We start from the raw sequence: 57,671 nt of genomic DNA on the forward strand, positions 1-57,671 counted from the left end.
AAATAAATATCCCCCGGCTTAGCCGGGGGTTTTACATTAACGGCCTATAAGGCCTCTTTTTACCAGCTGCGCTTAAAAGCGCTTGTACGGTCCGCCACACGCTACTTATTTCCGATTACCCGTAAACGGGTCTATCGCCTCTAGCGTTAGCTGCTCGGCCATATGGTCTTCACTTAGTTGCTGCTTTATATATTCCGCTATCTTCTTTTCGTTCTTTCCTACGGTACTCACATAATATCCTCGACACCAAAATTGTCTGTTTCTATACTTATATTTCATATTCCCCCATTTCTCATATATCATCAGGCTACTCTTCCCCTTCAAAAATCCCATAAAGTTCGATATACTAAATTTCGGTGGTATCTCTACCAAAATATGGATGTGGTCTGGACATGCCTCAGCTTCCAGTAAATTCACCCCCTTCCATCTGCACAATTCACGTATTATCTTTCCAATCTCATACCTCATTTGCCCGAAAAACACTTTCCGCCTATACTTCGGCGCAAAAACAATGTGATATTTACACTCCCATTTCGTGTGTGATAAACTATGGATGTCGTTCTTTTGCATTACGACAAAACCTCCCTATTCATAATTTTGCAGTTGACGGACCGCAACAATTATTTTCTAGGGAGGTTTTTCTTTTCCTTTAAAGACTCATCGCTAAAGCTTTACGGAACCCCTGGTCTAACCAGGGGTTTTCTAATAACAAAAACGGCAGAACCCGTAAGATTCTGCCGTTATCACAGGTAAATTTTTTCTTGCTTACTGTTTGCTGTTGCTGACTTCTAAAATGCCAATCAGCTTATACAGCAGGCGATAAAGTTCCTGAGCATCCTCCATGGGAAACTCTGCCACTTCATTGGCCATAGCCTGGGGAATCTTGGCAGCAGCCCGCTTGAGCTTACGGCCTTCCTCCGTAATGCAGGCGATAACAACCCGCTCATCCACCGTGGAGCGCTCCCGCTTCAAATATCCCTTGCTTTCCAGCTTCTTTAAGAGCGGAGTAAGCGTGCCCGAATCCAGATGCAGCTTCTTGCCCAAATCCCGTACACTGACCTTGCCCTCTTCCCAAAGGACCATCATCGTAATGTACTGGGTGTAGGTAAGACCTAACGCATCGAGATGAGGACGATATGCCTTAACGACTTCCCGGGCGCAGGCATACAGGGGGAAACAAACTTGATTCTCCAAACGCAATGAATCTTTTTTGTCCATAAAATCTCCCTCATTTCAAATATTTTATCACACTTTGATTTTAGTATTTTTCCCTCTAAAAGTCAACGATAAAACTATTTTGTAATCTAGTTATCAAATGAATTTATTCTGATATTATTTACTTTTTCGGACATATGTCCTCTTATTGCAAATTGACTACCGCCGCAATTTCGTGTAGAATTGTCGTTGTACTTTCATTATATATAAAGGAAGAATGTTTATGACTATAACCAGTGCACAGCAGGATGCCTTCATCCGCCGACTGGCAGCGGCGGCCAGTTATTTCTGCTGTCTTATCGCTTTTTACATCGACATCGGACAGGACATGGGCGCCAAATACTTTATGCCCATCCTCCTGCCTGTGATTGCCGCTTTGGTGCTGACGCAATACGCCACCCGCGTGTCCATCTTCAGCCGGGCGGCACTTCCCAATCTCCTCACGAGCTTAGGCTGGAGCATGACCTTTCCGCTGCTCTATGCCTGGACTTACAACTCGGTCTGGTATCAGTCCAAAATCTGTTTTGACTTCGTGGTGGGTACGGCAGCCTTCGTGCTCCTGATGAGCATCGAAAGTGTACTGACACGGCTGGGCCATGTAAAGATAAGTTCTCTCTTTATGGCGCTCCTGAACTTCGCCTGTCTGGCCATTCCCTTTATCCAGTGGGTTTATTACTGCCTCTTCTGGCACTGCCTGACCCCGGCCTCCCTGATGGCCCTTTACCTGACCAACTACAACGAGAGCATTGACTTCATCCAGTCCAATCTGGGTCTTGTGCCCACCCTTTTGATTTTCGCCGGCTTTGCGCTTTTCATCTACCTGGCTTATCGGGCGCATCTGCACTTTGCCCGGCTGACGGAAGATGATGAAGCCAGCGCCCTGCGTCTTTCCACGTTGGGTGTGCTGACCTTCCTCGCACTTTGGGCGCACAGCTACTACATTCCCCAGACTTCCTTCGCCGAACTTTGGGAGGATGTAACCACCTATGTGACCCAGACACAGGAATACAGCATTGGCCATGATGAGCGCTACGACAGCCTGATTATCGACACGGAAAACACGCTGGCTGCCAAAGCTCCGGGCACGGTCATCCTCATCATCGGTGAGTCTGCTTCCCGGAACTACATGAAGGCTTACACGCCGGAGTTCCCCTACGAGAACACGCCTTGGCTCAACGAAAAACTGGCAAACGCTGAATCGGGCTTTATCAATTATCATAACGCCTATTCGTCCTGGTCCCAGACGGTGCCTGTACTGCAGCGTGCCCTGACGGAGCAGAGCCAATACAACGGCAAGGAGTTCTTTGAATCCGCCTCCATCCTCGATGTGGCCAAAAAGGCCGGCTACGAAACCTGGTGGTTCAGCAATCAGGGCCGCTATGGCCAGTACGACAGCGCCATCACCTTGGTGGCCAAAACAGCTGACCACGCCACCTGGACGGACGATTCCTACACCTTTACGGATAAGTATGACGAGGCGCTCCTGCCGTATCTCACGCAGATTGACCCGTCCAAGAACAACTTCATCGTCCTGCACATCATGGGCAGCCATATCTACTACAACAACCGCTATCCTGCTGCCTTCGATAAGTTCCAGACCACGGAAGAAGATTCCCGGGCCACTTCGACACCATCTTATGCCAACAGCATCCTCTACACGGATTATGTAGTCAGCCAGGTCTTTGACTACGCGCAGAAACATCTGAATCTGCAGGCCATGGTCTACTTCTCCGACCACGGAGAAAACCTGGAAATCTCCCATAACCCGGATGTGTTCAGCTTCGATATGGTGCGGATTCCCTTCTGGGTTTACATCTCCCCGGGCTATCAGGCAGCCATGCCCCGTCATTCGGCCGCCCTCTATGACCATCAGCATCGTTACTTTACCAACGATATGCTCTACGATACCATCAGTGGTCTCTTAAATGCCCCTTCCAACCGCTACAATCCCGAACAGGATTTTGCCAGCTTCAGCTACAGCTTCAACCGGCAAAACCTGACTACCATGCTCGGCCAGCACAAGCTCACCGAGGACCCGGACGGCGGCCCGGAAGAACCAACCGAATAAACAGAAAAACAGCCTTGCCTGCAACAAATGCAGAGCAAGGCTGTTTTGTATGTTATTTACTTTCCGTATGTTTGTCTTTGCCAAACCATAACCAGAACAAAATGGGAAAAACGATGAATTCCACCAGCAGAATGATGGCAAACAGGCCATTAATAAAATCCCAGCTTAGGAAAAAAGATTCCTGTCTAGGCTCTGGCGGCATATGCAGGCGATTCGGCACAAAACCGCTGACAATCTGCGGCTCTTCCTTCGTGCCCGCCGCCGTAGCCACCGGTACCGGAGCGCTGTCCTTATCCGGAACTTCCTCCACGAAGATTCCCGCAAGACAGGTCAGCGTCAACGACAGCACAGCTACAATTAAGAACGTCATTATTTTATTGTCTCTGGCCCCCTGCCGACTATCCATTGCTCTTCCTCTCATAATATTTAATCTTTCTTTAATAAAGTTCTTTCTATACTTTACCCTCTTAACCGTCATTTGTCAAATTGGATTGATTCCTATTCTAGCCCTAAGACGGAGGGAAGGGGAGGCAATAACTTTCGCCTGCTTATGCAAGCTTGCCTAACGCGACCGAAAGCCATTGCCTCCCCTTCCCTCCTTGGTTTTGGCACTGCTGCGCAGAGAGACGTACTCATCACATAGTTCATACTAAGCCCGAGATGATTGGTGATGTTTTCCGCAGCTTTTGACAAACCTGTCTATGGCGGAGGAAAATATTACTAGTCAGCTCGGGCGTCCTAGCACATGGATGTAATGTACACAGTAGCCGCGGGGACAGATGATGTTTTTCCGTTGCGTTAGGCAAGCCTGCATAAGCTAAGGAAAAAAATTATCTGTCCCCGCGGCGGCATATCATCTGGATGTAATGCACGAAAAAAGCCCGGTGGCTGATAATGCTTTTCCGTCGCGTTAGACAAGCCTGCATAAGCAGAGGAAAAGTATTATCAGCCACCGGGCGTCTTATCATATCGATGTTAACGAAATAACAATCTTACTTGGCTACAGCCGGATTAGCTGCCGCCTTTTTCTTATCCCCCATCTTACGCAGCACAATCCAAAGCGGGCTGGCAATGAAGATGGACGAATAACAGCCGCAGCCGAAACCAACCAACAGGGCAAAAGCGAAGTCCTTGGTGGTTTCACCGCCGAAGAAGTACAGGGCGAAGGTCGTAAACATTACCGTAAACACCGTGTACAAGGAACGGGTCAGGGTCTGGAACACGGAGGTGTTGACCAGCTGAACCACATCGCCGCCCCGGCGGAAGTGCAGTTTCAGATTCTCGCGGATGCGGTCGAAGATAACGATGGTATCATTGATGGAGTAACCAACGATGGTTAAGAGCGCCGCAATAAAGGAAGAATCAATCTGACGGCCCGTAAAGGAGAACACTGCCAGCACGATGAGGATATCGTGAACCAGTGCGAGCACGGCCGCTACACCGAAGCGCCATTCAAAGCGATAGGCAACATAGGCAATGATAAGAGCCCAGGAAACCACTAGGGCCATCACCGCATTGGTAATCAGCTCGCCGCCAATCGTGGCACCAACTTTTTCCTCGCGGAGCACATCGTAGTTTGCCACATCGGTCTTGATGGCCGCCATGACTTCCTTGCGCTGTTCCTCTTCCATATCCGTCGTGCGAATCATAACATTTTCTGCTTCCGTCACGCCGGTTTCAGCGCCGGTAAGCTGAATCTGAGAACCCTCCAAGCCGAACTTAGCAAGGCTCGTACGCACTTCAGCAATCGCCACAGGACGTTCAAATTTTAAATCGATAATGGTACCACCGGTGAAGTCGATACCAAAGTTAAAGCCCCGGGTAAACATGCAGATAAGCCCGGCCACAATGATAACTGTGGAAATGGCGAACCAAATCTTGGAACGCCCGGCAATATCAAGCTTGTTCATGCTTTAAGTCCTCCTTTTTCCACAGCATATAACCGTTGGCACCATAGGCACCGGGATTCTCCGAAATCTTGGAATTGATCATGAGTTTCAGGAGATACTGCGAAAGTGTGATGGCCGTCAGCATGGACAGCATTGTACCAAGCCCCAAGGTGATGGCAAAACCGCGAATCGTACCAGTTCCGAGGAAGAATAAGACACCTGCGGCAATAATCGTCGTGATATTGGAGTCAAAGATGGTCGTGAACGCACGCTTGAAGCCTGCATCCATGGACAAGCGTAAGGTCTTGCCCTGAATCTGATATTCTTCTTTGAAGTGCTCGAAAATCAGCACGTTGGCATCAACGGCCATACCGATGGACAGGATGATACCAGCCACACCGGGCAGGGTCAGCGTTGCATCCAGGAGATACAGCAGTGCCAGCAGAACTACCGTATAAGCCATCAAAGCCACGTCGGCGATAAAGCCGGACAGGCGGTAGAACAGCAGCATGAAGATGAGTACCGCGCCAATACCAACAGCAAAGGCAAATACGGATTTATCCTTGGAGTCCTGACCAAGGGTCGGGCCTACCGTACGGGTTTCAATGATGTTGACCTTTACGGGCAGTGCACCACTGCGGAGCACGACAGCGAGGTTCTGTGCTTCTTCGAGCGTCTTCTGGCCCGTGATTTCAGCACGGCCGCCTAAGATAGGTTCGCGGACATTCGGAGCCGTCAGCACTTCGCCATCGAGCAGGATGGCAATCGTGCGGCCCACGTTTTTCGTCGTGAGGTCGGCAAACTTTTTGGCACCTTCATCAGAAAATTCCAGATTAACGACATTCTGACCGCTCTGCTGATTGGTAGCAGCCTGCGCATCCTTCAAATCCGTACCGGTGAGGACGGTATTGCCTTCTTCGTCCTTAAATTCCAGCATAGCCGTCTTACCGATGGTCTTAATGGCTGCATCCGGGTCTTTTACACCCGGCAGCTCAATAATGACGCGGCGGGCACCTTCACGCTGAATAATCGGTTCGGTGAGGCCCAGCGAGTTTACGCGCTTTTCCATAATCGTGACTACGCGATTCATCGCATCATCATTTACCTGTGCAATATCTGTGTCCTCAGCTTCGAGTACCACGTGGGTACCACCCTGCAAATCCAGGCCCTGACGAATGGAGAAAGCCAGCGGCTTTACAAAGGCCAGGAAGATGCCGATAATGGCGACAACACAGACAATAAGTTTCATGAGATTATTCTTTCTCAAGAGTTTTCATCCCCTTTTGTCTTTCGTTTTCTATATTCTTTGACGAAATTGATGACCTTGTCCCGCACCTCGGCAGCGTTGTATTTATCGGTCTGAATGTAGAGGTCAGCATGGGCCCTGGCATCTGCCAACCGCTTATGCTGCACCTCCAGCCTGCTTTCATCCCAATAAACTACACGCCGCTTGTGAATAGCCGGCATGGTCGCATCAATCATCACCAAAATATCTGGATGGCGCTTCGCCCAAAAATTATGAATCCCGGAATGTTCCTGCGCCACATTATAAGCATCAAAGCCAGCCGCCTTTAACCCGGCAACCAGCGTCGTCTTTCCCGAAGCACAAACTCCCACAACCGCAATCTTCAAGACAATCACTCCTATCCAGTTAAAAAATTAATAAGGATATGTTACCTCAAGCTGCTCAATCTTGGGGCTCGATGGCGAACCATCGGTTATCCCCATGACCAGCACCGTCATATCATCCGACGCCTTTTCCGCATCGAGTTCCAACGCATAATCCATAATGCTCTTGGCGATAAAGGCCACATCCTCGGCTTCATTCTTGCGAACGATTTCCATGATTTTCTCAAAATCAGCCGGATGGCCCAATCGCTTTTTGCCAGCATGGGCAATGCCGTCCGTATAGGACACAATCAGCATCCCCGCCGTCAACGGCACTTCGTACATCAAGGGCTTCATATGACGGTTGACGCCGATAGGCTCCACATTTTCATCATACACCGTTTCATACTCCGGCGTCTTGATGATGACGGGACAGTTGGAATTGCGGCTGATAACCGCCGTTTCCGTATCGAGGTCGGCGCTTACCACCGTCAACGTGCAGGATACCTTCTTGTCTTTCATGGCATAGAGATAATCATGCACCGCCCGCGCTACCGCCCCGTCACGGGCACCATCGGATATGAGCTGCGTAGCCTTATTCACCACCCAGCTGCTGGTATGATGAGCTGCCAGCCCATTGCCCTGCCCATCGGCAATGATGGCAGAAATCCCCCCATGGGGACGCTCCACAATATCGCAGGTATCGCCACAGACTTCCGTCGCATACTTAGAAGTCTTAGCCATGCCAATCTTAACTTCCATAACACACTCCCCCATAACACCCCAGCGCTCAAGGATGAGCGCTCGCGGACGTAAATCACGTGATGTGATTTCATTCCGCAGTTTTCTTTTGGTACTTTTCTTTGCGCCAAAGAAAAGTACATAGAAACTCACTTACAATAAGCAGTTATAAATTCCCTGCTCCGTAATAATCTTATGCACCAGCTCGTCATGCCCTTCCATGGGAATATTCGCCACCAGCTGACACGAATAGGCAAGGGCTATCCGTTTTGCCTTGACGGCCTTCGCCATAAACGCATCATAGAAGCCTGCCCCCATGCCGAGCCGTTCGCCCCGGGTATCAAAGGCTACCCCGGGCACGACAATCATATCGAGCTTCTCTGGAGCAACCACCTGACTCTTAACCGGGTCCGGCGTCAGGATGCCATACTCCCCTTCCACCAGACTATCTAAGTCCGGCAAGGTCACAGCCTCCATCTGCCCCTTGCTGATTACTCTGGGCATAGTCACCGTAACCCCCATATCCAGCCAACGGTGAATCAGCGGACGAATCTGCACTTCATCGCCCATGGAGGCATAACACATGACGACCTTCGGCTCCTTGAAATCCGGCAATGCACAGAACACATCAATCATACGCTGGCTGGCCTTTTGACGGTACGGCTCTTTCAGTTCCCGCCGAACCGCCAAAATCTTTGCACGCAAAGCCTTTTTCTCAGCCAGCAGTTCCTTTTTATCCGTATCCATAACTTAGGCCTGCTTATCCTGGGTAATGTTGGCATTGATGGAAGCCCGTGAAACCTCAATCACCGTGTTTTCGGCAATTTTCAGCTTGATTACCTTATCGTCAATGCCCGCAATCGTACCGTAGATACCACCGATGGTCATAACCTTGTTGCCCTTTTCCAATGTATCGAGCATGCTCATGCGGCGTTTCTGCGCCGCTTTCTGCGGACGATACAGAAGGAAATAGAAAATCGCAATCATCACGAAGATAGGGCCCCAAGTGCCCAAAGCTGTCATGGTTTCCGGAGTCATAATAAGCACCTCTTCTTTAATTTATCAGCGTTTGTAGTTGGCCAAAAATTCACTGCGGAACTGCGTAAACTTACCGTCAATAATCGACTGACGCATTCTACGCACGAATTCTTCGAGGAAATAGAGATTGTGCAGCGACAGCAGGCGCAGTCCGAAGATTTCCCCAGCACGCACCAGATGGCGGATATAAGCGCGGGTGTAGCCGTTGCGGCAGGCGTAACAGCCACAGCCTTCCTCAATCACATGATGGTCATGGGTGAGGTTGGCATTCTTCATCACCAGTCTGCCCGTCCAGGTCATGGCCATGCCATTGCGCGCCACGCGGGTCGGATATACGCAGTCGAACATATCAATGCCGCGCATTACACCTTCCACGAGGTGGTCAGGCGTGCCCACGCCCATCAGATAGCGAGGCTTGTTCTCCGGCAGCAGGGACGTGGAATACTCCAGCATCTCATACATGAGTTCCGGCGGTTCCCCCACCGACAGGCCGCCCACGGCGTAACCGGGGAAGTCCATCTCCACCATCTCTTTGGCATGCCATTTGCGCAAATCCTTATACATACCGCCCTGCACAATGCCGAACAGTCCCTGATTGGGCGCCGTCATGGTATCCTTGCAGCGCTGTGCCCAACGCAGCGTGCGCTCCGTGGACTGCTTTGCATAGTCATGGTCAGCAGGATATGGCACACATTCGTCAAAGGCCATGACGATATCCGAGCCTAAGCACATCTGCACCTGCATGGAAACTTCCGGCGACAGGAACTTCTTCGAACCGTCAATATGCGAACGGAAGGTCACGCCTTCTTCAGTGATTTTGCGCAAATCGCCCAGCGAGAAAACCTGAAACCCGCCACTGTCGGTGAGAATCGCGCCATCCCAGTGCATGAATTTATGCAGGCCGCCGGCTTCCTTCACGAGCTCCATGCCCGGACGCAGGAACAGATGATAGGTGTTCGAGAGGATTATCCCCGCACCCAAATCCTTCAGCTCTTCCGGCGAAACGCCCTTGACCGAAGCCTGCGTGCCCACAGGCATGAAAATCGGCGTAGGGAAACTGCCATGGGGTGTATGGATAATACCGGCACGAGCACCTGTTGCCTCGTCCTTTTTCACTAATTCATAAGTAATTGCAGCCAAATAAAAACCTCCTAAATTTCAGCTGTCCAAGTGGTCTGATGATAGACCACTACCAACCATAAATGATACCACAAAACAAGCCGAAACACAAAAGAAAACTGCCGTATCACAGCGAAAGCCTGATACAGCAGTTTTCTTTTAAGCCTGAATATCCACCATCGTACCCAGATTCGGGTCAACGGCCAGTTCCTCCAGCATTTCCTCTGCAGCAACTTCCGTGGTATCCATGGCCATTTTCAGGACCGCCATGCCCATATCCTGCATGGCCTGCCCCTGATGCATGTTCACCGACATTGCGGCGATACTCATATCCATAGCCACACCTCCTCAGCTAACTGAAGCAGCACATCCTTGTGCTATTCTATATATCGAACGATTTGCGGACAAGTTAAGCCCCAAATTCATCAATCAGCGGATAAATCCCGCATCACTTCTGCAGTAAATATCCCCGCCCGCTTATGAGCAGCTCTTTGCTTCCTTCGGGTCTCCGAACCGTAATCTCCGTGAAATACAGGCGGGACTTATCTTCGAGCAGGTATTCATCATCGAGAACGACATTCTGCGTTCCCATATCATTTTTATGTGTGGCCATAAGCCCCTTCACATAATCGTGGATATCCACCGATTGCTTATTTCCATCTTCCAGCTGTATCACGGCCACTCCCCGCTTGACGGTAAAGGAATAAACCATTCGGAAACCGGCAACGGGAATTCCCTTTTGCCGTGGCTTAAAGACCACTCTAGTCTGCTCCGTTCGCTTTTCTGTCTTGCCATTCGTTGGCTTGGCATTAATGTAGTAATCCTTCCAATTTATTTCATCGACCTGCCGGCAAAAGTTCTCCCTGCTGTCGCTGGCCAGACTGGATTCGCAGATATACTCCACACAACTCCTTATAGCCGGCGTGCGTTCTGCAGAAATCGGATGGCTCATCACAATCCTGCCATCTTCATACAAACCTTCCTGCTCCAGCAGCGCGATTAAACGTGCCTGCTGATTATGCAGGGGCACCCGCATGACGTTAAGCGGAGTAATCGAAAAGACCAGCAGCAAAACAGCCCCCAACAGAAAAAGCGGACGCATTCCCTGCCGCAGGAAGCGAAAGACGAGCATCAGAATACCGCAGGCCGTACAAATCATGGAAGCATAACGCAGGGAGGTAAGGCCGTAGGCTTCGTACCGAATCCAGATGCCACAGAACTGGACAACGAGGATGGGCAGGAACAAAATCAGGCCCCAACGCATGAACTTTTCATACCAGCCCTTCTGAATATCATTCCAGAAGAAGTAGAAAAATCCATACCCGAGCATGGCCAGGGAAGCGTACCAATTCATTTCCCCAATGGGCATGGTCTGTAGGATGATGATTTTACCAATGTACAGATAGAGAATCAGCAGCAAAAATACATAACAGGGAAATACCAGCCCTATGACCGAATTGCCCACGACTGGCTCTGCTGCCGACACTTCCTCATTAATCTCAGGTAACAGACACAGCAGCACATTGACCGCACAGGCAAAGGGCAACACGCCTAGCAGAAATAAGCTTGCCTCCATGGGAACAGGCAGCAGCAATGCCCGCACCGCCGCCAAACAAATCCCCAAAAGCAGGGAAATCATTCCGCCCAGAACACCAGCTGTTAGGAAAGCATTCACAGCGCACCGCAGCTGCGCACTCTGCCGTTCCTTTTCCTTTGGCAGAAGCAGATAAAGAATCAGGCAAAGCCAAAAGCCGGGAATGACAAAAAGGAACAGCACCTGTTCTATCTCCGGCAAAAATTTCGTGCCAGCTTCCTGTATAACGCCCCAGAGCAGCAGCATGCACCAGATTTTCCAGCGGTATTTTCCCGCCTGCCAGCCGCCCTTGCGTTCACGCCAAAGCTCCACTGCCACAGCCACCAAAATCAGCGACAACAGCCGAATCGTCCAGATAATCCAGTCCTTATCGATATCTTCCAGATTGACCTCTAGCAGGAATATACCTTGATAGACAAGATGTACAAGATTCAGCAGAGCCGCCTCGGGAAACCGCGCCCAGAGCATTCTAAGCCGGCGTGTCATAATCTCCGTGAAATTTTCTCTTAGGTATTGAAAACTAAAGGCTGATTTTTTCCACATTTAAGTATCACCACTTCTTCATTTTTCTCTGACCACTCACTGAAGAATAGGATACCCTATTATCATTATATTTCCATTAAAATCAGCCTTTTAGCAAAAAATACACGGCAAGGCTCTGCGAAAATATCCGTAAAGCCTTGCCGTGTAAGTATTTATGCGTTTTTATATCTGCCCTTACCAAGATAATCGCCTTTCTCCATCCAAGGGGGCGCAAAAAAGCTACTGCACAAACTCGACATGTGCAGTAGCTTCTCTTTGTATCCGGTTTTTATCTATACCTTATGACTTGTTTGCGTTCTACATGATACTCTTTAATCGGACGATTCGGACGACGATTATCAGGATAAACGTACCGCTTGCCTCCAGTCACCTTGTCCAGTTCCATATTGTCCATTTTGTTCATGAGCTTTTCCATTTTATTTTCCTCCTCACATTTTAGGGTGTTGTTATCTTACTTTCTGTTCTTTATATCCCCGAAAGCAAAAAGTGTGTAGGAGAAAAAAATTTTTGTTTACAGTTCCTATATTATGGCGTTGACATGTCAAATGCAAGGATTTTTCACACAAATAACGGGCAGTTGATTGGTCAAACTCCGAATCAACCGCCCGCTTGGCGCTTTCCTAAATACGGATACAAAAATCTCCGCGAAAAACCCCGTAGAGCCTTGATATATAAGGGGTTGCGGATTTTTTAATCCAGCCGACATACCGATATTAAATTTGCCCAATCATCTTATGTGTCTGCGGAATTACGCGCACATCCTTGAGCTTCGTCAAAGCGTAATTCTGGCAGATAAGGATTTTTTCCGGGCTGGCTGCTTTACAGCCGCCGTAAGGCGTAACCGGCTGAATGATAAAGAGCGTTTCCGGTGCCGTTTCTGCCACCAAATCAATGGCCTTACGGAATTCTTCTTCCGTGGTTTCGTCAGCCACCACCAATTTGATATAGAGGTCTTTTTCCTTGGCCACCTCGATAAACTTCCTGTGAGCCTCCCACTGTGGCTGGCTCACAATGCTGGGCAACTTGATATCCATGCTGATGATATCGGTGATGTCAATGATGCTCTCCAGTTGTTTGTACAACGTGCCGTTGGTTTCCAAAAAGACAGGCACTTCTACTTCCCTAGCCACCTCGCGGATAAATTCGGCGTGCAAGAGCGGCTCACCGCCGGTAAAGCTCACCGCCTGATGGGGAACTTCCCTGCAAAGGCGATTGATTTCCATAGCCACCTGCTCTGCAGAGCGGGGATTGGGGAGCTTGGCAAACTCGCGGCTGCCCGCGTAGGTTTCCACTTCACACTGCGGATGACTGCCTGGCGCGTTTTCCGTATCACAATAACTGCAATCGAGGTTGCACCCCTCAAGGCGCACGAATACCTGACGGCAGCCCACATATTTGCCTTCTCCCTGAATGGAGGAAAAAATTTCAATCAGATTTTCTTTCATGGCTTAATCCTCGGTATAGGTCACGCTGGATTTCGGCGATTCAAAAACCGTGATGGCAGCGAGCTTGCTGTCCCGCTGGAAGATTTCATGACCAGAGAGTTCCTCAAAGATAATGCGGGCAAGATTCTCTGCCGTGGGATTCACGCCATTCTTGAAGGGTTCCAATTCATTAAGATAACGGTGGTCAAAACGCTCCAACGTGTCCTTTAAGGTCTGCTTGATGATTTTGAAGTCCACCAACATGCCCAGCTCGTCCAGTTCCTTGCCCTTGACGACAGCTTCTACTACCCAGTTATGGCCATGCAGGCGGGCACATTTACCGGGATAACCATTTACATGATGGGCCGCCTCAAAGGCGCCCTCTACTTTTAACGTATACATATATATCAAACTCCTTACCTACATATAAAGTACACATGATTATACCACCTAAATATTGCTATTTCAACATTGACAAGTCAAAAGCCGCCAAATTGACATGTCAATCTGACTTGTCAATTTGACGGCTCCCGTTCTTTTATTCCGATATGTTATTTTTCTAGTTAGAGTTTTTCGCCGTTGCTGGCAATGACATCTTTGTACCAGAAGAAGGATTTTTTCTTCTCGCGGCGCAGAGTGCCTTCGCCTTTATTGTTCTTGTCCACATAGATAAAGCCATAGCGTTTTTCCATTTCACCGGTGCCGGCGGACACGAGGTCGATGGGGCCCCAGGTCAGATAGCCCAGGAGGTCAACACCGTCTTCTTCCACAGCTTTCTTCATTTCGCTGATATGGGCGCGGAAATAGGCAATGCGGGCATCGTCGTGAATCATGCCGTCTTCTTGTTTGTCTGCTTCAGTTTCATGCAGGCCGATGCCGTTTTCGACAATCATCATGGGCAGCTCATAGCGTTCCTGCACGAGATTCAGAGCGTAGCGCAGACCAACAGGGTCGATTTTCCAGCCCCAGTCGGATGTTTCCACATAGGGATTGTCCAGGCCGTTGCTGAATTCGTCGCCATCATCATTTTTCTTGACGGAGCTTACGACGACGGTCTGATAGTAGCTGAAGGCGAAGTAGTCCACCTTGCCCTGGGCCAGCACTTCCAAATCGTTATCTTCCATCTGAATCTTGTAGCCCTTGTTTTCCCATTCTTTGAGAACGTAAGTCGGATAATGGCCACGGCACTGCACATCGGAGAAGAACCAGGTCTTATCCATTTCCTTCATGGCGGTGATGGCGTCATTAGGACGGCAGCTTTCCGTGTAGACAGGGCCGATGTTCAACATGCAGCCAATCTGGAATTTCGGATTGATTTTATGGCCGGCGATGACAGCTTTGGCCGAAGCGACGAATTCATTGTGGGCTACCTGATAAAGCACCAGCTTTCTGTCCTCGCCTTCTTTGTAAGTAAAGCCGGAGTTGGTTACAGCAAAGAAGGGAACATCCGTGTTGCGCTGGTTGTTGATTTCGTTGAAGGTCATCCAGTATTTGACCTTGTCTTTATAACGCTCAAAGCAGGTGGTAGCAAATTTTACGAAGAAGTCCACGACCTTGCGGTTGCGGAAGCCGCCGTATTCCGTCACGAGATGATAAGGCAGCTCGAAGTGGCACAGCGTTACCACAGGTTCAATGCCCAAACGGCGCATTTCATCAAAGAGGTCATCGTAGAATTTGAGTCCTTCCTCGTTGGGTTCCGCCTCGTCCCCCTTGGGGAAGATGCGCGTCCAGGCAATGCTGGTACGGAAGGCTTTGAACCCCATTTCCGCCATGAGTGCCAAGTCTTCTTTATAATGATGGTAGAAGTCGATGGCATCGTGATTAGGATAGATTTTGCCTTCCAGTACGCCATCGGTGATTTCACGGGGCTTGCCGTAACCGCCGACGGTCATGACGTCAGCCACGCTCACGCCTTTGCCGCCTTCCTGCCAGGCGCCCTCTAATTGATGGGCAGCAACAGCACCGCCCCATAAAAATCCATTGGAAAATGACATGATAAACCTCCTGAGATATGTAAAAAACTTTTTAAGCGGGAATGATATCCAGCACTTTGTCACCGGAAAGGTGATTGCCTGTGCTGGGAATAAAGTCTACGTAATTATCTGCGTTAGTAATGACCATCGGGGTCGTGACCGAAAGGCCTTTTTCCTTGATGAAGTCGATATCGAACTCGATGAGCAAATCGCCTTTCTTTACCGAATCGCCGCCCTGAACATATGCCTTGAAACCTTGACCATTCATCTTTACGGTATCCAGACCGACATGGATGAGCAGTTCCGCGCCATTTTCGCTCTTGAGGCCGATTGCGTGCAGGGTTTCAAAGAGCATCATGACCTGACCATCACAGGGCGCATAGACTTTACCTTCGGTCGGTTCAATGACCACACCTTTGCCCATGGCACCGCTGGCAAAAGCCAAATCCTTGCAGGCAGACAGCGGCTTGACTTCACCTTTGATGGGGCTGGCAAGCTCGAACGGCAGAGCGGGCAGGGCTTCTTTTTCTTCCGGAACAGGTTCCTCCACCTTTTCCTCGAAGCCAACAAGCTGCACCAGGGCAAAAGCACCAACGAGCGCGATGGCCGTACCGACAGCAGCACCAGTCAGCGAAGTGGGGTTCGCAGCGTTATAGGCATTGGGCACGGTAAGCAGGCCAGCCAAACCGGCAAACGCATAGTAGAGCGTGCCAAAGAAGGAAGCGGCCAAGGAACCTGCTGCCGAGGCAATGCAGGCACAGATAAAGGGCTTTTTGAGCGGTAGGGTGATACCATAGATGGTCGGTTCCGTGATACCAAAGAGTCCTGTAAGGCCCGCGGACATGGCCACGCCTTTGGTCTTTTTGCTCTTGCTCTTGAACCAGACGCCGAAGACCGCACCAACCTGGGCGCAAACGGCAATGCCGCAGAAGGCCTGCAAGGTGGAGAAACCAACCTGTTCAAATTCTGTCAGGAAGATGGGCACGAAAGTCCAATGTACGCCGAAGATAACGAAGACCTGCCAGAAGGCACCAAAGACCATAGCACAGAGCCAGGGCAGATGCGTGTAGAAGGCCTGAAAGGCCGTGGACAGGCCATGCGCAACACCGGAGGTAATCGGGCCAACCACCAACAACGTAGCCGGTACCATAATCAGGTAACTGCAAAGTGGCACGAAGATAGGCTGCAATACTTCGGGCAAATGACGTCTGAAGAACCGTTCCACATAGACCAATAATGCCAGAACGATAATCGGCGGCAGTACGGTGGATGTGTAAGTAGTTTCTGCCAGCGGCAGCATCAGGAAGGTGAGCGGTTCACCGGCGGCAATGCGTCCGGCAATTTCACCCCAGGAGGGATTCACCAGAGCACAGCAGCACAGTACAGCGAGCAGCGTGTCCACCTTGAAATACTTGGAACCTGCCAGAGCAATGAGCACCGGCAGATAGGTAAACGGTGTCCATGACATATAAGTCAGCACCTGAAAGGTGGTGTTTGCCACCACATCAGGATAAAGCGCCGTGGCGATGATTAACACACCCTGCAGCAGACCGCAGGCAGCCAGCACATAAACGATTGGCGATACACACCCGGAAATCGCACCGATAACAGCTGCCGCAATGCCTTTGGAGGCTTTCGAACCGTCCTCGCTGTTTTCAAGGTGCAGCATTTCTGCCGCCACCTTGTAAACATCGGTGACGTGGGTGCCGATTACCACCTGGAACTGACCACCGCTTTCCACAACGGTGATGACTCCGGCCATGGCACTGACCTTTTCCTTGGCGTCGGCAGGTGTTTCTTTCAACACGAGCCGCAAGCGGGTTGCGCAATGAGCAGCTTCCGAGATATTATCCTTGCCGCCTACGGCAGCGATGATATCGCCCGCCAGCTTTTCATAGTCTCTGACTTTTGAGGACATATACCGATCTTCCTTTCATTTCACAAATAAAAATTATCAATCCGTCTTACATGTGACAATATAACATAGTTATATAACGTGTTTCAATCGGTTTAGTCGCTTTCGGGACGCTGTTTACAAAAAAATAGAGCCTTGCGGCTCTGTCTGAAACAGTGTTTACAATTATTGGCGTTACCATAAACGGTCATGATCATCAAAGTGGCCCATGCCATCATCGAGACGATTGGTAAATGTTTCGATATCATCATAATCCTGTGCCAGTAGCAGACCGAACAGCACATCCTGATAATAACGCACCCCTACGGAAAAAATCATGCCGCCCATGTCCATATAATCAAGGTCAAGCGTGTTGGCAACATAGAGAAACTCATCCGCATATTTCGCTAACGGCGTTTTTTCAGAGGTGGAAAAGAGCACGATTTTCGTACCCTGCTGTTTCAAAAGCTGTGCCGTCCGCAGCAGGCGTTTGTTCATACCTGTACGGCTGATGATAACGGCCAGATGCGTAGAATCCGAAAGCATGGCCTGTGCCAGCTGTGAGGTCATGGAACTGTTGGCTACGGCCACGCATTTTACCTGCAGCATATTAAAGACCATGCTCTGCGCCAGATGATAGTTCTGGTCGTAAGCATAGATATCAATGCTTACGGCTTTACGCATCATTTTTGCCACGCGCACCACCTGCGCGATGTCCATTTCGTTTTTGGTCTCCTCGATGGCTTCAATCTCCAACGCGGCCATCTTCTGTATAATACCCTCCGGATTATCCACGGAGGTAATGGGACGTTTGATTTTTATTTCCTCACAAGGCGCTGTTTTTTCCGTGCGGTTGAATTCGCTGATGAAACGCAGCTTGAATTCATTGTAGCCCTTGAGCCCCAGTTTTTGACACAGTCGAAAAATACCTGCCGGACTGCTGTAGGTTCTCTGCGCCAAATCCCGGATGGAAAGGTTCGCCAGTTCCCGTTTATGGCTCAAAATGTAATTAATCATGTTCTGCTCGGAGGGCGAAAAGCGCTCCGCCTCTTGCATTTTTTTTATTAAACGCATAACTACCTCTCCTTGCGTCCTTCACTAGCATTATTATAACACAAAAGCCCTCCCATTAAGGGAAGGCTTACTGATTTACTTCAAAATGTCTTTCGTATTCTTCACGTTGCCCACGATATCATCCATGCTCATCGCGCGGGTGTGCTTGGTATGGCTCCACTCGTGTTCGTTGCGGTGGATGAAGCCCAGGAAGATAATGGGAATCCACGAATAGATGAACACGGGATAAAGCAGCATGTAGAGCCAGGATTTCCATTTTGCCCGAATCTTAATCAGGATAATCATGGGCAGAATGTACTGACCGAGCATGATGGCGGTCATGAGCTGCGACGGCATGAAGTTATAGATGTTCGTGTAGAACGGCGGGAACGCCAGCTGAATATAGCTGATGATGATGAAGATGGTGGAAATCATCAGGAAATGCGGCTGCATGAGGTAAATGCATTCGTCCCACATGCGGATGTCCTTGTTTTTCCAACCAGCTTTGAGCATCTTCGGAATGAAGCGGTTGCCCACATCAAACTGCCCCTGCGCCCAACGGCGGCGCTGATTCCAGGACTGCTTGAAAGTCAGCGGCTTTTCATCATAGATGATGGCGTCATGCGCCCAACTGGTCTTGATCCCTTCGGCCATGCACTTCATGGTAAATTCCATATCCTCGGTCAGGCAGGTTGCCTGCCAGCCATGGCGCTTGAGGATTTCCATGTCAAAGCACATGCCCGTGCCGCCCAGGCAGGCGGACAGGCCGATATTGGACTTGGCCAGATGGGAAATGTGGCAGATAACCCAGAACGCAATGGCAAAGGTTCCAGCCACCCAGGTATCGTAAGGGTTCTTGGCATCCATATAGCACTGGATAACCTTATCGCCCTTGCAGAGGCGGTTGTTCATTTCCATCAGGAACTGCGGATGTACGAGGTTGTCGGCGTCAAACACGCAGACGGCATCGTATTCCTTGTCCATCTTGAACAGGCGGTCAAACATCCAGTCAAGTGCATAGCCCTTGCTCTTTTTCGTCGGGTGCGTACGCTCATGGACGATGGCGCCGGCGGCAGCGGCCACTTCGGCCGTATTGTCGTCGCAGTTATCTGCAACCACATGGATATCGTACATATCCTTCGGATAGTTCAGGTGGCCCAGATTCTCTACCAGCTGACCGATAACCGCCGACTCATTATGCGCGGCCACCACGAGCGCAAACGTCTTTTTCGGAGTCTTAATCTTCTTCTCTTTCCGCCGCCACATGCCGCAGAAACCAATGATGAAGAAATACAAGGTAAAGAGGAAAATCATTATCTGCATCGGCACCATGATGATGTCAAATGGATGTGTCAAAAATCATCAGCCTTCCTTTGCAAACAGTGCAATAATTGTATTGAGTATACCGGCTGCGCCATAGGTGCAGAATACTGCCACCGCCAGCGCCGGAAGCAAAGCCTCATGGCCCAGCCACAAAATACCGGCAAACATCACAAACGCAAAAATCTTCGTAAGCAGGTAAATGGGTTCTGCCCCATCACCCTTGAAATTGGGGTAATGCACATGGCTCACCATCAGATAGCCCACAATGGCCATGATGATGGGATAAGCGATGCCAAAGCCCAGCGGGTCAATGCCCAGGCTCACAAAGAGCAGGGTGGTCATCGCTACGATATTGCCGCCGGCAGGAATTGCCAGCCCCATGAAGTAGCCATGCACGACATCCGCATTGACATTAAAGCGCGCCAAGCGCCACATGCCGCATACGGCAAAGATAATCACCACAGCCATGCCCAGCAGGCCATGATGCTGCAGTACAAATACCCACGCCAAAAATGCCGGAGCAATGCCAAAGGAGCCCAGGTCACAAAGCGAATCCATTTCCTTGCCCATTTCGCTGGACACGCCAAAGAAACGGGCCGTGCGGCCATCAAGGCCATCGGCCACGAGCGCCAGCAAAATGAAAATCGAGCCCCAAATCAAATCACCATGATAGGTCGAAAGTATGGAGCACATACCGAACACGAGGTTCATGGACGTGCATAAATTCGGTAGAAAACGTCTGTAATCCATCAGTCTTTTATCCTCCCCAAAACGGTCAAGCCGCCAGAAACCTTCTGCCCCTTGGTCACGGCGATTTCCACATTTTTCGGCATTACCACTTCCAGGCAGGAACCGAATTTAATCATGCCGTAAAGCTCGCCCTGCTTCATTTCATCGTCCAAAGTCACATAGGACACAATGCGGCGGGCCAAGATGCCGGCAATCTGTTTTACGCTGATACGGATGCGCTCATTTTCGATACCGAGCACATGGTGCTCGTTCTCAAAGCCCACCGTATCTTTATAAGCGGGACGGAAACGGCCGCAGAAATACTTCTGCAGCTTGATTTTGCCCCGAATCGGACTGCGGTTCACATGCACGTTGAATACGGACATAAAGATAACGACCTTATTGCAAGGCTCTTTTACGAATTCATCCGTTTCCATCGGCACGATATCCGTCACGGTACCGTCAGCCGGAGAAAGAATCACATCTTCGTCAAGCGCAATTTCCCGCTTGGGATTGCGGAAGAAATAACAAAAATAAAACATCAGTACGATGGGGATTACCGCTGCATAGGGGCTAATGGAAAAGCCCACGAGAAGCGCTAGCAAAAAGCAGGCACCAATAAAGGGGTAACCCTCAGAAATAATAGGGGTCAAGCTTCCACCTCCTTATATTCTTAAATATTACGCGCGATTTGACTTATAGCCATGCACTTTCAACACAAATTTTGGCAGAGCCATCAGACGGCCTGCGCGTTTCGGCTGCAAAAGACCGCGGAACAGCCATTCGAGCTTGGCCTTCTGCATCCAGTACGGAGCGCGTTTCATGACACCGGCCATAACGTCCAGCGTACCACCTACGCCGATAGCCACCGGTACACCCAGTTCCTTTAAGTGCGCATTAAGCCACTTTTCCTGCTTGGGTACGCCAAGGGCGGCGAGCAGCAAGTCCGGCTGTGCGGCCTTGATTTCTTCAATGATGGCAGGTTCATCCTCGGGCTTGAAGTAACCATCACGCGTACCTACGATTTCAATGCCGGGATAAAGTTCCTCTGCCTTGGCTTTGGCCTTCTCTGCCACGCCGGGAGCCGAACCGAAGAAGAATACCTTCTGCTTCTTGCTCGGAGCAATGCGCATGAGTTCCTGCGCCAGGTCAAAGCCCGCTACACGCTCCGGCATTTCATAACCTAAGTGATGGGCAGCCCAAACCGTACCAGCCCCATCCGGCACGACCAAGGCGGCATCATTTAAGATATCCTTTAATTCCGTGTCATGCGTTGCCCGCATTATCATCTCTGCATTGGCGGTGGCAATCAGGACATTTTTCCGTTCATCCATGTAACCTTCCACCTGTGCAACTGCCTGAGCCATGGTGACAGAATCCACCTTCACGCCCAGTATATCAATCTTTTCGGCCACGCCGCTACCTCCCCAATTCGATTCAGAAACACTCATTAGACAAGTTTACTACAAATAAAAGAGAGCGTCAACCGCTCTCTTTTTGCATTTTACGCTATATCCGCTGTAAAAACTCTATCTTTTCAGATACATATAATTCTGTTACAATAATATTCGGCTGGTGAGTCGGTCTTCCCGCAAGGGGAGGTGGTAACGATGACGTTATACGAAAAGCTGTCCTTAGTGATGGCCGCTCTGACACTGATTGTTGCCGTCTTAGAATTGTTCAAGTAAGGAACTTACTTTGTAATATGAAAAAGACCGCTTGTTAAGCGGCGCGGCCTTCCTCACATACTAGTTAAACGGGAAGTGACCGGCGCTACGACACACCAGCCATTTCTTTATGCTCATTATACAACCTGTGATTGTACATTTCAAGCCTTGACACGACTCGTCAAGGCTTTTATTTTTGCAGCAACCTATTCAGCATTTGCGCAGCCTGTTCACTGGCTGTCAGCTGCTCTTGCGCCTTATCCGGTGTAGATTTTTCGACCTGCGTACTGAGAATCGTTGGAATTCTATCCGGATGTGCGGCATGGGTCTTAGTCTGGGATATCAGCTTATCTCCCTCATACACCGTAATCAGCACAGAACCGTCCGACATCACCTGAATCACCGTGGTGGTGTCTTCGCCGTTACTCTCCCCCGTATCGGTAATGCCACCGCCAGTTTCCAACTGCCGCAACATCGTGCTAAACTGCTCCTTAGCCAATACCTTTTTATCCCTGTTCACCATGTCTTTGCCCGGTTCCGTCCAAGCTGTCATGCCCTGCAGGGCATCAACCATCATACTGTCACCTCCACAATTTTATGAACCAATCCATCTAAAGTTAATATCGAAGAAAAACTTGGGAAGTTAAGTCGAAAAATTGCAGTTTGTCGGCAAGTTCGTGATAAAGGTATCCAGTTCATACGTTGTCAGGGGCAAACGGGGAATACTTTTTCTGTTTCCCGCTAAACAACCCCCTCGGAAAAAATAGCTATCCAGTTACCTGCGCCGGGCAGGCCAACGGCGCTGCTTTCAGCGTATTTGCTTAGCAGCTTCCTTCAGGGGCCGGCCTTCACTGCGTTCAGGCAGTCGCTCCGAACAGAAAAAGCACTCCCCGTTCGCCCAAGCTACGCTCTGTACAATTACCACGAACTCGTTGCTCTCGTAACAAAAACATCGATGTACTTGCTGCTTGTCACCACATAAATGATGGTTGATACGGACATCGCTTAGGGCGGAGGTGGTGATGCTTTTCGCCGTGGAACGACTGTCCGAACGCAGTAAGGACTGGCCCACCAACGGCATCAGCTAGACATTGAGCTGAACATACGCGCCGCCGGTCTTGCCCGGCGCAAGCAGCTAAAAAGCCTATACATTTGCTTGTGGGTCATTTAGTGAAACGGCGAAAAGTATTACCACCTCCGCCCCCACTGAGCTGTATCAATCAAAAATAATCTCGCATAACATAAAAAGAGTCCACTGACACTTTCGTCAGCGGACTCTATAGCTCAATTAAGCATTTTCTTCCTGCTTAGCTTCTTTTTTCTTTACTGCCGTACGGATGGACAGCTCACGGAGCTGTTTATCGTCAACTTCGGACGGAGCGTTGGACATTACGTCACGAGCACTCTGCGTCTTCGGGAAGGCGATTACGTCACGGATGGAAGCGCGCTTAGCCATGATCATAACCAGACGGTCAAGGCCGAAAGCCAGGCCGCCATGAGGAGGTGTGCCGTACTGGAAGGCATCCATCATAAAGCCGAACTTCGCATGTGCTTCTTCCTGCGTGAGGCCCAGGGATTCAAATACCTTTTCCTGCAGTTCTGCATTGTAGATACGCAGGGAGCCGCCACCGATTTCGACACCGTTCAGAACCATGTCGTAAGCGTTAGCCTTTACGCGGCCCGGGTCAGTGGCGAGGAATTCGATATCTTCGTCACGCGGAGCCGTGAACGGATGGTGCATAGCTTTCCAGCGTTTTTCTTCGTCGCTCCATTCGTACATTGGGAAGTCAACAACCCAGAGGAAACGAAGTTTATCCGGGTCAATGAGATTGCGTTCCTTACCCATTTCAAGACGGAGCTGGCCGAGAGCCGTGTCAACAACGAGACGCTTGTCAGCCACAACGAGGAGCAGGTCGCCAGTCTTGGCGCCAGTAGCTTCCGCAATCTTAGCGAAGGTTTCATCGCTGTAGAACTTCTTGAACGGGCTCTTAACGCCTTCTTCGCTGTACTGAATCCAAGCAAGCCCCTTGGCACCATAAATCTGTACGAACTTAACGAGTTCATCCAGACGACGGCGCGGAATGTCCGCATAGCCGTCCACCTTGATGCACTTAACCATGCCGCCGTTTTCGATAACGGCGTTGAACACCTTGAAGTCAGAGCCTTTAACGTACTCGGAGATGTCCATGAGCGGCATATCAAAGCGCAGGTCCGGCTTATCGGAACCGTACTTATCCATAGCCGTATCCCAATCCATGCGTTCAAACGGCGTTTCCACCTTAGCACCGATGGATTTTTCAAAGAGTTCCTTAACCATTTCTTCCATAATGGTCAGAATTTCTTCCTGGCTCTTGAAGGACATTTCAATATCGAGCTGGGTGAATTCCGGCTGACGGTCAGCACGCAGGTCTTCATCGCGGAAGCAACGGACAATCTGGAAGTATTTTTCAAAGCCGGCAACCTGCAGAATCTGCTTGAAAATCTGCGGGGACTGCGGCAGAGCGTAGAACTCGCCCGGATTTACACGGCTCGGCACGAGGAAGTCACGTGCGCCTTCCGGCGTGCTCTTGCAGAGCATCGGAGTTTCGATTTCGAGGAAACCGTTGCGGTCGAAGTAATCGCGCATAATCTTCGTCACGCGGTGACGCAGAATGATGTTCTTCTGCATTTCCGGGCGGCGCAGGTCGAGATAGCGATACTTCAAGCGCAGCATTTCGTCTACGTCAATGCCATCCTGAATGTAGAACGGCGGCGTCTTAGCCTTGTTCAGAATGCGCAGCTCAGTGCAGACAACTTCAATTTCACCGGTTTCGATGTTGCTGTTCACCGTTTCTTCGCTGCGGGCGCGTACCGTACCGCGAACAGCGATACAGAATTCGTTACGCAGGGATTCTGCCTTGTGGAACGTGCCGCCTTCCATGCTGGCTTCATCAAAGACAACCTGCACAAAACCGGAACGGTCACGCATATCCACGAATATGAGTCCACCATGGTCACGACGGCGGGCAACCCAGCCGCACAGCACGACATCCGTGCCTACATTTTCCTTGCGAAGCTCGCCACAATGATGGTCGCGCTTCATGCCTTGTAATGTTTCCATTAACCTTTCACCTCAGCACATAGCTTTTCAATTATATTATCAAAAGAAACTTTCTCCTGCTCGCTCTTTTCCATGTCCTTGAGCTGTACGCAAGCTTCCTTGACTTCATCTTCACCGATGATCAGGGCAAAACGGGCATTGGCCTTGTTTGCCTGCTTCATCTGGGCCTTCATGCTCCGGCCCGCATAGTCCATACCGGCTTTAAGCCCTGCCTGACGCAGTTTCGTCAGGAGCTTAAAGGCTGCGCCCTGCGCTTCTTCACCCAAGGCGACCACAAAAGCATCGGTCTTCGTGTCCATTTCCGGCAGGAGATTCTGTTTCTCCAAGGCCAACAGCACGCGTTCCAAGCCCGTGGCAAAGCCCACAGCCGGAGTCGGATTGCCGCCGATTTCCTCAATGAGTCCATCATAGCGGCCGCCGCCTGCAACGGCACTTTGCGCACCGAGGGGCGGATATTTAATCTCGAAAGCAGTCTTGGTGTAATAATCCAAACCGCGCACGAGACGGGCATCGAGTTCAAATTCCACGCCAGCTTCCGTCAGGAAGTGCTGTACCTTGTGGAAGTGGTCCTGACATTCCTCGCAGAGGCAGTCCGTAATCTTCGGTGCATCAGCCATATAAGGCTTGTCGGCATCGGCCTTGCAGTCGAGGATACGCAGCGGGCTGCGCTCAAAGCGGTCTTTGCAGTCATCGCACAAATCTTCGAGCTTGTCGCGGAAGAAATCCTGCAGAACCTTGCGGTATACCGGACGGCATTTCGGACAGCCAACGGAATTCAGGGACAACTTGAGGTCTTTAAGTCCCAAGCCACCCAGTAAATCCATAGCCAGCATGATGATTTCTGCATCCACTGCCGGATTGGACTCGCCCAAAGCTTCGACACCAAACTGATGGAATTCGCGCATACGGCCGGCCTGCGGACGGTCATAGCGGAACATGGAGCCGATGTAGAAAAGCTTCGTCAGGCTGCTGTCGCCATAGAGCTTGTTCTGCAGATAGGCACGTACCGCCGAAGCCGTGTTTTCCGGACGCAGAGTAATGCTGCGGTCGCCACGGTCAGTGAAGGTGTACATTTCCTTGTCCACCACATCCGTACCCTCGCCGATACCACGATGGAACAGCTCCGTATGCTCGAACATCGGCGTACGGATTTCCTTGTAGCCATAACGGGCACACAGGTCACGGATTTTTTCTTCCACATAGGTCCATTGTCCGACGGTATCGGGCAATATATCCTTTGTCCCTCTTGGGGCATTGGTTAACATTCGTCTTACTCCCCCTAATTAATTTGCGCAGGCTTCATCCAAAAGAGCCCGCCGTTTTTCTATGTAAATATCAATATCGCGCAAGTATGTCACTAAATCCTTGGCGTTGAACGAGGACTTCATGCGCTTATTCTTAAAGTCAACCACTTTGCTTGTGGCGGCGCCGCCAATGCCGATAATGGTCTGATGTTCTTCCATAATCTGGATGTTGTACATCCCTTCGGCACCTTTATGGCAGCAGCCAATATTTTCCAAGTCACCAGCCATATAGCCCTGACGGTAGAGATAATATGGCTCATAGCCAAATTTCTTCATGTAGCCCATGGCCACTTCCGCCATTTTACGAGTTTCCTCTGCGCCGGGCAAGTCCACATGGCGTTCTTCCATGATGAGCTTGAGACGGGAACCTCGTTTCAAAGCCAACGCGTGCAGGGTGATATCGTCCGGATTCAGCGCTGTGACCTTGGCCAGTGTATCGTCCACATCGGCCGCTGTCTCACCGGGCAGACCCAAAATCAAATCCATGTTGATATGGGGTATGCCAGCCGCCCGCAGGGCATGGTACATTTCCGTCACGGCCTCCGGCGTATGCTGGCGGCCGATAACCTTCAAGGTTCTCTCCTGCATGGTCTGCGGATTGACGCTGACGCGCGTGACCTTGAAATCGTGCATGGCCGCAATCTTTTCCGGCGTAATGCTGTCGGGTCGGCCTGCCTCCACCGTAAACTCGGCTAGATTATCGTGGTAAAAGGCATCACAGACCCAGCCCAGCATCGTGCGGAATTCTGCGTCCGGCAGAGCCGTCGGCGTGCCGCCGCCCACATAGATATTCTGGACTTTAAGTCCGTGCGCCTCCACCGCCGCTTTAGCACCCTCGATATCCTTTTTAAGCACCGCCATAAACTCGGCCAGTTTCTTTTTCCCCGGCAACACATTAGCCGGGAAGGAACAATACAGGCAGCGGGTCAGGCAGAAGGGAATCCCCACATAAATGCTGATGGTCTTTTCGTCCGAGGTCCTCAAAAATGGCAGCTGACGGAACGCCATCGGCGTGATAATCCGCGCCTTTTCCTCGCTGCAGGCAAAGTCGGTCATCAAACGCTTGACGATGGACTCCTCATCCATGCCGTATTCAATCCAGCGATGGACGATTTTCGTCGGACGTACCCCGTGGAGAATTCCCCAAGGGGCAGGCGCATAGCCCAGTTCCTCACAGAAGATATGGTAGAGATTGAGCTTTATCGTGCGGTTTACCGCCGCTCGCTCCAGCTCGTCCTCTTTGCCACATTCCCGGCGGGTATAGCTTTTTAGCGTGCCATCCTCTGCAAAGAGCATCAGCGTGGTTTCCATGCAAACCTTCGCGCCTTCACGCGGCTCGCCTTCTACTGGCAAGCGATGATTGACCACAGAAAGCTGCGCAAAATCTGCCTCGCCTTCCCGGCCCACCACTTCCACCTTAAAGAGGGTCAGCACTTCCCGGGTAATCTTGGATATAATTTCTTTTTTCGAGTTCAGTGTAAAGGTTCTTACCTTCAATTTTCTTTTTGGCACTCCTTGCATGTACCGTAGAATTTCACCTGATGATTGAGGACTTTGAAACCCAGTTTATTCTGGATATCCCCTTCCAGTTCATCCAACAAATCGTCTTCAAACTCCGTCACCTTGCCGCAGGTCGTGCAGATAAGGTGATGATGATGGTGTTCCAAAGGATTCGTGGTATTGACCTCATAACGGCTGCAGCCGTCGCCGAACTCCATCTTCTGCAGAATTTCCAAATCCGACAGCAGTTCCAGACTGCGGTAAACCGTAGCCAGACCGATTTCCGAGCTGCCCTGCCGCAGAATGCCATACACATCCTCTGCGGAAAGATGCTCACCGGGATGGTCAAGGAACACCTGCAGTACCGTCTGACGCTGGGGCGTCATCTTATGCTGGCGAGCCTGCAAGCGCTGTTTCAAATCGTCCATGGTAAATGTCTGTGCCATAAAACCTACCCTTTCATATATCTAATAACGCGTCATGTTCTCCGTCTTATAACACACAGTTTGACTTCTTAAATCAAATATATCCATTATAGCAGAAAAAGTATTTTATGACAAACTACATATTGGGATTGCTGCCCATTTTTCTTACCACACTGTAAACGTCCTTGACCCGGCGCAGGCGGGTGATAATCTGCTTCACCTGGGTGTTGCTGTTCACATCGAGTCCCAGATAGATGGTAGAGGTCTTGGTATTGCGATTTGGGTTGGCGTTAATGCTGTGAATGTTAATCTTCATTTCCGTAGGCACCGACAGCACATTGGCCAGAATACCACTGCGGTCATTGCAGACAATTTCCAGTTCCACCTTGTACTGCTTATCAAGGCCCACATCCCAGCTCACTTCAATCATACGGGTCAAATCCGTATCCATGAGCACATTGGGGCAGTCAGTGCGATGAACAGACACACCGCGGCCACGAGTCACATAGCCCGTGATCGGGTCGCCGGGGATAGGATTGCAGCAGCGGGCAAGTCTCACCATCAGCCCGCTTTCGCCCTCAACCAATACGCCGTGGCTTGATTTGCTCTTGCGGCCGCCATTGGCCGGACGCTTCAAGGCCGACAACATCTGGGTTACATCCAGCGGCGTCTTTTCCTTGATGTCTTCCTTATGGAATTCCACCAGACGGGTCAAAATGCCATGAACAGCCAAACCGCCATAGCCTACAGCCGCCAGCAAATCATCCTCGCTCAAAATGTTGAGCTTCTTAGCCACTTCGAGCAGGCGGCCGTCCTTCAAGAGCTCCTTGGGCGCATAGCCTAAGCGCTTAGCCTCCTCGCGGATAAGTTCCATGCCCCGCTCGATATTTTCCTCGCGCCGTTCCTTCTTGAACCAGGAGCGGATTTTACTGCGGGTTTCCGAAGAAGCCACGATATTGAGCCAGTCGCGGGACGGGCCGTTATTGGCCTTGTTGGTGACAATGGACACGATATCGCCGTTTTTGAGCTTATGCTCCAGCGGCACCAGCTTGCCATTGACCTTGGCCCCTACGCAGTGATGCCCCACCTCTGTATGGATGCGGTAAGCAAAGTCGATGGGAATGGAGCCCTTGGGCAAATCCACCACATCGCCCTTCGGCGTGAACACGAACACTTCATCCGAGAAAATATCCACCTTGAGGGCTTCAAAATATTCCTTTGGGTCGCTGAGTTCCTGCTGCAGACTAACCATCTGTCGCAGCCAGTTCATCTTCTGGTCCATGGCGCCGCCCGCCGTCGAGCCCTTGCCATTTTCCTTGTACTTCCAATGGGCCGCAACACCGAACTCTGACACCTCATGCATATGGAAGGTACGAATCTGAATTTCCAGCGGATAACCGCGGGTCATAACTGTGGTATGCAGGGACTGATAGCCGTTGGATTTCGGCATGGCGATATAGTCCTTGAACCGGCCCGGAATCGGCTTCCACATCGCATGGATTACGCCGAGCACTCCATAACAGTCCCGCACGGATTCCACCAATACGCGGATAGCCGACAGGTCATAGATTTCGCTGATATCCTTCTTATCCCGCAGCATCTTTTTATAGATGCTGTAAAAATGTTTGGCCCTGCCTTTGATTTCGGCCTTGATATTGGACTCTTTGATTTTATTTTCAATCTGCTCAATGGCGGTGTCGATAAACGCCTGCCGCTCCTTGCGCTTCTGCTTGACGTTTTCCACCAAATCGTAATATTTTTCCGGTTCCAGATAGCGCAGGCAGAGGTCCTCAAGCTCCCATTTGATATTGGAAATACCCAGACGGTTCGCCAGCGGCGCATAGATTTCAATGGTTTCCTTGGCAATGCGCTTCTGCTTGTCCTCCCGCATGTATTTAAGCGTGCGCATATTGTGGAGGCGGTCAGCCAGCTTCACCATGATGACGCGGATATCCTTGGCCATGGCCAAGAACAACTTGCGGTAATTTTCCAGCTGAACTTCTTCCTTTGACTTGTACTTAATGCGCCCAAGTTTCGTGACACCATCCACAATCATGGCCACTTCTTCACCGAACATCTCGGCAATCTGCTCTTTGGTATAAATGGTATCTTCCACCACATCATGCAGGAGCGCCGCGCTGATGGTCACATCATCTATATGCAGTTCCGTGAGGATTTCCGCCACGTGCAAGGGATGAATGATGTATTCCTCCCCTGACACCCGCACCTGCCCCTTATGAGCACTAGCAGCCAGATCATAGGCTTTCTGAATCAAAGCAATATCTGCCCTGGGCTCATAGGCCTTTACCGCCTCAAGTATGGATTCTATGGTCACTGGTGCTTTATCTTTGTCATTCATAATGCCACTTCTCCTTCCTTAGCGGTGCCGCCCATTCCGATAGGTAGGCGAACTTTCTAATTCCATACGGCCGCTGGCCTTGGGCAGGTAATAACAATTCTCCTGCAAATCCATGCGCAAAAGATTGAGTTCCTGAAAAATCCGCAGGCCCAGACTCATGGTATAGAGGGAAATATGACTCCCCCGCTTGCAGAAATCCACCGTAAGCTGCTCGGCAGTGTAGGGAATATAATCCTCGTTCTGCTGAATCTGATAAAGGAACTTATAAATATCAACCAGCTGTTCACGCTCTGGGAAAATCCGTTCCCCGTCAGACGGGGCAATGCTGTCCACCATGCACTGGAGACTGCGGTTGCCCTGCCACTCGTTAACAGCAGGACTGTACACCATATCAATGACTTCACTGTTGATGATGCCCACATAATCGCTGCGATTCCAAAGCAGGGCTGTGCGAGGCTCTGCCGGACTTCCCACCTGAAAGCGCAGATGCTGCCCTTCCTTACCAATGGCCTGCGGCGATGTTCCACGAATCCCCCGCACACCGAAAAGCGGCTTGGGATTAGCCATGCCAAAGGGCTCCAATTTCGCCAGTTCATCCACCAATTCAAAAGTAATTTCCTCCGGCGGCAGTTCCATTTCCACCTTCACCTTGGGCACATAATCATTTGCGGTCAAAGTGGATTCTGCCACCTGAGCAAAAGCCTGCTTAAAATCTTCGAGCTGGTCGAGGCTCACCGACAAACCTGCTGCCTGCGAATGGCCGCCGAACTGCAAAATATGTTCCTTACAGGCACTCAGGGCTTCGTACATATGAAGTCCCTCAATACTGCGGCAGGAACCCTTGCAGACGCCGTCCTCCTGCTTGCTGAAAACAATCGTCGGTTTGTAATATTTATCCACCAGACGCGAAGCCACAATGCCGATAACACCGGGATTCCACTTCTCCCCGGCCACCACAATGGCCGGCAGGTTGTTCACATCCACACCGACAAGTTCAGCCTCGGCCTTAGCTAGAATTTCCTGTTCGATACTCTGCCGCTGACTGTTGAGCATATCCAGCTCCATAGCCAAAGATTCTGCTTCCGCTTCGTCCTTGGTAAGTAAAAGTTCCACACCCTTGCGGGCTGAACCAATACGCCCCGCTGCATTGAGGCGGGGTGCCAGCCGAAAGCCCACATGCCCGGTGTTCAGTTCATCCTCACGTATTTCCGAAACATTCACCAAAGCCCGCATCCCCACAAAGGAAGATTTGCGCATTTTTTTTAGCCCTGCCGCCACAATCTTGCGATTTTCTCCAATTAGAGGCACAATATCGGCCACAGTACCTAAAGCCACGATTTCCAAATCCTGCTCATAACTTTGGCCGTGCATTTCCTGCCACAAAGCCTGACAGAGCTTAAAAGCCACGCCTACACCGGCCAGATTTTTATCCGGGTAGGGGCAGTCCTCACGATGAGGATTGACCACCGCCAGCGCCGGCGGCAGATTTTCCCCCGGTAGATGATGGTCGGTTACAATGATATCCAATTTGCCTGCCATGGCCGCCACGTCATCCACTGAAGCGATGCCGCAGTCCACAGACACCAGCAGCTTAACACCACTATCGGCAATTTTCTGCAGTGCTGGCAGATTAAAGCCATAGCCTTCCTTTTCCCGATGGGGAATATAAAAATCCACGCTGGCTCCCAAAGCCCTAAGGTTATGCACCAGCAAAGTCGTGGCCGTCATACCGTCCACATCATAGTCCCCATAGACCACAATCTTTTCTTCATTATCTATGGCCTCAATAATCCGGGCCACAGCCTTATCCATATCCTTCATCCGGAATGGGTCATAAAAGGCCTGCTTCTCCGGCTGCAAGAAAACTTCCGCTGCCTCCCGGGTGCAGATGCCACGATTCCATAATATATTGGCCAGACTCCTGGTCACGCCCAGTTCTCTGGCAAAATCAGCCGCCTCCGGTACAGCGGCGCTTAACTTCCATTCTTTTAACATACTTTACACTCCCGGATAATATCTTATTACATTTTAGTTTCGCCGTAAACGGTAATTTTCCCTTTATCCGAAAAATTCCTGCCTGTACAGTTTATATCGACACATTCTTTTCATAATAAAAGTAGTCATGTATAATATTGCATGACTACTTCTTAGAAAACGGTGATATTATGCAATTACAAATCGAAATGGCTGATACCTTCCTCGCCCGCTTCCGAGGCCTTATGCTGCGCAAGCGCCTCCCCGCAGGCCACGGCCTGCTCATCGCGCCCTGCAACAGCATCCATATGTGCTTTATGCGCTTTGCCATTGACGCGATTTTCATCGACAAAGACTACAAAGTGCTCAAAGTCGCCCGCAACGTAAAGCCCTGGATTGGGCTAGCCTGGTGCTGGAAGGCCTGGGGCGTGGTGGAGGTCAGTGCAGGAGAGGCTGTCAATGTACAAGTAGGGGAAGTAATAACTTCCTTCTAAAAAGTCCATTATCAGTAAGTAAAAAAGACCATCTTCGCCTTCAAAAGCGAAAATGGTCTTTTTTCTACCAGGCAATATCTTCATCGTCTGCCAATGACATAGAACTATTGCTACTGCCATTTTCTCCCGGGAAATTAGGAGATTCATAAGTAAAACTACGTGTGCTTGCTTCTATTGAAACTTTAGGTGCTATCATAGTTCCATAAAATTCCACACCATTAGGATTCCAATGTAAACTGTCCCATTGATTAATATTCGGCGCATATAATGTCATATGTACCTTTCCAGTTCCTTCTACATGAACCCCGTCTGTGCTTAAACTAATAATAATTAGCCTACAAGTTACATCACTATTAATATGTATATTTACACATCCTGAGTCAATAACCACAACATGAGTATTATTAGGATTTTTATCAAAATCATTATTTATATCAAAACTACTTACGTATGGAATGTAGGTAAATTGATTTTTTAGATTATCTGTTGTTATATTTTGTCCGTTCGTTGGCGTAGTTGTGCTTCTTATATTATTTATATATTCCTTTAATGCCTTATTCTGTGGCGCATCCAACTCTACCGCATACTCTGGCTTGTAATAACTGGAGTCATTGGGCCAAATTGAACCATTCGGTGTATGTAAGAGACCTTTTTCTTTAGCCATTTCTGATCTACTACCATTGGCGTAATACTCATAATAACCAGCAACTTTTGTAACGACATTTTTTTCAGTATGAATAATATTTCCCTTGAAAATTTTATCATCAGAATTAACTACATACAATTCCTTGCTAAAAGTAATTAGATTATCAAATAACGGAAAACTACCATTACCTGTCTTGTGCACCTTAACATTACATGAAGCCTCTATCTCCATTTCCTTATAGCCAAAATACTTCAGGAAATACATTGGCACTTTTTCTGTCAATGTGACCACATAATAATGGGTATTCTTAGGGTCGCTCTTGCTCCCCAAATACTGGTAACTCTTTTTTTTACTATCGTAGCGCTTATTTTTAGCTAACAGCTTATCAGCCATACTGTCAGCATCACTCTTTTTGAACGTCTTTCCTTTATCACCGGCTTTTGCTCCGCCTAAGGCAGATGCATCGGCGCAGTTCTGCAACACGGACTTATGCCAGTAGACGTTGCCAAAGTCTATAACAAAGCCCAGCATAGCCATTATCAGTGGTAAAAGAAAAGCTACTAAAATTAAAAAGGCGCCTCTTTGGCTATACCCGCGATTTATCCTCATGAATCCTCCCGAGTTACAATTACATATTTTTCATAAAAGACAATATCGACGGCATTAATGCCACAACGAACAATGCTGGGAAGATGAAGGCAATCAAGGGGAACAAAATCTTTACCGGCGCTTTCATCGCCTCACCTTTTACATACTGACGGCGGCGTTCGCGAATATTATCCGCCTGATTCTTCAAGGTCTTGCTCATGCTGGTTCCCAACTTCTCCGCCTGAATCAGAGATGTAATAAAAAGAGAAATATCCTGTATCTGACACCTCTCCGCCACATGATGCATTGCTGACCGCCGCACCATTCCCATTTGAATATCCTCCTGCATCCGGCGGCATTCATCAATAAAGGGGCCTCTCATGCGCGCCACAATTTTGCGCAGGGAGGCGTCAAAGGAAAGACCAGCCTGTACACTAACACAAAGCAAATCCAACACTTCGGGGAGCTGCCGCTGAATAACCGCTTGTCTCTTCTTTATTATGACATTTAATAACAGCGTTGGCATTATTCCGCCCATACCAGCAAATAGCAAAGTAAACATCACCTTTTGAATCAAGTGATAAGGCCTGTCGGATACCACCATTATCATAAAACAGCCCATAAAGATAAAGCTAAGCAACGAAGCGCCTATAAACTCATTAGCTGACCATTGATTAGTTTTTCCCGCCATACTTATACGCTGGTTCACCAGCTTACTCAGCTGTTTCGGTGCCAAGCGATTAATTCCGCGTTCCAATTGTTCGGAAAAGGGCTTTACCACACGTTCCACAAAGGGAATATCGCCGAGTTTGCGTCGCTCATTTCCACGCTGCATAGCAGTTTTATCCGAGGTGTTACCCAACTGAATATTTAATAACCGCTGATGTACCTGAGATTGAGGACGAACTTTCTTATCAATAAAGCTGTAAAAGAGCATAAACACGACTACAGCACAGGACAGCGAGAATAGAACAACTAGCATTACAGCGCACTCCTTCTATATGACTCTCTTATTCCGCTCTCGGGCATAAAGAAATTTTCCGGCAGCTCTATACCATTAAGCTCAAATTTATCCATGAAGCTTGGCTGTAATCCCGTTGGTACAAAGTGGCCTATGGGTTTGCCATTATCATCAAAGCCCGTCTGCTCATAACGGAAAATGTCCTGCGTCGTAATGGTATTGCCTTCCATATGCTGGACTTCTGTTACATGGGTAATTTTTCGGCTGCCATCCTTCATGCGCGACTGCTGAATAACCAGGTCTATAGCCGAAGAAATCTGCTCACGAATGGCCCGCACCGGCAGTTCCAAACCGCTCATCAGCACCATGGTCTCCAAGCGGGACAACGCATCCCTAGGGCTGTTGGCATGAGCCGTAGTCAAGGAGCCATCATGACCGGTATTCATGGCCTGCAGCATATCCAAAGCCTCACCAGAACGTACCTCACCCACAATAATTCTATCCGGGCGCATACGCAGAGCATTGCGCACCAAATCACGAATGGTAATCTGTCCCTCTCCTTCAATATTAGCAGGACGTGATTCCAAGATCACCAAATTTTCCTGCTGCAGACGCAGTTCTGCTGCATCTTCGATGGTGACAATGCGCTCTGCTTCGGGAATAAACGAAGATATCACGTTGAGTGTGGTAGTTTTACCTGAACCAGTACCACCAGACACCAGAATATTAACCCGTGCCTTGACACATGCCTGCAAAAATTTTGCCATCTTCGCGTCAATAGTACCAAAAGAAATCAGGTTATCCACCGTCAAAGGTTTCTTGGAAAATTTACGGATGGTTAACGCTGGCCCCACTAAAGACAGGGGAGGAATGATGATGTTTACGCGGGAACCATCTTCCAGACGGGCATCTACCAGGGGTGATGCTTCGTCAATCCTTCGTCCTAATGGAGTCAGAATACGCTCGATAATGTTCATCAAGTGAGCATTATCGTGAAATTTCACATCCGTCAATTCTACCTTGCCCAAGCGTTCCGCAAATACTTTCTGCGGACCATTCACCATTACTTCGGTAACGGATTCATCATTAAGCAGAGACTGTATAGGACCTAACCCCAGCATCTCATCCCGTATATCCACTACCAGCTGGGGTATATAGCCTCTCGGCACAGCAAAGGCTTCATTATCAATAACCTGCTGACAATATTTTTGGATTACTTCATCTATTTGATGTGAATCATTACTGGCGGCAGATAACACCTTTTGCTCATCTGGCGTCATCCCATCCACAATCAGTTGATGAATACGATGTTTTGCTGCCTGATAGGAACGGTCTTCGATAGTTTCCTGACCTTCATCATGGGAGGAAAATATCATTACCTGTTTATTTATCCCATCAATTCTCCCCAAGCTTGTCAATAATGACATCGCATACTCACTCCCACTTACTATTTCGTCGAACCACTATACATCGTATATTTAATGTTTATATCAAAAGTTCCGCTATCACTGACACTACTCTTCGTCAACCTGTCTATAATCGCAGGCAGGGAATCAGTATTTTTATTCAACGGTGCTTTTATAGTCACAGTTACATTTTCATTACTTTTATCATAAGCTATATCATACTTGCTGGATTTATCTCCCCAGCTATACATATCAGAAACTAATTTTTGCTTACTATATTTTTCTTTAACTTTATTGTAATTTGATTTTAATTCATTATTTAATTGACCATTAGATTTTTTCTTGTTATCTTCTGCTGATATATTGGTATAGTTAAGTGCCTCTCTGGCACTGCTGCGGGCGATATTATTAAGCTGTAAATAATCTGCAAATGCCAGCCCAAAATACGCCAAAGACATAATCAAGAACATAAAAAAAGGAAAGATGACGGCAAATTCCACCATGCTTTGACCTTTCTGCATTAATTTCATTTCCGTCAACCTTCCTAAAATACATCTGCTACAAATTAACCAATGGCAGTTTTTACTTTAGTAAATGCAGACTTTACAGCATCCTGCATGCTACCATCCGTACCAAAAATCAGAGTTGCCACACCCACAATAAAAGCAACAATCAGTGCATACTCCACCATGCCCTGAGCCTTTTCATTGAGGTAACGTGCCTGCAAATAGTTGATAATTTCCTTCATTCTAAAATCCTCCCTAAATAGATAAAAAATTAATTATTTATGTAAAATCCATAGGATTCACATACTTAGACTTTTATATCAACAATCTTGCGAATAACCACAAAACCGATGATTTCCAGTATAACTGCGCCAATAATAGCCATTCTACCCATAGGTTCTTCCAAGAGGGGCCGCATATAATCAGGACTTACCATATTCAAAAAGATACCTAATGCCACAGGCAACAACGCCAGTACAATACCTGACATTCTCCCTTGAGCGGTCAGAGCCATCACTTCCCGGCGCATTCTAATGCGCTCGTTAATAGTCTCACTGATGGTATCCAATATCTGCGCTAAATTACCACCCACCTGCCGTTGAATGACAACCGCAGTAACCACAAGTTCAAAATCCGGGCTATTGACCCGCTTCTGCATATTATCCAAGGCGGTTTCCAAATCCACGCCGATATTTACTTCATTGACAACCTTCTGCACTTCCCGACCAATGGGAGCATCCATCTCCCGGGCAATCAGTTCAAAGGCCTGCATAAAGCTGAAGCCTGCCCGCAGGGCATTAGCCACCATGGTGAGCATATCGCCCAGCTGATTGGTAAAGGCTTTTTGCCGCCGCTTGATGTAGATGTTCAGGAGCATCAAGCCTGCTAGCACACCGCCAGCAAAGGCAATCAAGGCCATCAGCGGTTCCAGCGTAGCGGCCAAAGTAATCACAGCGCAAATTGCACCAATGATTGCCAGCATTACTTCAAATTCAGAACCCAGCAGCGGCCAATCCGCCTGCTGCATCTTGAAGTCCATGCTGTTGCCGCGGTGCTGGAGGCGCTGGACGAAAAGCCCCGCCTTTCGCACAAACTCGCGGAATCTGTCTTTGGCCACGACCGCTGTGCGCGTGCCGCGCAGCTCCTGCTGACGCAAGCGCACGGCCGAGCCGGAAAAATATTCCATGCGGTTGACCAGGTCCTTATGCTGCCGCACTTTGATGCGGATAATCATCATGAGCAGCACGAAGGTCAGCAGCGTCACCGCCAGAGCTAACACAAGTCTCATACGGCAGCCCACCTTATGCGGTGCTGTCTGCCGATGATGTTATCGGCCAGCCGGTCCACCTGGCGGGAAAGGGGGCTGTCCGGACGGATGTCCGTGGCCATTTTCCCCTTATCCGCTGCGTCGGAAACGATGGCATATTCATTGGGAATAATCTCCGTAACGGGATAACCCAATTTTTGCGAAAGCTCCAGTTTGGAGCGGGAATCACAGGGTTCCACACGGGTAAAGATAACCTTCGCCCGTTCTTCCACATCCTCCCAATCCCGGAACACATCCAGCGCCCGTTTCATATGGTCAATTTCGTAAGCACCGTTTATCATGCTGACCAGGAAAGTCGTATTGGATGCCTCTGCCGCGGCAATCGATGTGGGATTAAAACCAGCCGGTACATCAATTAGAATATAGCGGAACAGGCTGCGGCTCATGGCAATGAGATTTTCCAATTTATCAATGGCAATCTTATCAATCATATTGGGTGTCGGGGTGCCGCAAAGCACACTGACATTGGGAGCAACGGGCATAAAGTAGGAACTCAGGGACGCAGGAGACAGGAACTTGGCATCCCGTACCGCTTCCACGATAGTGGTCTGGGGCGCGAGGTTAAAGAAAACCGCCATATCTCCGAACTGCAAATCCGCATCGATGATGCCCACCGGCTCCCGAGTCTTCCGGGCCAAAGCCATGGCCAGATTGGCAATCAGTGTAGTCTTGCCGCTCTTGCCCTTGGGGCTGAAAAACACCAGAGTTTCCGCACCGGCCTCACTGCCCAACCGGGAGAAAGTCTCCACGGTTTCCTGCAGTTCCATACCGGTGAAGGGCTTGATGATGTAGCCCTTGGCGCCAGCCTTAATGCTGTGGCTGGCATTTTCCGCCTGCCACTTTTCCCCCATGCAGAGGATGGCCGCGCCGGGATAGGCCTTCTTGAACTCGTCAATAAGCCCCATGCCCCCGGGCTGCTCAATATCCAGCAATATCAGGTTGGGATTGAACACAGCCCCCTGCCCTAAGGCATCACTGACATTTTGGAATTTTGCCGCCAGGGTAAAATTCGGCGTATCGTTTACCACCTGACCGAGCCGCTCCAGCATCAGTCTGTCCGACTCCGCCAGCAGTACGCGGTAATCCATGGCTTATCTCCTTTCAGCCAAAAATCCTGGCCAGCCAGGATTCCGGCACATCTTCATCCACTACATCATCGTCATAAACGCGATTGGTATAACGGGCTACCAAGTCCCGCAAAGCATCGCCCAGCTCACTGCCTTCGGATCGGAGCACAAGCGGCACACCCTCTTTGATGGAACGGCTGGCCGCCTGGAAGTCATTGGGGAGAATGTGATAAAAAGGTTCTCCGAGCAGATTTTCCACATCATCAATGCTGATACGGGTCTTAGCGTTGCTGCGGTTCAGAATCAAGCGAATCTTGTTCTTATCATAGTTGAGCTTTTTCAGCGTCTCCGCACCGATTTTCATATTTTTAATGGTAGGAATAAAATCCACAATGCCCAGGAAGCTGACGATAGTGGACAAATCCAACAGCGCCAGATTGAGCTGGCTGAACATGGAGGTGGTATCCACCAGCACATAGTCAAAGACTTTCTGCAGCTTGCGAATCATGGCAATCGCCTTATCTGCATCGATATTGTAGGCTTCTTCCAAACGCTGGGGTGCCGGCAGTACATAGAACACCACATTGTGGTATTCGTAGGGCGTCAAAAATTCCTCCGCCCGCACAGCATTTCCCTGCAAGCTCATGGCCTGCTGCAAATCGTAAACCGTGCGCTGAGGCATGAGCTGCAAATAATTGCTCACATCCCCAAACTGCAGGTCAAAGTCCACCAGGCAGACTTTTTTCCCCTGACGGGCCAGCTCCGAAGCCATGTTCGTACTGATAAGGGTCTTGCCCACCGCCGAAGCGGTGCTGAAAAAGGTGATGACCACACCATTTATTTCCTGTGTAAATTCACCCATAATTTCTCGAAGTCTCCTTAATTGCCCTGACTGCCACTTACCGGCATGATATTGTCTAAGGGACTGGTTTCATCCTGAACCGCTACCTTTTTCTTCTTGTCCGGCTTCTCCGGAATGGGGCCGTTCACATCCACACTCTGCATATCCCGCACTTCACGGCGGCTGTCGTTGAAGTAATCCGCCATCTTATCCGACATCTTCACTTCCGTACGCTCATTAACCACCCGCGGCGTCAACAGAATCATGATTTCCGATTTCTGACGGCTGTCATTGTGATATTTGAACAGCTCACCCAAGATGGGAATGTCGCCCAGCAAAGGCACCTTCTGTACGATTTTGCTATCCTCGGAATTTAAGAGGCCGCCGATAGCCATGGTCATACCCGAAGGAATATTCACAACGGTCTGAGCGGAGCGCGTGGACAACCCCGGCATACTATAGCCATTGACTGAAACGACATTTGCCTTATCCAAACGGCTAACTTCGGCATTGATTTTCGCAGTAATGTTCCCCTGCCTATCCACCGTTGGATTGATGAGATTCAAGGAAATACCATAGGGTTTGTATTCTACCGTAATATTGTTGCTCGAAGAGGATGCAACCGGGTAAGGAATCTGACCACCTACCAGAATTCCGGCAGACTTGCCGCTCATAGTGGTGATATTGGGGCGGGAAACTACGCGCGCCTTGCCCTGCTGCACAAGCAGCTTAAGCTGAGCATTAATCTTGGAAAAATGCGTATAGAGCCAATTCCGGTTATACCAATGGCTTCCCTTGGAGCGCTGAGCGCCAAAACTTTCACCTGCATAGAAAGTTCCCGGTTCATTCAGCGTTATGCCATCATCTTTACTGCCATTTGTCGTTTGCGACGAATAGGTTATCCCTAATTTTTTTGCCTCATCGGAATTAATCTCGATAACCAGGGCTTCCATATTTATTTGGTCAGGATTCTCCATATCCAAAAGGTTAATAACCCGCGCACTGCTGTCTCTCTGCTCCTCTGTCGTTACTGACGTCGTAACCGTACTCGAACCGCTGCCACCCAAATTCATCTTATCACTTTTGGTATTCGTGGGGTCATCTCCCACATAAAGGCAGGCGACCTTGAAGGCTAAATCCTTTTCATACTGATTTTTGACTGTGCCGCGCAAAAGCACTCTGTTGTTTACCATCTGCACGGTTACGCCCGGCAGATTAATCGCCTGTTCAATGGCTGCAGCCAAACCTTTATCTTCATTATTTACGCTGACGGTAAAATCCTGACGCATTCCATTTGCCGTCCAAACGTTTATCGTCGTGGTTCCCTGCTTTATCGCTACGATATTGATGGCAAACTTGCCCAGTTCCTGCACATCAGCAATCTTGGGGTTGCCGACAGCTACTCTTGTAATCGCGCTGTTGGTGCTCAAATAATAAGCCTGATTAACCCCGAGCCACAAAGGCTGTGCATAGGCATAAGCCGGAGCCGGTGCCATGATGGCAGTCACCGCTGCCATTCCCAGCGCGATTTTCGTTCCTGTATACAATTTAGTCCTCCCTGTTATTCTTCGTACCACGGATTATGGTAAAACTTCCACTCTGTGCTGCAGGCTTAGCAGGCTGCGCGCTGGCAGCTGCCGGAGCAGGCGCTGGTGCCGGAGCAGGTGCTGGTTTTGGCGCACTAGCCTTCGGCGCCGTTTCCATCTTGCGTTCACCGGGAATCACATAATCCGTATTAATCGTAAAAATATCCGTGGGAGCTACAGGACGAAGCACCAGATAAATCGTTCCCTTCTGGGAAGCCGTTGCTACTTTGAGCGCCTCATCCAGCGGCAGGGCCAACGTTGCTGTAGCCATAGCATCGCCGCTGCCCTTAATGGCACCTTCATTGCCATCTTTCTTGCTGTCAGCAGATTTTTTCTCGTCCACTTCTGCCGCCGAGCCGCCCGTCTTATTAATGGCCAGGAGCTGCACATTCTGCAAGAGAATTTCGCCCCGCAGGCCGCTTTCCTTCGTTCCGGAAACCACCATTACATCCACATAATCGCCTGGTTTTGCAAAGCCGGAAACACCGGTAATATCGGTAATTGCTACGGACACCGCGCGGCAGTTGGGAGGAATCGTTCCGGTAAACCCAGCCATGCGAACATCCGCATAAACTTTTTTCGAGGTCAGGATATCGCCCTGCTGAATCGCAACGCTCGTGGGACTGCCCGTAATCTCGCCTACTTCACGCACGGCTTCGGCAGGCACCACATCAGCCGGCATATCCACGACTTTCAGCATATTATCCTTGATAATCGTGCGTTCTGGAATATCCTGCTTGGCTACTACAACCTTCACCATCTCTACCTTAGGTCCATCCTGAGCAGAACTTTCTGTGCCGGATAATGACATATACACCATCAATCCCAACAGACAACTGACAAATACAGCCAGCGACACCCACTGCTTATAGGTAAGTTTTGTTTCCAACAACCACTTTTTCATCTGTTCCCATCCTTAAAATGCGACTACCTCGGCGTTCTAAGAGATGCATCTAGGCTTTTAGTCTCAAACGCCTTAATCTTTCCTTAAAGTTTCTCTAATCACTTTCTAAATGAATTGTTAACAGAATAACACCTTTATATCGGAAAAGTCAACACTTTTCCGGTTATTTTTTGTAAATTGTAGTAAAATAGGTGATAAATCATATGAATTCCCCCATATCTAAGCTAAGACTTAAGTCCCTAGCATTTGCTTTTTTTGCCCATTAACGGTAAACTAGGCTTGAGGTGAGATTCATGTTGTTCATACTAAAACTATTCATAGCCGTTATTTGTGCTGTAAGTGGTGCTATCGCAGGCAATCACTGGATTGCAAAACTCTATCGCACAAAAGAAAATATTCTCAGCTTTCCCCATAAGATTTTTGCCCAACACGAAAGCCGCAAGCGTTATCTGCCTGGCGTGCTCGGAATGCTTATGGCTTTCTATTTACTAAATATTAGTTCTACAGTCCTAAGTCATTTTTTTGGCTTGTTTTTCATCTATTTCCTTATTCTCTTTACTTTTACTGACTTCGAGCAAGAGGTTATTTTCGATGTCATGTTACTCCCTTTTGCACTACTAGGACTTTTTTCCTCTATTCTTAACGGTTATCCCGTACTCGACCATCTCGCTGCGGGATTGGGCGGCGGCATCCTGTTCCTGGTGCTGGCCATCCTGACCCGCGGGGGCATTGGCGGCGGTGATATCAAACTGATTGCCGCCTTGGGACTGTGGCTGGGCAGCAGCCAGCTTCTCGATGTCATTGTCATGGGATTGATTGCCGGTGGCATTGGTGCGTTCCTGCTCATGAAATTTGCGCATAAAAAAAAGACCGATACTTTTGCGTATGGTCCTTTTTTTACAGTTGCTGCATTGCTGCAGTTATTCGTATCGTAATGCCTCAATGGGGTCCAGCTTGGCTGCTTTTCGCGCAGGATAGATGCCAAAGAACAGACCAATGCCCACGGAAAAGATAAACGATATGATAATCGGGGTGATGGTGATAACCGTTGTGAAGTTGCCCACTTTGGCAATGATTTGTGAGACACCGCAGCCAACAATGATACCTATTATGCCGCCGATTATGCCAATGACCATGGATTCAATGAGGAACTGGGTCATGATGTTCATAAAGGTAGCGCCCAAAGCCTTGCGAATACCAATTTCTCTCGTACGCTCGGTGACGGACACCATCATGATGTTCATGATGCCGATACCGCCAACAATCAGGGAAATTCCGGCGATTGCGCCCAGCAGCAGGGTCAACATGGAGGTGGACTGATTCACCGTTTCCATCAGGCTCGTGAGGTTGCGGACGTTGAAATCATCATCCTTGCCCGCAAGGATATGATGGCGGGAGCGCAGGAGATTTTCAATTTCAGCCTGCACCTGCTCCATCTTTTCCTGACTGGAAACCTGCACGTTGATGGACTGGACATAGGTAATGCCCAACATGCGTTCCTGTGCCGTGGTCAAGGGAATGTAAATCACATCATCCTGGTCCTGTCCCACAGAGGACTGGCCCTTGGATTCCAATAGACCGATAACCTTGAAGGGCTGATTGTTGATACGGATATTCTTGCCCACCGGGTTTTCCTTGGCAAAGAGATTAGACGCAACTGTGGTGCCGATTACGGCCACGCGGTTGCGTTTATTCATATCATCCGCAGTGATAAAGGAACCGTAGCCGATGGTCAGTGAGCGGATGGACATAAATTCTGCCGTTACGCCCTGCACACTGGTTTTCCAGTTGTTATTGCCATAGACAATCTGATAGGACGAGGACACCGAGGGCGACACATAATCAATATTTTTGATTTTATCCTTGATGGCCTTGGCATCGTCATATTTCAGCGTCTGCATGGAGCCTGCTGCGCCGCGCACGCCGCCTCTATTGGAAGAACCCGGCGAGATAATCAGCATATTGGAGCCGAGACTCGCAATGGAGTTCGTGACATTACTGCGCACGCCCATGCCGACGGACACCAGCGCAATCACAGCGGCCACACCGATAATGATGCCCAGCATGGTGAGCAGGCTGCGCATTTTATTGGCGTAGAGGGAAGTCAGCGCCATCTGGAAGCTTTCACTAAATAACATCCATCACCACGCCCCTTCCTTCGTCCCGGGTGATTTTGCCATCCCGCACCAACAGCTGACGGCTGGCGCAGGCGGCAATTTCCGGCTCATGGGTAACGAGAATTATGGTACGGCCCATGCCGTGCATCTTCTGGAAAATCTCCATGATTTCCTTGGTGGATTTCGTATCGAGATTACCTGTCGGTTCGTCGGCCATAATGATATGCGGGTCATTGACGAGTGCCCGGGCGATGGCCACGCGCTGCCGCTGACCACCGGAGAGTTCATTGGGCTGATGTTCCGCCCGGTCGGCAAGGCCCACTGCCTCTAAAAAGTGCATGGCCTTTTCCAGCCGTTCCTTGCGGCCCACGCCGGAATAAACCAACGGCAGGGCCACGTTTTCGAGTGCCGAAATGCGGGACAACAGATTGAAGTTCTGAAAGACAAAGCCGATTTTCTTGTTGCGGGTAACTGCCAGCTTATCATCGCTGAGTCCAGCTACTTCCTGACCGTCCAGTTTATAAGAGCCGACCGTGGGACGGTCAAGGCAGCCCAGGATGTTCATCAATGTGGATTTGCCGGAACCGGAAGGTCCCATCAGGGCTGCAAATTCGCCCTGATAGATGTTGGTGGTGATGCCGTCCAAGGCCGCCACCGTCTCCCCGCCGATTTTGTAAAGTTTTTTGATATCCTTCAGCTGGATGGTGGCAATTCGCTTTTCGTTGTTCGTCATCGCGTTCTTACCGCCTTCCTCACATTGGTGGTGGGCCGCCACGGTCGTTCTTTTTTGAGCTGGAAGTTGTAGAGGCTTTCGCTACATAAGTGCTGACTACCTGTTCGCCTTCCGAGAGCCCCTCCAGAATTTCCACGTATTCATCGCTGTAGATGCCGGTGGACACATAGCGGTTTTCCTGCGTGCCATCGTCATTTTTCACGATAACATAGGAGCCGTGGGTATCGGTTTTGAGGGTGGACAGCGGCACCACCAGCGCATCATTCTTCTCGGCGGTGTTGATTTCCACCCGGGCGGTCATGGCTGGCAGCAGCACATTTTCCGGGTCATCCACATCGAGCGTCACATAGTAGTAGATAACGCTGGCGGAGGAACTGCTCGAAGATGAGCTGCTCGAAGTATTGACATTCCAGCTGTTGCTGGTATCGGTCTGGGATATCTTGGACACTCTTGCCGTAAAAGTCTTGCCGTTGAAACTGTCCACGGTAAAGGTTGCGGACTGGCCAACCTTCACATTGCCGATATCCGTTTCATCCACCTTGGCCAGAATCTGCTTGCTGGACATATCCGCAATGCGCATGATGACCGTGGGGCTGCTGTTTCCCTGCACCGCCATGGTGCCTGCGGTCTGGGGCTGACCAACCACGACGCCGGACATAGGTGCCACAATCGTCATTTCGCTCATATTGGACTGGGATTCAGCCAACGAAGAAAGTGCCGTGTCGTAATTCATTTTGGCATCTTCCAAGTCGGACTGCGTTTTGGCACCAATGCTGTAAAGATAGCTGACGCGGTCATACTTGGCCTTGGTATTGGTGACCTTGTACTGGGCCTGATTGCGCTTTTCCTCGTAATCCTTGGCATCCAAAGTCGCGATGGTCTGGCCTGCCGTCACGGTATCGTTTTCCTTGACGAGCACTTCCTTAATGCGGGCCGTAACCTTGGAGCTGACTTCGACGCTGTTCACCGGTTTAATCGTACCCGTGGCCGAAACGGTGGATTTCACATTCATGCGGGTGACGGGTACCGTCTCCACCGCCGCTGCCTTCTTGGCCGCCTGCTGGCCTTGATAGTATTGGTAGCCATACACCGCCGCACCGATTATCAAGACGGCGGCTATGGCTGCTTTTATTTTCCAATTCAGCTTCATTTATTTCCCTCATTTCCTGCCAGTTCTTCCGCTACTTTGCGGGTACTGTCCACGGTGGTATCATTGCTGCTGCCCAGGCGGGACTGGGCAAGCGCTGCATCTGCATCCGTTTCCAGAAGGGCCGCGGCCTGTTTTTCCTCGGCCGTCAGCTCAACTCCCATGGCGTTTTCCACGGTGGCCTTGTAGCGGGCGTAATCGTACTGGGCGCTGATGTAATTGAGCCGCGCCGTGGACAGCGCTTCCTGCGCATCGATGATATCGAGCATAAGTCCTTCACCAGCACGGTATTTCTCGCGGGCGATGAAAGCATCTTCCTCCGCCTGATGCACGGCATCCTGCGTGGAATTGAAACGCTTTTCTGCCTCGCGCATATTGTAATAAGCCTGCCGTACTGCCAAATCAATGGCCTCTTTGTCTTTGAGGTAATTGAGCTTGGCCACATCCCGGCTGGTTTCGGCAGTCTTTACCTGCGCACGGGTCACACCACTGTCAAAAATACTCCAGCTGAGTCCCACCGAAGCGGTAGCCCCATGGCTGTTCTCGCTGCTCGGATGGAATTTCTGACTGCTGTTAAGCCCCACCGACAGATTCAGTGTCGGCAGATAACCAGCCTTTGCTTCCTTAATGGCCTGCTCCTGCTGTTCGAGCTTGTTCTTGTCCACCAGCAAATCCTTGCGGTTGCGGTAGGCGTAATCAAGGCAGGTGCCCATATCCTGGTCAAAAGCCAGATAGGAAAAATCCGTGGTGAGATTCAAGGGCTCACTGCGGTCAATGTTGAGGTAATTGCGCAGGTCAGCCAGCTCCAATTCGTAGCTGTTTTCTGCTTTAATCAAATTCTGTCTGGCATTGCTTAACTCCACCTGCGAACGGATTACATCGATTCTGGCCTTGGAACCTGCCGCATAAAGCTGACTTACGTTGGTGAAGTGCTCCTGGTACTTATCCACGGTTTCCTGGCGCACCCCCACAGTCTTTTGAGCTTCCAACGCATTATAATAAGCCTTGATGACATTGAGCTTCAAATCCTCCTGTGCCCGCTGAGTTTGTAAGCTGGCAGATTCCACGCCGATTTTCGCGCTTTTGATGCTGGCCTGATTCTTGCCGCCGGTATAGAGCGGCAGTTTCCCCGTGATGCCAACGCTGTTGCTATCCTGACGGTCAGAATCCTTATTCTTCGTCGTGGAAAGAGTATCGCTCAGCCCCACGCTCACGCCATTACTGCCTCTTGCTTTTTCCAGCGCATACTTGGCCGTATCCTCGCCCTTTTGGGTGACTTTAAGCCCTGTGTTCTGGGTAAGTGCCAGATTGATGGCGTCCTGCAGGCTCAAGTCCGCCGCCTGAGCTCCGGGACTTGCCAAAAGCAGGGCCATAAAAGGCACACCTGCCTTTATCCAACGCTTTAATTTCATGAAGATTTCCTCCCCAATATTATTTCCTTTCACATCTTTCTATTTTACCACATTTTATTATTTCCGTGGCGCAATTTGGTGTATTCTATGATAGAATAGATACGTTGTAATTCTATGAGAAACAGATTAAATTTGCATTAGAAATAGGTGTATTTTTCGTGGAAAATCCATATTTTGCTGAAGCGCAGAATCTCCTGCGCAAATATTACGGTTATCCCGACTTCCGCCCCGCCCAAAAGCCAGTGGTGGAAAGCCTCTTGCAAGGCTCTGACACATTGGCCATCATGCCGACAGGAGCGGGCAAGAGCATCTGCTTTCAGCTGCCCGCGCTGGTATTCCCGGGCATTACCCTTGTCATCTCGCCGCTTATCTCCCTGATGAAAGACCAGGTGGATGCGCTGGCCGAACAGGGCGTACCCGCTACCTATATCAACAGCCAGTTGACCCTTGAGCAAACAAACGCCCGCTTCAGCGCCATTGCCGAAGGCCGCTACAAGCTCATCTATGTGGCCCCGGAACGGCTGGACACCGACTACTTCCGCTACATCATCGAACGGCAGGAAATCTCCATGGTGGCCGTGGATGAAGCCCACTGTCTCTCCCAATGGGGCCATGACTTCCGCCCCAGCTACCGGCAGATTGCCCCCTTTATTGCAGGACTCCCCCGCCGTCCGCTGGTCAGCGCTTTTACCGCTACGGCCACACCGGAAGTCAAAGAGGACATCATCAGCCTCTTGCACCTGCGCCAGCCGCGGATTCATGTCACGGGCTTTGACCGTCCCAACCTCTATTTTGAAGTGCGCCGCGGCGAGGATAAGAAGAAATTTATCGAAAAATACCTGAAAGCACATAAGGAGGAGGCCGGCATTATTTACGCCGCCACCCGCAAGGAAGTGGACAGCCTCTACGAACACCTCAAAAAGAAAAAGTTTGCCGTAGGACGCTACCATGCAGGCCTGTCCGACAAACAACGCAATCAGGCACAGGATGATTTTCTCTACGACAACGTGCAGGTCATTGTGGCCACCAACGCTTTCGGCATAGGAATTGACAAGTCAAATGTCCGCTATGTCATCCACTACAATATGCCCAAAAACATCGAAGCCTACTATCAGGAAGCAGGGCGCGCAGGGCGCGACGGCGAACCCGGCAGCTGCATTTTACTCTACTCCCCGCAGGACGTCATGACGCAGAAATATCTGATTGACGTGTCAATCGAAAACGAGGAACGCAAGGCGCACAACCTCGGCACTCTGCAAAAGATGGTGGACTACTGCCATACGCCGGAATGCCTGCGTCATTTCATCATCAGTTACTTTGGCGATACGAGTGCAGAGATAACCTGCGATAATTGCGGCAACTGCAAGGCCGGGCTCGAAAAAACCGATGTAACCATCGATGCCCAGAAGGTCTTTTCCTGCGTCTACCGCATGCACGAGCGCTTCGGTCTGACGCTTGTCGCACAGGTGCTCAAAGGTTCCAGCGACAAGCGGGTAAAGGAACTCCATTTCGATAAACTCTCGACCTTCGGCCTTATGAAGGAACGGACGCTGGCTGACATCAAGCTATTAATTCAGCGCTTTATCGCCACGGACTACTTAGGCCTGACCGAAAGCAAATTCCCCGTAGTCACGCTCAAGCCCGCTGCCTATCCCGTCCTCAAAGGACAGGAAAAAGTCTGGCAGGCCGTACCCAAACCGGAGAAGGAAAAAGAACCCGCAGCACCAGAACTCTTCGACCATTTGCGCCACCTGCGCAAGGAAATCGCCACCCGCGAACACGTCCCACCCTATGTGGTCTTTTCCGACGCCACCCTCAAAGACATGTGCCGCGTCCAGCCCGCCACGCTCGATGAAATGCTGGATGTCAAAGGTATCGGCGAAATGAAGCTGCACAAATACGGACAGGAATTTCTGGATTGCATCAAAGCCCATAAATAAACACGGCTGCTACAGATTTTTGTCAGTACGTGCTGAAATATTTTTGTTACGGCTCAGTAGGGCGGAGGTGGTAATACTTTTCGCCGTTGCACTGAATGACCCACAAGTAAATGTATGAACTTTTTAGTTACCTGCGCCGGGCAAGACCGGCGGCGCGTATGTTCAGCCCAGTGTTTAGTCTGTGCCGTTTGTGGGCCAGTCCTCACTGCGTTCGGACAGTCGTTCCACGGCGAAAAGCATCACCACCTCCGCCCGAAGCAGCATCTGTATAAAATGTATTATTCTCGGTGACAAGCAGCAAGCACATCGATGTTCTTGTTACGGAAGCAACGAGTTCGTGGCAATAGCATAATCCGTATCTTGGGGCGAATGGGAGAGTGATTTTTCTGTAGGGAGCGATTGCCTGAACGCAGTGAAGGCCGGCCCCTGTAGGAAGCAGCTAAGCAAATACGCTGAAAGCAGCGCCGTTGGCCTGCCCGGCGCAGGTAACTGGACAACTCTATCTTGCGAAGGGGTCGTTTAGCGGAAAACAGAAAAATTACTCCCCCATTCACCCCTGACAACGTATGAACAGAATACCATTCGCACGAACTCCCCCACAAACTGCAATTCACTAAAAAGCCCGCTGACATTTTATCAGCGGACTTTTTACGTTACGGATATTCCTTATAATCATTCAGCTTATAGATTGCAAATAAGCATCCATTTGCCCTGCCACTTCTTTGGCGGCTTTGGCTGCCTGCACTACATTCCATGGGCCGGTGACGACATCACCGGCTGAAAAGATTCCCGGACGGGTAGTCTGTCCATGTTCATCTACAGCCACCAGCCCCTTATCATTCACATCAAGCCCCGAGGTCGTATTCACCAGCTTGTCCTTAGGCTGCTGACTGACGGCGATAATGGTGCTGTCAGCCGGAGCCAGTTCCGGCTGCCCCTGACTGATTATTTCGCCAGCCTCGGACAATTCCCGTTTGACAAAGACAGGCCCCTGTTCTGTAATCTTCTCCACAGCCATGCCATAGAGCATCTCCGCGCCATCGGCGATGGCATAATCCAGTTCCCGCTGGCTGGCCGTGACATGATTGCTGCGCGCATAGATGGTGACGAAACGGCTGCCCTGCCGCAAAGCCGTGCGGGCTGCATCCATGGCCGAATTGCCGGCCCCAATCACCGCCACCCGCTCGCCTAACGCATAGGCGCCGGGATTTTGCAGATAATCAATGGCATAATGGACATTGCCCAGACTCTCCCCGGGTACGCCCAAACGCCGTGCCCGCCAAGTCCCCGTACCAATGAAGATAGCCTGATAGCCATCGCTGATTAAATCATCCAGATGCAAAGCTCCGCCAATGGTGGTATGCGGCCGGATATGGATACCCAATTGGCGCATTTTTTCCTTGTAGCGGCTCAGAATCGTCCGCGGCAGGCGAAAGTCTGGAATGCCATAACGCATCATACCACCGATATGGCTCTTGCGCTCAAAGATGGTCACATCATAACCTTTCTGTGCCATCTCCACCGCCACCACCAGCCCCGCAGGACCGCTGCCGATTACCGCTACCCGCTGTCCTTTGGGCGGCTGTTTTTCCAGCTGCAGCTTCTCAAAGAAGCCATTGGATATATAATGCTCAATACTGGAAATCTGCACCGCACTGCCCTTGCGCCCCTGAATACAATGACCTTCGCATTGTTTTTCATGGTCGCAAACCAGCGAGCAGATTATGCTCATGGGATTGTTGGCAAATAACATCGCTGCGGCCTCATTTCCCTGACCGGCCAGGAACAGCCGGATCATTTCCGGGATATTTGTGCCAATGGGACAACCTTGCAGCTGACACATTGGCTTCTTGCATTGCAGGCAACGTCTCGCTTCATTGATTACATGGACTGCCATTAGGATTCACCTCTGCACGTTTTTCTTTGTCTCAGGGCTGCTTGCCGATATAGGCCAGAATCCCCCCATCCACATAAAGGATATGGCCGTTGACAAAGTTTGAAGCATCCGAGGCTAAGAAGATGGCCGGACCTTCCAAATCCTCTGTGGTTCCCCAGCGGTTAGCCGGCGTCTTGCCCAGAATGAACTCATTGAAAGGATGTCCCGGCGTGCGCAGCGGAGCCGTCTGCGGCGTGGCGATATAGCCTGGGCCAATGCCATTGCACTGGATATTGGCATTGCCATACTCCGAGCAGATGTTGCGCGTCAGCATCTTGAGACCGCCCTTGGCAGCTGCATAGGCCGATACCGTTTCCCGGCCCAGTTCGCTCATCATGGAGCAGATATTGATAATCTTGCCATGGCCTTTTTTCAGCATGCCCGGAATCACGGCCTTGGATACGATGAACGGTGCGTTGAGGTCGATATCCACCACCTGCCGGAAGTCCTCAGCCGACATTTCCAGCATGGGAATGCGCTTGATGATACCGGCATTATTCACGAGAATATCAATGGTGCCCAGTTCCTTTTCGATATCAGCCACCATCTTCTGCACTTCATCTTCCTTCGTCACATCGCAGTAATAACCCTTTGCCTCGAAGCCTTCGGCCTTGTAAGCGGCCAAGGCTTCCTCCATATGCTTTTCACCACGGCAGTTGAAAGCGATTTTAGCCCCAGCCTTGGCATAGGCTTTGGCAATGGCAAAACCAATGCCATAAGCTGCACCGGTCACCAGTGCCACCTTGCCGTCCAGCGAGAATTGTTTCAGGTATTCCATATCCATCTCTATGCGCTCCTTATCTCAGTTCCGTATTCTTGATGTGGTCCATATCGTCAAACGCCTTGTTCTCACCGCCCATAGCCCAGATAAACGTATAGTTGGCGGTGCCGCAGCCGGCATGGATGCTCCAAGACGGGCTGATGATGGCCTGTTCGTTCTGCATCACCACATGGCGAGTTTCCTGCGGTTCGCCCATCATATGGAACACCACTTCATTTTCCGGAATCTCGAAGTAGAAATAGATTTCCATGCGGCGCTCATGCGTATGGGCCGGCATGGTATTCCAGACACTGCCCGGCTCTAGTGAAGTCATCCCCATCGATAGCTGGCAGGTTTCCAGAACGTCCGGATGGATAAACTGATTGATGGTGCGCTTATTGCTGGTCTTGGCATCCCCACAGGGTACCTTGTTGGCATCCTTGATGGTCAGAAGTTTCGTCTGGCAGGCCTTATGGGCGGGTGCTGAAACCATGTAGAACTTGGCCGGCCTATCGCCATCCTGACTCTTGAAGGTAACTTGCTTCGTGCCCATGGTGATATAGAGGCAGTCTTTATATCCCAATTCGTAGGCCACGCCATCTGCCGTAATCGTGCCGGCGCCGCCTACGTTGAAGATACCGATTTCCCGGCGCTCCAGGATGAACTTCGTACCGAAATTGTGCCAGACATCAATGCCCTTATCCAGCGGCACTTCCTCCTTGACCGGCATGCAACCAAAGGTCACCATGCGGTCCACATGGGAGTAAACGGCTGTTACCATATCGGCGCAGAACAGGTTTTCCATCAAGAACTCCTGCCGTACTTCCTCCGTCGTATAACGCTTGAAATCTCTCTGATTTGCCGAATAACGAATATCCATTGTTCAAACTGCCTCCATAAAATGTTGTAATTCCGTACGATTGGGCAAGCCCTCATTGTCACCTGCCGACATGATGGCTAGTGCACCAATCGCAGCGCCGCGCAAAGCGGCTTCTTCCAGCGTCCTGCCCTCCAGCAGAGCCGATACAGTACCCACGGCGAAACCATCCCCGGCTCCTACCGTATCCACCACATGTTCCACCCGGAAGGACGGCGCGATAAATTCCTTGCCTTCCCGCTCCTTGCCATAGGCGCCCTTACTGCCGCCCAATTTAATGACCACAGCCTTGGCCCCACGAGCCAGATAAAAATCCGCTATCTGCTCCGGCTTTTCCATTCCGGTGAGAATCTTGCCTTCGCCCAGTCCCGGCAGAATCAGGTCAGCCTTTGCTGCCAGACGGTTCAAAGTCCTGACCATGACCTTATGAGAAGGCCAGAGAGCCGGCCGCAAGTTGGGGTCGAAGGATACCGTCGCCTCATGAGCATGGGCAGCATCCATGAGTGCTTCCACAGACGCACAGCAGCTGTCAGACAAAGCCGCGGGGATGCCCGTTACATGAACATGCTTCACGCCCTGCCAGTCAATCCCCCGCAAGTCCTCCGGTGCAAAATGGGAAAATGCCGTATGGCGGCGGTAGTTGACCACCAGTGGGTCAGTTCCTTCCGGTGCCATTTCTTTGAACTGCATGCCGGTCAGATGTTCCCGGTCAATCTGCACATAACTGTCCTCAATGCCGTTTTCCTTCAGGAAATCCCGGATATGCTGGCCGATGGGGTCACTGCCCACCCGGGATACATAGGAGACCGTATGCCCAAGCCGGGAAAGCCCGATGGAAAAATTCACTTCCGCCCCGCATACCAGACGGGTGAATGTCTGTACATCCTTCAACGGCTTTGCCTCCTGTGCCACAAAGAGCCCCATGGGCTCACCAATCGTCAGTACCTCGGCCATAATAATCGTTCCTTTCCTGCCAACTGAACTCAAAGTTCAGCATAAAGTTCTTCCAAATATTTTCGTGCAGTCACAGCATTGTCCGGACGGGTATTTTCCAGCGTAGCCTGAATGCCGCATTTTTCCTGCTTCAGATAGGCAAGCAATGGCTTGTAATCCATAAGCCCCGTTCCCGGAGCCATCGCAGTAAGCCCATGTTCCGTTATCTGAAAATCCTTCAGATGGACAACTTCCACATATTCACCAAAACATTCGATTGCCTCGCCAATCACCCGCTCCCGCTCCATATAATTCTCCATGGACAGGAGGTTCACGGGGTCAAAGATAATCCGCAGATTCGGTGAAGCCATCTCCCGAATCACCCGTCTGGCCACCTGCGGGTTCCAGACGATATGATTCCAGACTGGTTCGATGGCCAGAAGCGTACCGAAATGTTCCGCTGCTTCTACCACCGGGGCAAGATTATGTAGAAAAGTCTGCAGAGCTGCCTCACTATGGCAAGCTTCCTCATAGTGATAATCCGCATTCGGAGCTCCGGTCTCCGTTCCCACTACTGAGCAATCAAGCGCCTTCGCCATGCGCAGATGTGCAATATAATTCTCCTGAATCTTTTGCAGTTCCTGCGGGTCCGGATGCGCGAGATTCTTATAACATCCCAGCACCGCTACATCCACCTTATGCGCAGAAAATACCTCCCGCAAATGCTTGCCCAGTCCGGCGGTCAGTTTTCCCGGACTCATCACAAAGCCCGGTATGGTTTTCTCCAATGCCAGATGCACACAGGAAAATCCCTGGCCCCGGGCCCAGGCAGCCCGCTCAGCGAGTGTTCCCGCCCGCATATCATGAAGCCTGATACCTAATTGCAACACAGTAGTCATCCCTTTTCCTTAGCTTGTTCTCTTATGTTTCATACAATTTATTTATATTCTATATTGCTTTCCATAAATCCTCCATTCACAAGCAACTTTCTTTTAGAGGCGTTCATACTCCGCAGCTGCCAGAATGAAGGGCCCTAATCCCTTGGGTTCATTGGTGACAATCGGCTCACTAATATAGTAGGCAAAGGAACCATCACGTTCCCCATACGCCTTGGTTGGCTTGCCGCCCAAACCTGCCACAAAGCAAATCTTGTTGAGGCAGATGGTGCCCATGGGCGTCTCGGTGATGAACTCATCAATGAGTCCATGATAGGAGAGTTTGGCAAATTCCCGCATGCTCTCCGGCAGCCAGCCCATACGCACGCCCTTGAACAGGGCATAGGCAATCATGGACGAGCCGGATGCTTCCACATAATTGCCCGGACGTTCGCCGCAATCCGGCACCTGATACCAGACATGTGACTTGGGGCTGGCTACCTTTATCAGCGCTTCCATCGTTTCATTCAGAATCTTGATGAGTTCCGGCTTATATTTATTATCAGCCGGCAGCTCTGCCAAAGTATCCACCAGTGCCATACAATACCAACCGATGGAACGGGCCCAGAAATGCTTGGACAGTCCGGTCAATTTATTGGCCCAGGGCTGCTGACGGGCATCATCATAGGCGTGATACAAAAGACCTGTCTGCTCATCGAGCGTATGCTTGCGGGCAATGATGAACTGCCGGGCAATATCATCATATTCCTCCATGCTGCGGCTGAACTCGCTGACGTATTTGGCATAGAAAGTCGCGCCCATATAGAGGCCGTCCAGCCAGATTTGCTCCGGATAGATTTCCTTGTGCCAGAACACCCCTTCCTTCGTGCGGGGATGATGCTCAATCTGGCTGCGCAGAAGCTCCAGGGCCTTGTGGTATTTTTCCTCATGGGTTTCCTTGTAGATGGTCAGCAGTATCTTGCCATTGTTGAGGTGGTCGATATTGTACTCCTTCACATCATAGCCCCGGATACTGCCATCTTCCCCGATAAACGTATCCATGCAGGACTTGATATAATCGAAGTATTTCTGCTCTCCTGTCTGACGCCAGACCTCCGCAATGCCGTCCAGCGTCAGCCCAAATTCATAAGCCCAATAGCTCGTAAGGTCGGTCTTGCGCTGTATAACGGAATCAGCCATCCACTGTGAGTATTTTTTCATTTTCTTCGTTCTCTCCTAAATATTACAAAAATTAATCGGTGAATTCAGTAGGAATGGGCACTCTTGGGTTCATCATGGACACGCATCAAATCATTGTGACCGAAGCACTGCTCATACTTCCAACCCGTCAGGGATTCTACCGCCTTGCGGGTTTCCGGCGTCACATCGGCCATGCTGCCGCCCGAACGGATGCGATGCACCTCATCCACGAGGAGCTTATGATTTTCTTTGGTCAGGGTCAGATTACGCGAAATCAGGTAAACGATAGCGCAGAGAACGATTGGCACCACAATGGTCATAACCAGTACACCATCAATAGCCATAGCCGTCTGCTGGCCAGCGCCCTTTTCAAAACCGAAGAGTGCAAGGCCTACGCCCAGCAGGAAACCTTCCGCAGCCGAAGCCAGCTTCGAAAGCAGGCCATTTACCCCTGTGAAGATACCTTCGCGGCGTTCCATGGTAACGGCTTCATCAATGTCAGCCATGAAGGGCAGCTGGAATACGGGGATGTAATCCGCACCGGCCTTGCCCACATTGTTGATGATGGCCAGCACCGTCAGCCAGACAATCACAGCCTCTTCGCCCATGCTGGACTGATTCTGGAACAGGACATAATAACCAACCAGCGAAGCCGTCACGATAACACCAACCACTTTGAAAGCGAACGGGCCGCCGCGGCGATAGCAGATGGTGATGAAAATAGCCAACGCGATAAAGGAAACCAAAGTAGCAAAACTCGTGATAATGGAAGTTGCGCTTACAGACAGGGACAAGGCGTAGATTACATAATAGGTGAAAACACCAGCAGCCAGATTCTTGTAGATGCCGATAAAGAGCATCATGCCGGCATGGAG

The 57,671-nt window shown here is 50.1% G+C and carries 54 protein-coding genes (1 of these 54 running past the window's edge); 4 read left to right on the plus strand and 50 right to left on the minus strand.

All coding sequences use genetic code 11. The features are described 5' to 3' along the window. Nucleotides 1-105: 105 nt before the first annotated feature. Together tnpA and T320_RS08525 are read right to left on the minus strand one after the other, a co-directional pair. On the minus strand, nt 106-570 hold the full coding sequence (gene tnpA, locus T320_RS08520; RefSeq protein WP_037354312.1) for an IS200/IS605 family transposase: 465 nt from the start codon (nt 568-570) through the stop codon (nt 106-108). A gap of 195 nt (nt 571-765) precedes the next feature. Then, nucleotides 766-1,218 carry a MarR family winged helix-turn-helix transcriptional regulator gene (locus T320_RS08525; protein WP_026761368.1) on the minus strand — a complete coding sequence of 151 codons (453 nt, stop codon included), beginning with the start codon at nt 1,216-1,218 and terminating at the stop codon, nt 766-768. 220 nt (nt 1,219-1,438) lie between these two features. On the opposite strand from T320_RS08525, the gene T320_RS08530 reads away from it, so the two are divergent. Then, nucleotides 1,439-3,283 (plus strand): phosphoethanolamine transferase, encoded by a 1,845-nt coding sequence (locus tag T320_RS08530; protein ID WP_037354897.1) that lies wholly within the window; start codon nt 1,439-1,441, stop codon nt 3,281-3,283. Nucleotides 3,284-3,335: 52 nt separating this feature from the next. Here T320_RS08530 and T320_RS08535 read toward each other — a convergent pair whose 3' ends face one another. The 27 genes from T320_RS08535 to recJ form a co-directional block, all read right to left on the minus strand. After that, nucleotides 3,336-3,689: a hypothetical protein gene (locus T320_RS08535; RefSeq protein WP_037354899.1), complete on the minus strand. Its 354-nt coding sequence runs from the start codon at nt 3,687-3,689 to the stop codon at nt 3,336-3,338. Between the two features lie 586 nt (nt 3,690-4,275). Next, nucleotides 4,276-5,193, minus strand: a complete 918-nt coding sequence (secF, locus tag T320_RS08540) for a protein translocase subunit SecF (RefSeq protein WP_026761371.1) — start codon at nt 5,191-5,193, stop codon at nt 4,276-4,278. After that, a complete protein-coding gene (gene secD / locus T320_RS08545) occupies nt 5,180-6,421 on the minus strand; it encodes a protein translocase subunit SecD (RefSeq protein WP_037355009.1) in 1,242 nt (413 codons plus the stop codon). Before secD ends, secF begins: the two co-directional genes overlap by 14 nt. 14 nt (nt 6,422-6,435) lie before the next feature. Then, on the minus strand, nt 6,436-6,804 hold the full coding sequence (locus tag T320_RS08550) for a hypothetical protein (protein ID WP_037354902.1): 369 nt from the start codon (nt 6,802-6,804) through the stop codon (nt 6,436-6,438). A 27-nt stretch (nt 6,805-6,831) separates the two neighbouring features. Beyond that, complete coding sequence (locus T320_RS08555) at nt 6,832-7,542, minus strand: PP2C family protein-serine/threonine phosphatase (RefSeq protein WP_026767604.1); 711 nt, start codon at nt 7,540-7,542, stop codon at nt 6,832-6,834. A gap of 132 nt (nt 7,543-7,674) precedes the next feature. Next, nucleotides 7,675-8,268: a 5-formyltetrahydrofolate cyclo-ligase gene (locus T320_RS08560; protein WP_037354905.1), complete on the minus strand. Its 594-nt coding sequence runs from the start codon at nt 8,266-8,268 to the stop codon at nt 7,675-7,677. A gap of 3 nt (nt 8,269-8,271) precedes the next feature. Then, nucleotides 8,272-8,559, minus strand: coding sequence for a preprotein translocase subunit YajC (yajC, locus tag T320_RS08565; RefSeq protein ID WP_026761376.1), 288 nt, complete (start codon nt 8,557-8,559; stop codon nt 8,272-8,274). A gap of 24 nt (nt 8,560-8,583) precedes the next feature. Beyond that, nucleotides 8,584-9,699 (minus strand): tRNA guanosine(34) transglycosylase Tgt, encoded by a 1,116-nt coding sequence (gene tgt, locus T320_RS08570; RefSeq protein ID WP_026761377.1) that lies wholly within the window; start codon nt 9,697-9,699, stop codon nt 8,584-8,586. Between the two features lie 138 nt (nt 9,700-9,837). Beyond that, nucleotides 9,838-10,014 carry a YjfB family protein gene (locus tag T320_RS08575; protein ID WP_037354908.1) on the minus strand — a complete coding sequence of 59 codons (177 nt, stop codon included), beginning with the start codon at nt 10,012-10,014 and terminating at the stop codon, nt 9,838-9,840. A gap of 112 nt (nt 10,015-10,126) precedes the next feature. Beyond that, nucleotides 10,127-11,815 carry a DUF4153 domain-containing protein gene (locus T320_RS14005; protein ID WP_081824806.1) on the minus strand — a complete coding sequence of 563 codons (1,689 nt, stop codon included), beginning with the start codon at nt 11,813-11,815 and terminating at the stop codon, nt 10,127-10,129. A 268-nt stretch (nt 11,816-12,083) separates the two neighbouring features. Next, entirely contained in the window at nt 12,084-12,230 is a 147-nt protein-coding gene (locus T320_RS14640; protein ID WP_155266745.1) for a hypothetical protein, read from the minus strand. Between the two features lie 298 nt (nt 12,231-12,528). Beyond that, a complete protein-coding gene (locus tag T320_RS08585) occupies nt 12,529-13,260 on the minus strand; it encodes a 7-carboxy-7-deazaguanine synthase QueE (protein WP_037354911.1) in 732 nt (243 codons plus the stop codon). Nucleotides 13,261-13,263: 3 nt separating this feature from the next. Continuing rightward, nucleotides 13,264-13,641: a 6-carboxytetrahydropterin synthase QueD gene (queD, locus tag T320_RS08590; protein WP_037354914.1), complete on the minus strand. Its 378-nt coding sequence runs from the start codon at nt 13,639-13,641 to the stop codon at nt 13,264-13,266. Nucleotides 13,642-13,802: 161 nt separating this feature from the next. Then, nucleotides 13,803-15,233 (minus strand): 6-phospho-beta-glucosidase, encoded by a 1,431-nt coding sequence (locus T320_RS08595; protein WP_037354916.1) that lies wholly within the window; start codon nt 15,231-15,233, stop codon nt 13,803-13,805. A gap of 31 nt (nt 15,234-15,264) precedes the next feature. Further along, on the minus strand, nt 15,265-17,130 hold the full coding sequence (locus T320_RS08600; RefSeq protein ID WP_037354918.1) for a beta-glucoside-specific PTS transporter subunit IIABC: 1,866 nt from the start codon (nt 17,128-17,130) through the stop codon (nt 15,265-15,267). A gap of 171 nt (nt 17,131-17,301) precedes the next feature. Continuing rightward, on the minus strand, nt 17,302-18,180 hold the full coding sequence (locus T320_RS08605) for a MurR/RpiR family transcriptional regulator (RefSeq protein WP_037354920.1): 879 nt from the start codon (nt 18,178-18,180) through the stop codon (nt 17,302-17,304). Nucleotides 18,181-18,255: 75 nt separating this feature from the next. Then, nucleotides 18,256-19,491: a glycosyltransferase family 2 protein gene (locus T320_RS08610; protein WP_051608688.1), complete on the minus strand. Its 1,236-nt coding sequence runs from the start codon at nt 19,489-19,491 to the stop codon at nt 18,256-18,258. Nucleotides 19,492-19,521: 30 nt separating this feature from the next. Continuing rightward, nucleotides 19,522-20,232 carry a CDP-diacylglycerol--serine O-phosphatidyltransferase gene (pssA, locus tag T320_RS08615; RefSeq protein WP_037354923.1) on the minus strand — a complete coding sequence of 237 codons (711 nt, stop codon included), beginning with the start codon at nt 20,230-20,232 and terminating at the stop codon, nt 19,522-19,524. Continuing rightward, complete coding sequence (locus T320_RS08620) at nt 20,232-20,864, minus strand: phosphatidylserine decarboxylase family protein (protein ID WP_026761386.1); 633 nt, start codon at nt 20,862-20,864, stop codon at nt 20,232-20,234. Before T320_RS08620 ends, pssA begins: the two co-directional genes overlap by 1 nt. A gap of 27 nt (nt 20,865-20,891) precedes the next feature. Further along, nucleotides 20,892-21,662, minus strand: a complete 771-nt coding sequence (locus T320_RS08625; RefSeq protein ID WP_369793438.1) for a WecB/TagA/CpsF family glycosyltransferase — start codon at nt 21,660-21,662, stop codon at nt 20,892-20,894. Between the two features lie 406 nt (nt 21,663-22,068). Further along, on the minus strand, nt 22,069-22,455 hold the full coding sequence (locus T320_RS08630) for a hypothetical protein (RefSeq protein WP_051608684.1): 387 nt from the start codon (nt 22,453-22,455) through the stop codon (nt 22,069-22,071). A gap of 711 nt (nt 22,456-23,166) precedes the next feature. After that, nucleotides 23,167-24,978, minus strand: coding sequence for an aspartate--tRNA ligase (gene aspS / locus T320_RS08635; RefSeq protein ID WP_026761388.1), 1,812 nt, complete (start codon nt 24,976-24,978; stop codon nt 23,167-23,169). Continuing rightward, complete coding sequence (hisS, locus tag T320_RS08640) at nt 24,978-26,243, minus strand: histidine--tRNA ligase (RefSeq protein WP_037354927.1); 1,266 nt, start codon at nt 26,241-26,243, stop codon at nt 24,978-24,980. The genes aspS and hisS overlap by 1 nt, the downstream gene beginning before the upstream one ends. Before the next feature lie 18 nt (nt 26,244-26,261). Beyond that, nucleotides 26,262-27,779 (minus strand): coproporphyrinogen dehydrogenase HemZ, encoded by a 1,518-nt coding sequence (gene hemZ, locus T320_RS08645; RefSeq protein WP_037354928.1) that lies wholly within the window; start codon nt 27,777-27,779, stop codon nt 26,262-26,264. Further along, the gene (locus T320_RS08650) at nt 27,776-28,228 is read right to left on the minus strand and encodes a Fur family transcriptional regulator (protein ID WP_026761391.1); all 453 of its coding nucleotides are present in this window, start codon (nt 28,226-28,228) and stop codon (nt 27,776-27,778) included. Before T320_RS08650 ends, hemZ begins: the two co-directional genes overlap by 4 nt. A 115-nt stretch (nt 28,229-28,343) precedes the next feature. After that, a complete protein-coding gene (locus tag T320_RS08655; RefSeq protein WP_026761392.1) occupies nt 28,344-30,566 on the minus strand; it encodes a RelA/SpoT family protein in 2,223 nt (740 codons plus the stop codon). An 18-nt stretch (nt 30,567-30,584) separates the two neighbouring features. Further along, entirely contained in the window at nt 30,585-32,561 is a 1,977-nt protein-coding gene (gene recJ / locus T320_RS08660; RefSeq protein ID WP_037354930.1) for a single-stranded-DNA-specific exonuclease RecJ, read from the minus strand. Between the two features lie 170 nt (nt 32,562-32,731). Between recJ and T320_RS08665 the strand changes: the two genes are divergently transcribed. Continuing rightward, the gene (locus T320_RS08665; RefSeq protein ID WP_051608689.1) at nt 32,732-33,034 is read left to right on the plus strand and encodes a DUF192 domain-containing protein; all 303 of its coding nucleotides are present in this window, start codon (nt 32,732-32,734) and stop codon (nt 33,032-33,034) included. Between the two features lie 64 nt (nt 33,035-33,098). Here T320_RS08665 and T320_RS08670 read toward each other — a convergent pair whose 3' ends face one another. The 10 genes from T320_RS08670 to cpaB form a co-directional block, all read right to left on the minus strand. Further along, nucleotides 33,099-34,289 carry a TadE/TadG family type IV pilus assembly protein gene (locus tag T320_RS08670; protein ID WP_037354936.1) on the minus strand — a complete coding sequence of 397 codons (1,191 nt, stop codon included), beginning with the start codon at nt 34,287-34,289 and terminating at the stop codon, nt 33,099-33,101. Between the two features lie 19 nt (nt 34,290-34,308). Then, on the minus strand, nt 34,309-35,205 hold the full coding sequence (locus T320_RS08675) for a type II secretion system F family protein (protein WP_231465878.1): 897 nt from the start codon (nt 35,203-35,205) through the stop codon (nt 34,309-34,311). A 44-nt stretch (nt 35,206-35,249) separates the two neighbouring features. Beyond that, a complete protein-coding gene (locus tag T320_RS08680) occupies nt 35,250-36,656 on the minus strand; it encodes a CpaF family protein (protein WP_037354941.1) in 1,407 nt (468 codons plus the stop codon). Nucleotides 36,657-36,676: 20 nt separating this feature from the next. Further along, on the minus strand, nt 36,677-37,165 hold the full coding sequence (locus tag T320_RS14010; protein ID WP_051608685.1) for a TadE family protein: 489 nt from the start codon (nt 37,163-37,165) through the stop codon (nt 36,677-36,679). Nucleotides 37,166-37,200: 35 nt separating this feature from the next. Beyond that, nucleotides 37,201-37,383, minus strand: a complete 183-nt coding sequence (locus T320_RS08690; RefSeq protein ID WP_037354943.1) for a Flp family type IVb pilin — start codon at nt 37,381-37,383, stop codon at nt 37,201-37,203. A 65-nt stretch (nt 37,384-37,448) separates the two neighbouring features. After that, nucleotides 37,449-38,429 (minus strand): type II secretion system F family protein, encoded by a 981-nt coding sequence (locus tag T320_RS08695; protein ID WP_037354945.1) that lies wholly within the window; start codon nt 38,427-38,429, stop codon nt 37,449-37,451. Continuing rightward, the gene (locus T320_RS08700) at nt 38,426-39,556 is read right to left on the minus strand and encodes a response regulator (protein ID WP_037354946.1); all 1,131 of its coding nucleotides are present in this window, start codon (nt 39,554-39,556) and stop codon (nt 38,426-38,428) included. Before T320_RS08700 ends, T320_RS08695 begins: the two co-directional genes overlap by 4 nt. A 13-nt stretch (nt 39,557-39,569) precedes the next feature. Continuing rightward, nucleotides 39,570-40,397: an AAA family ATPase gene (locus tag T320_RS08705; RefSeq protein ID WP_037354948.1), complete on the minus strand. Its 828-nt coding sequence runs from the start codon at nt 40,395-40,397 to the stop codon at nt 39,570-39,572. A gap of 17 nt (nt 40,398-40,414) precedes the next feature. Beyond that, a complete protein-coding gene (locus T320_RS08710) occupies nt 40,415-41,923 on the minus strand; it encodes a type II and III secretion system protein family protein (protein ID WP_037354951.1) in 1,509 nt (502 codons plus the stop codon). A 1-nt stretch (nt 41,924) separates the two neighbouring features. Then, on the minus strand, nt 41,925-42,866 hold the full coding sequence (gene cpaB / locus T320_RS08715) for a Flp pilus assembly protein CpaB (RefSeq protein WP_037354953.1): 942 nt from the start codon (nt 42,864-42,866) through the stop codon (nt 41,925-41,927). Between the two features lie 293 nt (nt 42,867-43,159). Between cpaB and T320_RS08720 the strand changes: the two genes are divergently transcribed. Further along, nucleotides 43,160-43,801: a prepilin peptidase gene (locus T320_RS08720; RefSeq protein WP_072024004.1), complete on the plus strand. Its 642-nt coding sequence runs from the start codon at nt 43,160-43,162 to the stop codon at nt 43,799-43,801. Here the strand turns inward: T320_RS08720 and T320_RS08725 are convergent. The 4 genes from T320_RS08725 to T320_RS08740 are packed head-to-tail and all read right to left on the minus strand — an operon-like array spanning nt 43,787 to nt 48,275. After that, nucleotides 43,787-45,004: an ABC transporter permease gene (locus T320_RS08725; protein ID WP_026761405.1), complete on the minus strand. Its 1,218-nt coding sequence runs from the start codon at nt 45,002-45,004 to the stop codon at nt 43,787-43,789. The genes T320_RS08720 and T320_RS08725 overlap by 15 nt on opposite strands. Continuing rightward, nucleotides 44,994-45,716, minus strand: a complete 723-nt coding sequence (locus T320_RS08730; protein ID WP_026761406.1) for an ABC transporter ATP-binding protein — start codon at nt 45,714-45,716, stop codon at nt 44,994-44,996. Before T320_RS08730 ends, T320_RS08725 begins: the two co-directional genes overlap by 11 nt. A gap of 19 nt (nt 45,717-45,735) precedes the next feature. Continuing rightward, nucleotides 45,736-46,866 carry an efflux RND transporter periplasmic adaptor subunit gene (locus T320_RS08735; protein WP_026761407.1) on the minus strand — a complete coding sequence of 377 codons (1,131 nt, stop codon included), beginning with the start codon at nt 46,864-46,866 and terminating at the stop codon, nt 45,736-45,738. Continuing rightward, on the minus strand, nt 46,863-48,275 hold the full coding sequence (locus tag T320_RS08740; protein WP_037354955.1) for a TolC family protein: 1,413 nt from the start codon (nt 48,273-48,275) through the stop codon (nt 46,863-46,865). The genes T320_RS08735 and T320_RS08740 overlap by 4 nt, the downstream gene beginning before the upstream one ends. 158 nt (nt 48,276-48,433) lie before the next feature. On the opposite strand from T320_RS08740, the gene recQ reads away from it, so the two are divergent. Then, entirely contained in the window at nt 48,434-50,215 is a 1,782-nt protein-coding gene (gene recQ / locus T320_RS08745) for a DNA helicase RecQ (protein ID WP_037354957.1), read from the plus strand. Nucleotides 50,216-50,891: 676 nt separating this feature from the next. Here the strand turns inward: recQ and T320_RS08750 are convergent. The 7 genes from T320_RS08750 to T320_RS08780 form a co-directional block, all read right to left on the minus strand. After that, a complete protein-coding gene (locus tag T320_RS08750; RefSeq protein ID WP_037354960.1) occupies nt 50,892-52,112 on the minus strand; it encodes an NAD(P)-dependent oxidoreductase in 1,221 nt (406 codons plus the stop codon). Nucleotides 52,113-52,143: 31 nt separating this feature from the next. Then, nucleotides 52,144-52,935: a gluconate 5-dehydrogenase gene (locus T320_RS08755; RefSeq protein WP_081824807.1), complete on the minus strand. Its 792-nt coding sequence runs from the start codon at nt 52,933-52,935 to the stop codon at nt 52,144-52,146. Between the two features lie 13 nt (nt 52,936-52,948). Next, nucleotides 52,949-53,791 carry a 5-dehydro-4-deoxy-D-glucuronate isomerase gene (kduI, locus tag T320_RS08760; protein ID WP_037354962.1) on the minus strand — a complete coding sequence of 281 codons (843 nt, stop codon included), beginning with the start codon at nt 53,789-53,791 and terminating at the stop codon, nt 52,949-52,951. A gap of 3 nt (nt 53,792-53,794) precedes the next feature. Further along, on the minus strand, nt 53,795-54,742 hold the full coding sequence (locus T320_RS08765; RefSeq protein WP_037354964.1) for a sugar kinase: 948 nt from the start codon (nt 54,740-54,742) through the stop codon (nt 53,795-53,797). A 29-nt stretch (nt 54,743-54,771) separates the two neighbouring features. Further along, a complete protein-coding gene (locus tag T320_RS08770; protein WP_231465876.1) occupies nt 54,772-55,620 on the minus strand; it encodes a sugar phosphate isomerase/epimerase family protein in 849 nt (282 codons plus the stop codon). Between the two features lie 93 nt (nt 55,621-55,713). After that, entirely contained in the window at nt 55,714-56,817 is a 1,104-nt protein-coding gene (locus tag T320_RS08775) for a glycoside hydrolase family 88/105 protein (protein WP_037354967.1), read from the minus strand. A 44-nt stretch (nt 56,818-56,861) separates the two neighbouring features. Next, on the minus strand, nt 56,862-57,671 hold the 3' portion of the coding sequence (locus T320_RS08780) for an MFS transporter (RefSeq protein ID WP_026761416.1). Its footprint extends 723 nt past the window's final position; the window shows 810 of its 1,533 coding nt (coding positions 724-1,533); its start codon lies beyond the right edge, outside the window — the gene reads right to left on this strand; its stop codon occupies nt 56,862-56,864.

The organism is Selenomonas sp. FC4001 (assembly GCF_000701565.1).
GTDB lineage: Bacteria > Bacillota > Negativicutes > Selenomonadales > Selenomonadaceae > Selenomonas_A > Selenomonas_A ruminantium_B.

Coding starts and splice junctions, on each gene's coding strand:
- tnpA (WP_037354312.1), bottom strand. CDS start 570: ATGCAAAAGAACGACATCCATAGTTTATCACACACGAAATGGGAGTGT.
- T320_RS08525 (WP_026761368.1), bottom strand. CDS start 1,218: ATGGACAAAAAAGATTCATTGCGTTTGGAGAATCAAGTTTGTTTCCCC.
- T320_RS08530 (WP_037354897.1), top strand. CDS start 1,439: ATGACTATAACCAGTGCACAGCAGGATGCCTTCATCCGCCGACTGGCA.
- T320_RS08535 (WP_037354899.1), bottom strand. CDS start 3,689: ATGGATAGTCGGCAGGGGGCCAGAGACAATAAAATAATGACGTTCTTA.
- secF (WP_026761371.1), bottom strand. CDS start 5,193: ATGAACAAGCTTGATATTGCCGGGCGTTCCAAGATTTGGTTCGCCATT.
- secD (WP_037355009.1), bottom strand. CDS start 6,421: ATGAAACTTATTGTCTGTGTTGTCGCCATTATCGGCATCTTCCTGGCC.
- T320_RS08555 (WP_026767604.1), bottom strand. CDS start 7,542: ATGGAAGTTAAGATTGGCATGGCTAAGACTTCTAAGTATGCGACGGAA.
- T320_RS08560 (WP_037354905.1), bottom strand. CDS start 8,268: ATGGATACGGATAAAAAGGAACTGCTGGCTGAGAAAAAGGCTTTGCGT.
- yajC (WP_026761376.1), bottom strand. CDS start 8,559: ATGACTCCGGAAACCATGACAGCTTTGGGCACTTGGGGCCCTATCTTC.
- T320_RS08575 (WP_037354908.1), bottom strand. CDS start 10,014: ATGGATATGAGTATCGCCGCAATGTCGGTGAACATGCATCAGGGGCAG.
- T320_RS14005 (WP_081824806.1), bottom strand. CDS start 11,815: ATGTGGAAAAAATCAGCCTTTAGTTTTCAATACCTAAGAGAAAATTTC.
- T320_RS14640 (WP_155266745.1), bottom strand. CDS start 12,230: ATGGAAAAGCTCATGAACAAAATGGACAATATGGAACTGGACAAGGTG.
- T320_RS08585 (WP_037354911.1), bottom strand. CDS start 13,260: ATGAAAGAAAATCTGATTGAAATTTTTTCCTCCATTCAGGGAGAAGGC.
- queD (WP_037354914.1), bottom strand. CDS start 13,641: ATGTATACGTTAAAAGTAGAGGGCGCCTTTGAGGCGGCCCATCATGTA.
- T320_RS08595 (WP_037354916.1), bottom strand. CDS start 15,233: ATGTCATTTTCCAATGGATTTTTATGGGGCGGTGCTGTTGCTGCCCAT.
- T320_RS08600 (WP_037354918.1), bottom strand. CDS start 17,130: ATGTCCTCAAAAGTCAGAGACTATGAAAAGCTGGCGGGCGATATCATC.
- T320_RS08605 (WP_037354920.1), bottom strand. CDS start 18,180: ATGCGTTTAATAAAAAAAATGCAAGAGGCGGAGCGCTTTTCGCCCTCC.
- T320_RS08610 (WP_051608688.1), bottom strand. CDS start 19,491: ATGGTGCCGATGCAGATAATGATTTTCCTCTTTACCTTGTATTTCTTC.
- pssA (WP_037354923.1), bottom strand. CDS start 20,232: ATGGATTACAGACGTTTTCTACCGAATTTATGCACGTCCATGAACCTC.
- T320_RS08625 (WP_369793438.1), bottom strand. CDS start 21,662: ATGAGTGTTTCTGAATCGAATTGGGGAGGTAGCGGCGTGGCCGAAAAG.
- T320_RS08630 (WP_051608684.1), bottom strand. CDS start 22,455: ATGATGGTTGATGCCCTGCAGGGCATGACAGCTTGGACGGAACCGGGC.
- aspS (WP_026761388.1), bottom strand. CDS start 24,978: ATGGAAACATTACAAGGCATGAAGCGCGACCATCATTGTGGCGAGCTT.
- hisS (WP_037354927.1), bottom strand. CDS start 26,243: ATGTTAACCAATGCCCCAAGAGGGACAAAGGATATATTGCCCGATACC.
- T320_RS08650 (WP_026761391.1), bottom strand. CDS start 28,228: ATGGCACAGACATTTACCATGGACGATTTGAAACAGCGCTTGCAGGCT.
- T320_RS08655 (WP_026761392.1), bottom strand. CDS start 30,566: ATGAATGACAAAGATAAAGCACCAGTGACCATAGAATCCATACTTGAG.
- recJ (WP_037354930.1), bottom strand. CDS start 32,561: ATGTTAAAAGAATGGAAGTTAAGCGCCGCTGTACCGGAGGCGGCTGAT.
- T320_RS08665 (WP_051608689.1), top strand. CDS start 32,732: ATGCAATTACAAATCGAAATGGCTGATACCTTCCTCGCCCGCTTCCGA.
- T320_RS08670 (WP_037354936.1), bottom strand. CDS start 34,289: ATGAGGATAAATCGCGGGTATAGCCAAAGAGGCGCCTTTTTAATTTTA.
- T320_RS08675 (WP_231465878.1), bottom strand. CDS start 35,205: ATGCTCTTTTACAGCTTTATTGATAAGAAAGTTCGTCCTCAATCTCAG.
- T320_RS08680 (WP_037354941.1), bottom strand. CDS start 36,656: ATGTCATTATTGACAAGCTTGGGGAGAATTGATGGGATAAATAAACAG.
- T320_RS14010 (WP_051608685.1), bottom strand. CDS start 37,165: ATGAAATTAATGCAGAAAGGTCAAAGCATGGTGGAATTTGCCGTCATC.
- T320_RS08690 (WP_037354943.1), bottom strand. CDS start 37,383: ATGAAGGAAATTATCAACTATTTGCAGGCACGTTACCTCAATGAAAAG.
- T320_RS08695 (WP_037354945.1), bottom strand. CDS start 38,429: ATGAGACTTGTGTTAGCTCTGGCGGTGACGCTGCTGACCTTCGTGCTG.
- T320_RS08700 (WP_037354946.1), bottom strand. CDS start 39,556: ATGGATTACCGCGTACTGCTGGCGGAGTCGGACAGACTGATGCTGGAG.
- T320_RS08705 (WP_037354948.1), bottom strand. CDS start 40,397: ATGGGTGAATTTACACAGGAAATAAATGGTGTGGTCATCACCTTTTTC.
- cpaB (WP_037354953.1), bottom strand. CDS start 42,866: ATGAAAAAGTGGTTGTTGGAAACAAAACTTACCTATAAGCAGTGGGTG.
- T320_RS08720 (WP_072024004.1), top strand. CDS start 43,160: ATGTTGTTCATACTAAAACTATTCATAGCCGTTATTTGTGCTGTAAGT.
- T320_RS08725 (WP_026761405.1), bottom strand. CDS start 45,004: ATGTTATTTAGTGAAAGCTTCCAGATGGCGCTGACTTCCCTCTACGCC.
- T320_RS08730 (WP_026761406.1), bottom strand. CDS start 45,716: ATGACGAACAACGAAAAGCGAATTGCCACCATCCAGCTGAAGGATATC.
- T320_RS08735 (WP_026761407.1), bottom strand. CDS start 46,866: ATGAAGCTGAATTGGAAAATAAAAGCAGCCATAGCCGCCGTCTTGATA.
- T320_RS08740 (WP_037354955.1), bottom strand. CDS start 48,275: ATGAAATTAAAGCGTTGGATAAAGGCAGGTGTGCCTTTTATGGCCCTG.
- T320_RS08750 (WP_037354960.1), bottom strand. CDS start 52,112: ATGGCAGTCCATGTAATCAATGAAGCGAGACGTTGCCTGCAATGCAAG.
- T320_RS08755 (WP_081824807.1), bottom strand. CDS start 52,935: ATGGATATGGAATACCTGAAACAATTCTCGCTGGACGGCAAGGTGGCA.
- kduI (WP_037354962.1), bottom strand. CDS start 53,791: ATGGATATTCGTTATTCGGCAAATCAGAGAGATTTCAAGCGTTATACG.
- T320_RS08765 (WP_037354964.1), bottom strand. CDS start 54,742: ATGGCCGAGGTACTGACGATTGGTGAGCCCATGGGGCTCTTTGTGGCA.
- T320_RS08770 (WP_231465876.1), bottom strand. CDS start 55,620: ATGACTACTGTGTTGCAATTAGGTATCAGGCTTCATGATATGCGGGCG.
- T320_RS08775 (WP_037354967.1), bottom strand. CDS start 56,817: ATGAAAAAATACTCACAGTGGATGGCTGATTCCGTTATACAGCGCAAG.